This window comes from Dietzia sp. IBK-p2-16D, from assembly GCF_057773085.1.
On sequence record NZ_JBYMTL010000002.1, the window covers coordinates 114758 to 170277 of the forward strand.

Below are 55520 nucleotides of genomic sequence, written 5' to 3' on the forward strand. Positions count from 1 at the left end.
TCCACATCGCGTAGCTGGCGAACAGCCACGGGCGCCAGCGGATGTGCTGCTGCCAGCGACGGTACGTCGTCACGCCCGCCATCACGGACAGGCCGATCGACAGCAGCAGCGGCAGGATGACCACCTCGACGCGGTCGGAGGTCAGGCACAGGGCGCCCCGGTCGGCGCACTGCTCGTCGATGCCGCCCCGGATCAACACGATCGCCGCCGCCAGGGCCACGATCGCGACTATCGACAGCAGCACGTACCGGAAGGCCTGGCCGGCCTGCCGTTCGTTCCGCTCGAGGCGTTCGAGCGGGTCGTCGAAGTCCCCGTGGGCGCCGTGGTCCCCGCGGTCGCTGTTGTCTCCGTGGTCGCCGGACGTCATTCCTACCCCCCGCCGAACCCGTTGTGACCGCCCGCCGCGGCCACCTCGTCCACCGTCTCGATCCCCAACTGCTCGTCCGTCACCGGCGGGAAGAGCGGACCCCCGCCGAAGGCACCCCGGTGCGACAGTGGCACCTCGCCGTCGTCGTTCCTTATCCCCTTCTCGCGCCCGTACTCGGCCGTGATGACGGTCGAGCCGCTCATCCGCGACAGCTCGGGGTCCTCGGCGAGGGCGGCGATGACCCGTCCGACGAAGCTGGGGTCCTCGGCGCGGTCCAGCGGGAAGCCGTTGAAGTCGTCCATCCCCAGCGATAGCAGCAGCTCGGTGCGGATGAGGCCCAGCCACAGCGAGAGGGTGGAGACCCCGGTGCCGGCGAGCTCGTGAGCCATGTCGGAGGCCATCTTGTCGAGGGCCGTCTTGCTCATCCCGTAGAGCACGGTGTGGAACGGCGCGCGCGAACCGAACGACGAGATGTTCACCATCAGACCGGAGCCCTGCGGCACCATCACCTTGGCCGCCTCGCAGCTGGCGACGTAGTGCGCCCGTAGCCCGACGCCCATGAGGGCGTCCCAGTCGCCGGCGGGCCGCTCCCAGAACCTGCCGTTGAACCCCATGAAGCCCTTGGGGTTGGTCCACACGTTGTTGACCAGCAGGTCCAGGCGACCGGTCTCGTCTGCGATCCGGGCGACGACGGCGAGGACTTCCTCGTCCCGGGAGTGGTCGCATTCGAGCGGACGGATCTCGCCCGGGGCGCCGGAGGCCGCATCGACCGTGCCCTGCAGCCGCTCGGCGGACCGTCCGGTGACGTAGACGACCCACCCCGCGTCGGCGAGCGCGGTGGCCACCCCGCGTCCGACACCGCGGCTGCCACCGGTCACCAGGGCGACGCGGGCGCTCACGAGTCGGCTCCGGCAGTGGCGGCGCCGGGGACGCTGTGGACCTCGGGGTACGTCACGGTCGCGTCGTCGAGGGTGCGGGTGACCGACCAGCCCGGGGTGAAGAGGCACTCGGACATCACCCAGCGGCCGTCCTCGACCCCGTCGCCCTCCACTACATACACGTCCGAGTACTCGCCGGTGGAGATCGTCTCGGTGCCCTTCTCGCGGTCCACCTGGCGGAACTGCAGGGTCCAGGTGCCGGTGGCGCGCTGCGGCGGGCTGCTCGGCCCGCCCCCCTGCACGCTGATCGACGGCATGAAGCCGTGGTGCATGTCGAGGATCCGCGGGCCGCCGTCGGAGGCGGTCGCCAGCGCGATCTGGCGGAAGATCCCGACCATCGTGTCCGGGTCGGTCCGCCCGAGGGGTCCGAAGTCCAGCACCCCGCCGGAGGCCACGAAGCAGGACCGGAAGCCCTCGGGGTCCTTGGCGTCGCACGCCCGCCAATACCGGTACTTGACCTGTTCGATCGCCTCGCGGGCGCGGACTTCCTCCTCGTACTGCATAAGGCCACGTTAGCGTAGGGGGCATGAGCCGAACACTGGTCGAACTATCCGACCGCTGGGACCTGCAGGACCTCATGACCACGTACGCGACCTGCATCGATTCGCGGGACTTCGACGGGCTGGACACGGTGTTCACCCCGGACGCCCGGGTGAGCTACGCCGCGTCCGGCGGCCCGGATGACGACTACCCGGCGGTGCGCGCGTGGTTGGCCGAGATGTTGCCGATCTTCGCCGCCACGCAGCACCTCATGGGCAACCTCGAGGTCCGTCTCGACGGCGACTCGGCCACCGGGCGCTGCATGTGCTTCAACCCGATGGCGCTGAGGCCGGTGGAGGAGAAGGACCAGCAGGTGTTCTTCTACGGGCTCTGGTACGTGCTCGAGTTCGTCCGTACGGATGCCGGCTGGCGGATCGCCCGCCTGAGCCAACAGCAGGCGTTCCACCACAACCTGCCCTGAGCGTCGCGGCCCGCCCCGGGCGTCAGACGGCCCCGCAGGAGCTCGGCGCAGGCCGGTCGAGGACTCGGTCCAGGAGGTAGCGGGCGTTGGTGGCCCGCTCGGACAGCATCGGGATGGCGTGGTCGACCACCAGGCCCGGCGCGATCGACGGCACCTCGGCCGTCCGCAGTTCGACGGTGGAACCGCGCTCGCACCAGTTGCGGACGAGGTCGACGGCCGTGTGGTGCGGGACGACGTCGTCGTTCCGCCCGATCATGACCAGCGCCGGCACCGCCGGCGCGACCCTGCCCAGGTTGTAGCCCTCGAGTACCCGGACGATCTCCGGCTCGGACCGGGCGGCGTCGCCGAGCGACCGGCCGTCCACGGTGAACTCGCCTGTGCGCTTGAGGCCGTAGGCGAACGCGGTCTCGGCGACGCACTGTCCGGCGGTCACCTCGAGCATGCGCTGCCCCTCGGCGTTGAGGTGACGGTCGAACGCCGGACGCAGCTCGGGGTGGACCTGCAGGATGCCGTTGATCGCGTACCCGACCGCGCCGGTGAGCAGTCCGCCGTCCACGCGTTCGAGCGTGCCGAGCATGTCGGAGGGTGGCGCCCCGGCCGCGATGCCGACCAGGTTCACGTCGGGTGCGTAGTCCGGCTGCATCTCGCCGGCCGCGGCGGCCGCGCCACCGCCCTGCGAGTAACCGCTGACCACGGTCTTCGAGTCGGGCGCAAGGTCCGTGCCGGGCAGCCGCACCGCCGCGCGGGCGGCGTCGAGGGCCGACCGGCCCTGGGAGTCGCGGTTGACGTACGGGTGGTGGCCGGGCGTGCCGAGCCCCTCGTAGTCGGTGACGACGACGGCGAAGCCCTCCATCACCATCGTGAGCGCGTCCATGACCGCGTATCCGGCGGCCATCGAGGGGGGCGCGGTCCGGATCCCCAGGCCCACCTCCATGGAGCGCGACGGCGCACACTGGTCGCCCTGCCCCTGCGTGCCGGGCGTGACCACCGCGAGCGGGCGGGGCCCGGGCCCTGTCCAGGGCGCCTTGGGCTGCAGGAACGTGCCGGTGACGGCGATCGGTCCGCCCGCGGCGCCGGTCGAGCGGTACATGATCCGCTGGGCGTCGGCGGGCAGCGCCCCACCGTTCATCAGGTCGGGCAGGCTCGGCGTGATGGTCATTGGCTCGGTGCGGATGACCGTGCCCGGGTCGGCGGGGAGCTCAGCCGGCGGAGTGTAGAACGCGGCGCGGTCCGGCGCGGTGGACGACCCCTGGGCGGCGGCCTCGGGCGCGCCGACAGGGGCCAGGGCGGGGGCCAGCGCGACCGCGACGCCCAGCGCGAGCGCTGCGGCGACGGTGGACAGTCCGGATGTTGTGCGCCGGCTGGACGGAGTGCTCACGAGTGCTCCCGGGGTCGAGGCTGCGCGGAGGTCGGCACCGCGCGAACTGGACAGAACCCTAACGCGTGTCGAGCCGTGGGTGTGGCGCACCTCACGCCCCCCGGCGGCCCTCCGCCTCCTTTCTGATCACCGTGAACTTCACGGTGGCCGGTGTCCGACCCCGCTGTTACGGTGAGTGCGTGCCCAAAGACGTGCTGATGTGCTGGCGATGCGGACCGACGTGGTCCCGCATCGCCCACGCCGTCGTGGCGTAGTACTGACGATGCGAGGGCCCGCCGGGATCGGTCGGGCCGACTTCGCCATGCGAGACGGTCTCCGACGGAACCCGGGTCAACGCTTCAGAACCCACGGCCCGGAACAGGACCGGGCCGGCCGACTTCAGGAGAGTCCCCAGGTGACCGCAAGTCCCCACACCACCTTCCACGCGCTCGAGGACACCGATGTCCTCGTCAGTGCACGGTCGCTGGACGAGTACACCGACATGTTCGGCTTGGACGAGGCCGACCTGAAGGGGCGCATCGTCGACTGCCCCGGTGGCGCGGCGAGCGCGGTGGCCGAGATCTGTGCGGCCGGTGGCGACGCCGTCGCGGTGGACCCGCAGTACGCGCTCGGCGCGGACGACCTTCGCGGCCGGATCCTCGCGGACGTCGAGCGGTCCCTGGCGCAGAAGCACGCGCGGGAGATCGATTACGACTGGGACGTCCGCGGCGGGGTCGTGGGCCACGAGGTCATCCGCCGCACGGCCGCCGACCGGATGCTGGGCCACCTGGCCGCGGCCCCCGAGCGGTACGTGGCCGGGGCGTTGCCCTCGCTGCCTCTCGCCGACGACTCGGCGGACCTGGTCCTGTGCTCGCATCTGCTGTTCACCTACGCGGACCGCATGGACCTGGCCGACCATGTCGACGCGATCGTGGAGATGGCCCGCGTGGCGCCGGAGGTGCGGATCTACCCCCTGGTCGACCACGCGGGGAATCCGCTGCCGGAGCTGGTGCGCAGCGTCATCGCCAGGCTCAAGAAGGAACGCCTGATCAGCCGGATCGAACCGGTGATCAGGCCGTTCCAGTTGGCAGCCACCACGCGGTTGGTCGTCGAGCGCAACGGCCGCCAGCGCCCCTAGGGTTCATGGCTTGCCGGCGGGTTTCACGGCTGGTCGGCGGGCGCCAACCGGAGGATCTCCTGCCCGGTGAACGGTGAGACCCCGGCGGTGGCGACGAGTGGCTGTGGTCCGCCCACCTCGAGGGTCAGGCCGGGTTGGAAGATCGTCCCGGTGGCCAGCGAGTAGGCCACGAGGTTGCACATCTCGGCGTAGACGGCCGCGGGCGGGGCGTCCACGTCGAGCCGCTCGAGGTCCATCCGGCCGAATCGGCCCATCCCGCTCGTGTAGACGCACGAGGTGGTCTCGGTCTGCATCCCGGCCCGCACCCCGACGAGGGCCGGGGCCGGCAGCGGATTGCCCGTCACGAGGTCGCGGTACGGGCCGGCCGGCAGGGTCGCCGCGGCGCCGCCCACGCTCACGGCCACCGCGCCGGGTAGCGCGGTCAGGGCTGCCGTGACGTTCGCGACCGCCAGTTCGCAACGGAGCGTGTCGAGCCGGGGGTCCAGGTACTCGGGTTCGCCCGGCTCGCCGTCGTCGCCGATCGGTCCCCACCGGAACCCCGCCACCACGACCTGGGACCGGTGCGACTCCACCACGGACTCGCCGCCGTTCCACGCGGCCAGGTCGCGGGTGTACTGGACAGCCTCCGGCACGGGGGCGTCGACCGAGGACACGATGACCGTCGCGTCCTCGATGTAGACGGCGGTGGCGGGGTCGTCGTCGCTGCCCCGCTCGACCTCGTACGATCCCTCGAAGATCTCGGTGAGGAGTTCACCGACCTCGTCGTGGCCGGGGGCGGGCCGGTCGACCAGGACGATCGCCACCGGGGTCTGCTTCCACGACAGGTCCTCGCCGGTCTGCGGGTCGACGGCGGGCTGGTCGGGCTGCGGCGTGTCGGTCATGCTCCGAGGCTAACGCCTGATCGCGCCGGGACCGCCGGGACCGCCGGGACCGCCGCGACCGGCCACCGCGCCGGCACCGCCGCCGGGTCAGTTGAGCAGGAAGTCGATCACCAGGCGCTCGAACTTGTCCTTCTGTTCGATCATCGCCCAGTGGCCACAGCGGGAGAAGGCGTGCAGCTCGGCGCGCGGGAGCTGGCGGAACGCGAAGTGGGCCTGCTCGTAGGGGAGCATGCGGTCGTCCCGGCCCCAGATGAGCATGGTCTCCTGCCGGATCCGGGAGGCGCGGGCGTACAACGGCGTGTAGGCGTTCTCGGGCTTGAGGATCGAGCCGAACACCGAGTACATGCGCTCGACGGCGCCCGGCGCGGTGGCGGCCTCGGTGCGCGCGCGGATGAGCTCGTCGTCCACGACCTTCTTGTTGCCGACCATCGTGTCGACCCACGCCGCCATGTTCTTGTCGGTCGGCTCGGCGAGGAACTCGAACAGTCGGCGCGATCCCTCGCTCGGCTCGGGCGTGAACAAGGGGGCGGCCAGGCCGCCGGGGCCCATGAGCGCCATCTTGCGGACGCGGTGCGGGTAGGCGAGGGCGGTCTCGCAGGCGACGTTGCCGCCCATGGAGTTGCCGATGATGTCGACCTTCTCGATGCCCTTGGCCTCGCAGAACGCGTCGATCGCCTCGGCGGCGATGAGCGGGTAGGCCTTCTCCCACTCCAGGTCGGAGCTCTTCCCGAAGCCCGGCATGTCCAGCAGGATGGTGTGGAATCGCTCGGCGAAGACCGGGAAGTTGCCGGCGAAGTTGGACCACGCGGTCACGCCGGGGCCGGATCCGTGCAGGAAGAGGACGGGGACCGCGCTCTCGGGTTCGGCGACGCTCTGCTCACCCGCTTCGTGGTAGTGCAGCTCGAAGCGGCCGGCGGTGATGGTCTTGCTGGTGGACTCGAAGTCGAGGGCGCTCATGACGCCCACGGTACTAGAACACGTTCTAGGAATCTCGCCGTCGTCCGAAATTAAGTCAGCCGCGCGGGGAGTCCCTGGACCATCCCCGCGCGGCGATGACGGAACTCTAACCCGAACCGGCACTTGGTGACAAGTCGGTAACAATTATGACGGTCGTCACATTAGCCCGACCTTTTCCGATGCGCCTGGCCAGCAGTTATGAAACGCCGCATATGGACGATCGGTGAAAACGGGGGTAGATCGGCGGTGCAGGCCACCCCGGCGCCGGGCCCGGCGGGGTCGACCCGATACATGGACGAACCCGCCCCGCCCGTTCCCGCGGTCACCTCATGACCCGGTCGAGGAACGCGGTGGCGTCGGGGGTGGCGGTGTACACGGTCCCGCTGTGATCCCGGTCCGGGTACACGCGCAGCTCGAGCGGCTGCCGGTTGAGCGTCATCTCCGCCGCGAGGGAGAGAGCCGAGGGTGCGGGCACGTCGAGGTCGAGCAGGCCCTGGCCGAGGAACACCGGACGGTCGTAGCCCGCAGCCGGCGTGCCCATGTAGCGCCGGAGGTGGCCGAAGACGTCGGGGACCTCCTGCAGGGGCCGGGCCAGCGCCTGCGAGACCTGGAAATCGCCCACCTTCTCGCGCATCGCCGAGTAGCACAGCGTCTCGGCGGCGTCGACCATCTCACGCCCCTGCGGCGTGAGGAACCCGTTGACGTCGAGTTCCGGGTGCTGGTCGCGGAATCCGGCGAGGATGTACATCGCGTACAGGTTGAGCCCGGTCGGGAGGTTCACCGGCGGGAATCCGGGCCCGCCCCATTGGAACAGGTGCTCGATGTTCGCCGGGGCCCCGGTCGCCACGACGCCGCGATAGTCGAGGCCTGCGGGCGCGCCGAGTTCGGTGGCGCGGGTCGCGGTGACGAGCGCCGCCCCGGCGCCCTGCGACTGCCCGACGAGTCCCCACCGGGCGGAGAGCGGCAGTCCGTCCGCGCGGGCGGCGGTGATGGAGTCGACGATCCCACGTGCGGCCGCCTGCCCGTTGAGGTAGCTGAGCAGCCCGGGGGTGCCGAGGCCCACGTAATCGGCGGCCACCACGGCGTACCCACGGTCCAGCCAGTGGCCGAGGTACTCGGCGTCGCGCTCCGAGCGCGGCTGGGTCGAGGGAGCGCAGTCGTCGCCGAGCCCGGTGGTGCCGTGTGCCCACGCCACGACGGGCCAACCGCCGGGGGGCGGCGTCCCGTGCGGGAGGAACACGGCGGACGTGGCGATCGCCTCGCGGCCGTGCTGGTCGATCGTCCCGTAAGCCTGCCGCACCGCCCGGCCGGCCTGAGGGAGGGAGAGGGCGGGGTCGAGCGGGACCGTCGCCGCGGGCGCGCCGGGGACGGGGATCGGAGCGGTCCACTGGCGGGTCTCGAGCCCGGACCAATTGGGCGCGGGGTTGGGGGACGGTGCCGGGGCGGCACCGGCGGTGGGGGCCGCGAGAGAGGCGACGACGACGAGGGCCGCAGTCGCCGCGGAGAGCATCCACGGGGAGCGCCGGGGTGTGGTGGAGTTCATATCTGGAGGGTAGTCCGCTACCGGGGACGCTCCGGTGAGGTTCGCGGTGGCGGCCATCCCCGGGGCCCGGCGGCTCGACGTACGCTGCGCTCGTGACCCGGAGAACCATCGACATTCCCGACCTCACCGGCCAGACGTGGCTCGTCACCGGCGCGACCAGCGGGGTCGGGCTGGAGACGGTCCGGGCCGCATCCGCGTCGGGAGCGCGGGTGATCCTCGCTGTTCGCGACACCGCCCGAGGGCGGGAGGTCGCGTCGCAGTTGCCCGGTGAGTCCCGGGTGGTGGAGGTCGACCTGGGTTCGTTGGCGAGCGTGCGGCGGGCGGCCGGTGAGCTGACCGGCTCCGGTGGGGGCGATGCCGGACGTGGGGTCGGTGGCGGGATCGGTGGCGGGGCCGAGCAGATCGACGTGCTGGTCAACAACGCCGGTGCCATCACCCCGCGCCGGCGCGAGACCGCCGAGGGGTTCGAGATGCTCCTCGGCGTGAATGTGCTGGGCCCGTTCCTGCTGACGAACCTCCTGCTGCCGCTGGTGCGGCGGCGGGTGGTGATCGTCGCCTCCAACGCCCACAAGAGCGGCACTCTGCACTTCGAGGACCCGCATTTCCGCCGACGCCGGTGGACGCCCGCCGCGGCCTACGCCCAGTCGAAGCTCGGCGACATGCTGTGGGGCCTCGCGCTGGATCAGCGGCTCCGCGACGGGCGCGCCGAGGCGGCGGCGGTCGGGGTCGACGTGCAGCTCACCTACCCCGGCTGGGCGGCGACGGGGATCTCCAACGCCACCGGCAACGTGGCGCTCGATCGGGTCGTCACCGGCGTCTGTTCGCTGTTCGCGCAGCCCGCCGCGCAGGCCGCGCTGACGACGTTGTTCGCCGCGACCCGCCCGCTGCCACCGTGCGGTTACACCGGGCCGGACGCGCTGCGCCACCTCCGGGGCCTTCCGACGCTCATCGGTCGCAGCGCCGAGGCGTCGGACCCGGCGATCGCGGAGCGGTTCTGGGAACTCGCGGAGGCGGCGACGGCCGGGGTCTGATCCCGCGTTCCCGGCGGTGGCCGCTTGGTCAACGGCGGACCCGGTAGCGCAGGTGGAGGACGCGGCGTCCCCGGATCACCACGTCCGGGTCCTCCAGCAGGTGCCGGGCGTCGACCGGCCCGAAGTAGCGCTTCCCGGATCCCAGCACGACGGGCACGACGTCCATGCGTACCTCGTCGACCAGCCCCGCGGCGAGGACCTGGCCACCGACGTCGCCCGCCGCGACCTCGACCACCCGGTCACCGGCGAGCTGCCGGGCCGTGGCCACCGCGTGGTCGACGTCGGTGACGAAGTGGAACGGCGCTTCGGGGTTCCAGCCCTCGGGCGGGGGTCGGTGGCTCACGACGACGACGTGGTCGATCCCGCTCGGCGGGCGCCCGTCCCAACCGTCCGTCAGGTCGAAGACGTGGCGGCCGACGATCGTCACCCCGATCTGATCCCAGTACGGCCGGATGTAGTCGTACGACGTCTGCGTCACCGCCACGACGCCACTGTCGTCCAATGGCACGTCGCCACCCGTCAACCAGTCGAACAGCGGTCCGGGTTGGTCGTCGGCGTCGGCTATGAAGCCGTCCACGGACACCGAGCCGTACATCACCACGGTGCCCACGGGTCTGTCCTGTCGGTCTCGGAACCCGCACCGTTGCCGAACCGGGGTGTGGGGTCGATGCTGGTCGGGGGCGTCAGACCCGGTGAGGTGTCGTGATCGTCAGAGGTGGTGGTCATGTCTGATCAGGGCCCTTCCTGGTGTAGACCGCCGCGATGGTGCCCGTGCTCGTGGCGGCGACGCTCGTCAAGCGGAGCGCCCGCGGGGCCGACAGGCCGCCGAACAGGTGTTTACCGGTGCCCAGGAGGAGGGGGTGGATGAAGAGGCGGAGTTCGTCGACGAGGTCGGCCGTCAGGAGCTGGCGGACCACGTCGCCGCTTCCGAGGATCACGACGTCCCCCTCGCCCTCGGCGGTGAGCTGACCGACCGCCGAGGTCAGGTCCCCTTTCAGCGGCACCGCCCCCTGCCAGTCCAGTGACGGCTGACCTCGTGTGGCGACATGCTTGGGTGAGGAGTTCAGGCTGGCCGCCATGGGGTTCTCGTCCGGCTGGGACGGCCAGAAGGCGGCCATCTTGTCGTAGGTCCGGCGACCGAACAGGTACGCCGAGGTTCTGCTCAGTCCGCCAGGGTCCAGGACCTCGTGCATGGCCTCGGCATAGGGGAGGCCCCAGCCCCCGTGCTCGAAGCCGCCGTCGCGGTCCTCGTCGGGGGAACCGAGGCCCTGCATCACGCCGTCGAGGGTCAGGAACTCGACGGCCACCAGATTTCTCATGGGTTCACCTCACATTCGGACCCCGCCGGACGGGGGGTCCGATTCCGTGCGCGGGCGGTCCATCGGTGACGGGTGCAACGGGCGCGGCGACCGGGAGAACGTCGCGACGTCGGGAAACAGGTGGTGAGGACGGTGGTATCGCGTCTGAAACGCTACGCCGACCCATCAGCGTGGGCAAGAGATCTGCCGTGCGGGAACCGAGCCGTCCGATACGTGAGTGCAACCAAAGGGTTGCACTACGTCGGGGATCGTGCCAACGTGGAGTCACAGGTGCACCCCGCGACGCAGCATCCACCGAGCGGAACGCACCGCGAGGGAGGGAAGTCCGATGAACGAGGACCGAGCAGCCGGAACCGGACCCGACACGACCACCGACGACGTGCCGGACGAGATCGTCCGCACCATCCACATCGATGCCGGGGCGCAGACCGTGTGGGGCATCGTGTCGGAACCGGGATGGTTCATCAACAACGGTGAGTGGGCCGAGCACGTGATCACCACCGAGGGCGATGTCTCCCACGTGGTGGACCCGGTGCACGGCGAGTTCAGCATCCGCACCGTGGAGTTGGACCCGCCCCGCCGCGCGGTGTTCCGCTGGTTGGGCGGGCAGATCGGAGACGTCGACGAGTTCCCGTCCAACACGATCGAGTTCACCGTCGAACCCCGGGGCGACGGCGTCGTGCTCACGGTGCGCGAGACCGGATTTGCCGGTCTGAGTCGTGACGCGGTGGTGCGGCGGCAGCGATTCGAGGAGAACTCCGCCGGGTGGGAGGCCGAACTCGACATCGCCCGGCGCCGTGCGGAGGATCGCCCGTGAACGGCGCGACCGCGACCGACGGCCCGTCCGGGCTGCTCGACGCCCGGGCCGACGGGGTCTTCACCGCTCTCGCCGACCGGACCCGCCGCCGCATCCTCGTCCGACTGGCCGATCAGCCGGACGATGCCGGAGCGGTGGCCGCCGACCTGGGGATCAGCAGGCAGGCGGTCGCCAAACACCTCCGGATGCTGGTGGACTCGGGGCTCGTCACCGCACGCCCGCAGCAGCGACGGCAGGTCCACGCGGTCCGGCCCGATCGGATCCGCGAGATCTCCGATCTGCTCGGCGCGGTGTCCCGGGGATGGGACCGCAGGCTCGCCCTGATCAAGGACAGCGCCGAGAGCGCCGAGAGCGCCGAGAGCGCGGGAAGCGCCCGGCGCGTGGAGTGACGGACGGTCACGTGAGGTGGTCGAACTCGCCGTCGACCCAGGCGGCGTAGCGCTCCGCCGAGCGCTGGACGGCACCGCGGGCGTCCTGTGGTACGCAGCCCCCGAAGTTGCTGTAGATGCGGTCGAAGTCGTAGCGCGAGACGTGCTCGGCGATCCGGCGGACGACGGCCCCGGACAGCGGCATCCAGTTGGGGAACGAGCGCATGAACGTCACCCACCCCGGATCCGCGACCGAACCGATCGTGTCACCGGTGAACAGCACGCCGCGGCCGTCGGCGGCGGTCCAGTGCACCACCACACTGCCCGGGAAATGCCCGCCGGGCTGGGACGCCCGCACGCCCGGCACGATCTCGATCTCACCGCCGTCGGCCGGCTCGGCGGCGTGGCCCCCGCCCCACACGACCGTGTTGCGTGGCCGCAGCCCCAGCCACTGCTCGTCCGGGGCCGAGACGTAGACCGGGCAGTCGTCGAACGCCGCCGACCACAGTGACTGCACCCCGTACATGTGCGGATGTGAGGCGATGATCGCGGCGAGGCCACCCCATCCGCGCACCGCGGCGACCGCCTCCTCGCTGATGACATTGGGCACCTCGACCAGCACGTTGCCGTGTGCGGTGCGGATGAGCGCCGGCTTCTGACCGATGCCGGGGCTGTTCTTCTGGACGAGTGAGATGACGTCGGTCTCGCGCTCGGTGAACTCGATCGATGCGCCCCCGGCCCGCGACTGCTCGGGGTTCGTCCACCGCTGTCCTCCGGAGGGCACGTACTGGCGCTCGTCCGCGCAGATCGGGCACACCTCCGGCAGCGGCCGCGCGCGCTCGACGCCGCAGGTCGCGCACTGGGTCACCGAACCCGCGAGCGCCCCGTGACCGGGGCTCACGGCATGTCCCCCTCGATGTCGACCGAGTGCCAGTCGGCACCCACCTGCAGCTCGAGTGACCCGTCGACGGGAATCTTCTCGGACTGGCTGGAGACGGCGGACTCGAGTGCCTCCTGGGCGTTGTCGAAGTCGCCGAGATCGATCGTCTGGTCAGGGGTGCGGAGGCGGTAGTGCGGCATGCCCCGATTGTCCCCGCCGCGCGCGACCGACGCATCCGTCGCGGCCCCCGACCCACCCGCCCCGGCGTAGTGGGCGGCGCAGGCGCGCGGTGTTCGCTGCCCGGCGGGTCTTCCCTGGTGGCCGCCCGCGGCGCACACTGGGTGGAGGCCACCGCGTCATCGAGAGGGCACATCATGTCGTCGTCGTCATCCTCCCCGTCCCACGACCGACCCACCGCCGTGCCGGACGACCCGCCGCCCGGGTACCCCGACCTCGGGCCGGAACCGGTGGGGCAGATGCGGTTGCTGCGCGTACCGGCCGTGCCGACCGCCGTCGTCCGCGCGACCGGCGTGCCCATGTCCACGATCGCCGGATACTTCGACGCGGCGTTCGGCAAGGCCTTCCCGGCCTTGTTCGCGGCCGGCGTGGCCCCGGCCGGGCCGGCGTTCGCGGTGTACACCCGCACCACCGAGGAGCCGGAGTTCACCGCCGACATCGAGATCGGGTTCCCCCTCGCCCGACCGCTGGCCGAGCTCCACGACGGTGACCCGGCGGAGGTCGACGGGATGCGGGTCGTCGCCTCCGAGCTCCCCGCCGGCGACGTGGCTGTCGTCAGCCACCTCGGCTCCTACGACGGGCTCGGGCAGGCGTGGGGCGAGTTCATGGCGTCGATCGGTGCGATGGGCCGAGCGCCCGGGACCCCGTTCTGGGAGAGCTACGTGACCGAGCCGAGCCCGGACATGGACCCCGCCACCCTGCGGACGGACCTGTTCTGCCCGGCGCGCACCCCGGACGACGCGGCCTGACCCGGGCGCCCGCCGCCCTCCGCCCTTCGCCCGCCCCTCATCGAGAAGAGCGTTTCGCACACCCCCTTCTCGGCCGATGCGTGCCGAACAGCCTTTTCGACAAGCCGGACGGGCCGGGCGGGGGCAGCGGCGAGCGCCGCGCGCCTACATGTCCTCCAGCGATCGGCCGGTCGTCTCCGGGATGAACCTGGCCACGAACAACAGCGACAACAGCGCGGAGACCGCGTAGAAGCCGTAGGTGAACGTCAGACTGAACTCGGCCATCGGCGGGAACGCGGTCGAGACCACGAAGTTCGCCAGCCACTGGGCGGCCGCGGCCAGGCCCAGCGCCGCGGAGCGGATGCGGTTGTTGAACATCTCGCCGAGCAGCACCCACACCGCCGGGCCCCAGGACATGCCGAAGAACACGACGAACCCGTTGGCCGCGATGAGCGCGATCAGCCCCTGGGTGTCGGCGAGCTGGGGGGCGAGTTCGCCGTCCGGGCCCGGCCCCATGGTGGCGGTACTGAACATCAGGGACATCACGGCCAGGGAGATCGTCATGCCGACGGAGCCGGTGATGAGCAGCTTGCGGCGCCCGATCCGGTCGATCAGTGCGATCGCCACTATCGTCACCGCGATGTTCGTGACGGAGGTGATGACCGTCTGGGTGAGGGCGTCGGACTCGGTGAAGCCGACCGACTGCCACAGCGAGGTGGAGTAGTAGAAGATCACGTTGATGCCCACGGCCTGTTGGAAGACCGACAGGACGATCCCGATCCACACGATGGGAAGCAGGTTGACCCCGCCCGGCTTCACGAGGTCGCGCCACGTGCGCTTGCGGTCGTCGCGGACCGTCTCGCGGATCTCCTTGATCCGGTTGTCGATGCCGCCCTCCTGGATGGAGCGGAGGACCTCGCGGGCCCGGTCGACCATCCCCTTGCCGACCAGGTAGCGGGGCGATTCGGGAATGGTCAGCGCCAGCACCCCGTACGTCACGGCGGGGATCACCTCCGCCCAGAACATCCACCGCCACGCCTCGGCGCCGAACCACAGTTCCTCGATCGCGCCGCCCGCGACCCCCGCCAGCCAGGCGTCGGAGAGCAGCGCGACGAAGATGCCGGAGACGATCGCGAGCTGCTGCAGCGATCCCAGCCGACCGCGGATGGCCGGCGGGGCGACCTCTGCGATGTAGGCCGGCGCGATGACCGACGCCGCGCCCACGCCGAGACCGCCCACGAGCCGCCAGGCGATGAGATCCCAGGGCCCGACCGCGAGCCCGGACCCGAGCGCGCTGGCCGTGAACAGCACCGAGGCGAGGATCATCACGCGCGTGCGGCCCCACCGGTCCGCCAGGCGTCCGGCGAGGTAGGCGCCGGCGATGCAGCCGAGCAGGGCCGAGGAGACGGCGAACCCGGTCAGACCGGCGTTCATCTCGAACGTCTCCTGCACGGCGTCGACCGCCCCGTTGATCACCGCGGTGTCGAACCCGAACAGGAAACCGCCCAACGCGGCGACCAGGGAGATGATCACCACCCGGCCGGTGTGGAACGACTCCTCCTCGGCAGGCGTGGGTGAGGTCTGTTGCGTGGACATGGCGTACCCCTGATTCCGGGCCGGTCGCACCTGCTCCAGGTGGTGTCAGGAGCGTAGGCACGTGACGAGAGTGGCGCAAGTCACAACTCGCACGACTGTTCCGCCCGGTCCGCCCCCGCGGAACGAGAACACGTTCTAGGCTCGGGGTCACCTCGTCGTCGTCACCGAAAGGGCCACCGCCTTGAGCGCCTCACCCGAACAGATCCGTTCCACCGCAGACTCCTACATCGCGGCGCTGACCGCCGGCGACCTCGAGGCCGTCATGGACCTCTACGCGGAGGGTGCCACCGTCGAGGACCCGGTCGGCAACGGGACCGTCCACGAGGGCAAGGCGGCGATCCGCGAGTTCTACGCCAGCGTCGTGGCGATGAAGATCGAGGGCGAGGTGCTCGAGGCGCGCGTGTGCGGAGACGACCTGCTGTTCAACTTCGAGATCACCACCCACTTCGACGCCGACTCCAAGGCCACCATCAACGTGTGGGACCTCATGACGCACGACGAGCAGGGCAAGATCGCCTCGATGCGCGCCTACTGGACCCCGGAGAACATGAGCTGACCTCGCGCCCTGAACTCCGCCCCGGTCGGCCGGGGCGCGCGCACTACGCGCCGCCCTGGCTCCCGGCCCCCTGGGGCACGTTCTCCGACGGCTGGACGACCACCAGTCCCTGACCGCCGAACGCCAGCTGGAACGTCTCCCCGCTGCCGCCGCGGATCAGGGACTTCAGACCGCCCGTGTCGACCCGGACGTCCATCGTCACCCCGGCGGTCCACAGGACCACGGCCTGGGGGTCGGCGAACGTCGGCGCCGAGGACACGTCGAGGGCGACCGGCTGGCCCTTGGTCGTCACCGCGACGAACCCGGTCCCGCGAAGGGAGACGTTGAACAGGCCACCGGTCATGACGGCCCCCTTGGCGGCGATGCGGTGGATGTCCCACGCGATCCCCTCGGAGAACGCCAGCACGCTCGCCCCGTTGACCGAGATCATGTCGTCCTCGAGGTGGAGCACCTGGACCTCGGAGGCCTGATCGGCCAGGAAGAGCTCGCCCCGGCCGGTACACCGCATGAGGGGCACGCCCTCACCGGTCGCCGCCGCCTTGAACATCTTGCCGATCCCGCCGCTGCCGACGTTCTCGAAGCCGACCTGCCCCTGGTAGGCGACCATCGACCCCGTCCGCGCGAGGATCGGCTGCTCGGCGAGGGTCACCTTGAGCATCTTGGAGTTCTGGAGCGCGAACCGGCGATTCGTCTCCGTCTCGCGCGCGGTCTGGAAGAGGTCGCCGTGGATCATGGCGCACACGGTACGCCCGCTCCACTAGCCTTGAGGCCATGATCACCGCAATCGTCTTCGTCCACGCCGAGACGGCGCGGATCCCCGAGGTCGCCTCCGCGATCGCCGACATCGACGGGGTCTCCGAGGTGTACTCGGTCACCGGCACCATCGACCTCATCGTGCTGGTGCGTGCCCGGCGGAACGAGGAGATCGCCGACATCGTCTCCGATCGCCTGAACAAGGTCCCCGGGGTGCTGGACACCGAGACCCACATCGCGTTCCGCACGCAGTCCAAGCACGACCTCGAGGCGGCGTTCTCGATCGGCTACGAGGACTGAATCGGCCAACGAGGACTGACCCGGCTACGGGGCGGGAGTCAGGTCGGCTGGCCGGTCATCTGCTGTATCCGGGCCAGTCGGCGCGCGCGGCGTCGGGCGCGCTGCAGGTCCGTGAGCAGCTCCCGGCCGGTCCACCTCCGGCGATCCGCGCCGGCGGCCTCGGCCTCGTGCACCAGCTCGACGATCCGCGCGCAGGCCGGCGCCTCCATCCCGAGCTGACCGGCCATCTTGACGACCTTGCCCTGGAGGTACTCGATCTCGGTGGGCCGGCCGCGTACGAGGTCGTCCGTCATGGAGGAGGTGCCGTCCGCGTCGACCCGCACCGCGGCCCGGGCGAGTCGGCGGAACAGCGGGTTGGGCAGCCGCATCACCACCGGGAGGGCGCCGGCGGGGACGGCCAGCGGCACCCGCGGCACCACCCCGGCCGCCGTGAACACCCGGTTGGCCTCGGCCTGGCACAGGGCGACGCTGCGCCGCAGGTCCCGGTCGAGCAGCTCGGCCCGCAGCGGGAGTCCGGACAGCGCCTGGACCGCGTTGTTGAGGTTGATGAGGACCTTGCCGTGGAGGACGGCCTGGATGTCGTCGGTGGGCCGCACGGGTAGCTCGGCCGCCGTCATGGTGCGGATCAGCGGGACGGCCCGGGGGTGATCGGCGAGCCGGATCACCCCGGTGGAGGTGCGCCGGTAGGTGGCGGGGCCGGTGCGCGCCAGGTTGAAGGGCACGACGCCGGGGATCACCGTGGTCGAGTCGAGCAGTTCACGGATGAGGTCCGCCGAGTGGAGGCCGTTCTGTAGGCCCACGACCAGTGTGTCCGGTCTGAGGAAGGGGGCGAACTCCGCGGTGGCGGCGGCGGTCTGCCCGGCCTTGGTGCACACCAGGACCACGTCCGAGCGGCGGACGCTCTCGGGCGTGGTGGCCAGGGTGAGGGCCTCGGCGGGGACGTGGAGCCGGTCGTCCTCGCCGGCGCCGGACTCGACGGTCAGGCCCACCGCGCGGATCGGGTCGAGGACGTGGGGACGCCCGACCAGGGTCACGTCGGCATGGCGGGCGAGCCGGCCGCCCACATAGCAGCCGACCACGCCCGCGCCGATCACGGTGACCCGCAGTGGGGTGTCCGGGCTGGTCATGGTGGAGCAGACGTTACGACACGTGCGGCGGCGGGGGAGGCGTTCGCCGCACCTGTCCGCCGGACGGGGGAATCAGTGCGGGCGCGGCCGCAGGACGACCTCGGTGGGGTGCGAATCCGGAGTGGACTCCAGTGCGTTCCGGACGGCGGTGGCCACCGATTCGGCCCGGAGGAATGCGGTCGGGTCGTAGGTGCGACCCTCGGCGGCGACGATCGCGCGCTGCATGTCGGTGTCGACGCGGCCCGGGTGGATCGAGGTGACGCGCAGGTCGGGTTCCTCACCCCGGAGGGTGTCGGTGACGGCCCGGAGCGCGAACTTGGAGGCGCTGTAGGCGCCCCAGCCGGGCTTGGCGGTGATCCCCGCGCCGGAGTTGACGACGACGAGGTGGCCCCGTGCCGCGCGTAGCGCCGGGAGCAGCACCCGGGTCAACTCGACCACCGCGAGCACGTTGACCTCGAACGCCCGGCGCCAGTGCCCGGCGTCCGACTCGTCGATCCGGCCGAGGTCCGCGACCCCGGCGCTGTGGACGAGGCCGTCGAGCGAGTCGATGTCGTGGGCCGCGCGGGCGACCCCGTCGGCGGTGGCGAGGTCGGCCTCCACCACCCGCGCTGAGCGGCAGTCAGTAGCGACGGCCTGCAGGGAGTCGACGTCCCGACCCACGAGGATAAGGTCGTGGGCGGCGGACAGTTCGCGCGCGGTCGCCGCTCCGATCCCGCGGGAGGCGCCGGTGATCAGGACAGTGCTCATGCCCCGAGGGTAGAGGGGCGCGGCTGATCCGGCTGGGTGTCGGGCTGGGCGTCCGGGTCGCCGTCGAAGGCGTCGAGCAGGGCGGTGAGTGCGGGCACCGCCGAGGAGAGCAGGTCGCGGTGTTCGGGGGTCAGGTGCGCCATGCGCTCGGCGAAGTCCCGGTCCCGGTCCGCCAGCACCTCCTCGATGCGGGCCCGCCCCAGGTCGGTGAGGCGGACGCACACCCCGCGGCGGTCGGAGGCGTCGGGTTCACGCTCGACGTACCCCATGGCCTCGATCACGCTCACCGAGTTACTGGTGGTGGGGACCCGCACGTTCTCCAGCCGGGCGAGGTCCGACATCCGGAGCCGCCCGTGACAGGCCAGGGTGTGCAGGATCGAGGTCTGCGCGCGACTCAGGGCGTACTGGGTGCTCTGCCTGCGGACCAGCAGGTCCAGCCGCAACAGGATCGGCCGGAACTGTTCGGCGAGACCCGAAGCGGGCCTACCCTCCCGTATGGCCGGTTCGCTCGTCGTCGTCTCCATGACCCCTGCCCCCTCGACACCGGCTTCCCCCGGAAGCCTCGCGGAACCGAATCTAGGCCCAAGTTCGCCAGTCGTGGGGCGTCACCTCGCCGCGGTGGGGGACACTGACGGCATGGGTTTGTATCACCAGATCACCGGGACCGGTCCCACCATCGTCCTGCTCCACGGGGTGTGCCACCGGGCGCACGCCTGGGATCCGGTCGTGCCACTGCTCACGGATCGGTTCCGGGTGGTGGTCGTGGACCTGCCCGGCCACGGGCAGTCCGCGGACCTGCCCGACGCCGGGGACGTCCTCGACTACGTTGTCACCGAACTCGTCACCCTCCTGGAGGAGGTCGTCCCGGCCGGGGAGCGCCCGCACATCGCGGGCAACTCCCTCGGCGGCTTCCTGGCGCTCGAGCTGGGTGCGCGGGGGTTGGCGAGCAGCGTCACCGCGCTCTCGCCCGCCGGGTTCTTCCGATCGCAGGCCGAGTGGCGCTACACGGTCACCGTCTTCCGGAGTCTGCGACGGGCGGCCGCGAAGCTCGGTCGCCACACCCCCGCGCTGACCGAGCGGGCCGCCGGACGTGCGGTGATGATGGCGGTGTTCTGTGCCCGGCCGTGGCGCTACCCCGCGGAGGCGGCGGCGATCGACAGCGAGGCGATCGTGTCCAACACCGTGCTCGACCGCGCCGACCGGCGCGCGTTCCTCTTCTCCGCGCCCGTCGACGAGGACCTGCCGATCACCATCCGGTGGGGCCGGTTCGACCTGGTCCTGCCGGTGCGCCAGGTCGCGCTCGCCACGCGCCTGTTCCCGCAGGCGAGGATCGAGATCAGTGCGGACGGCCACGTGCCGATGTCGGACGACCCGGAGGGGGTCGCCGCTTCGATCATCGCCTGCGCGGAGCGCGGCCTGGCGTACACGCCGGCCGGGGGCCGGGTCTGACGACCCGGCCCATGGGCCGTCAGGACCCGAACCGGCCCGTCGTCAGGGAGCCGGAGCCGAGTGACCCCGAACCGAGTGACCCCGAACCGAGGGGGCCGGCGCCCCCGGAGAAGCCGTTCCGCCACGCGACCACCGTCGACGGCCGCGGCTGCGAGGTGCCGCCGTCGGGCCAGTGCGAGGCCGGGTTCTCGATCGACGCGCCGTCCTTCTCACCCGGGTGCTGGACGTTGACGATCGCGCGATCGTTGAACACCAGCGGACCGCAGGTTTCCGCCCCGATCGGGACGGTGAGGAACAGCTTGGTTTCGCCGCGGTTCGGCCCCTCGGTGGCCACCGAGTAGAGGCCGTCGTTGAAGCCGAGCGCGTTGCCGTCGGTGGACACCCACAGCCCGCCGGCGGGGTCGAACGCGACGTTGTCCGGACAGGAGATGGGGCTGACCTTGGACTTGTCGAAGCCGCCGAAGTACGAGTCCGCCTCGGCCGGGTCGCCGCACACCAGGAGCAGGTTCCACCCGAAGGTGGTGCCGGCGTGGTCGTCGGTGATCTCCACGACCTGCCCGTGCTTGTTGTTGTGCCGCGGGTTGGCCTCGTCCACGTCCGCGGTCGTGCGGCGGGTGTTGTTGGTCAGCGCCATGTAGACCTTGCCGGTGGTCGGGCTGGGCTCGACGTCCTCGGGGCGGTCCATCTTGGTGGCTCCCACCCGGTCCCCGGCCATGCGGGTGTACACGGCGACCTGCTCCGCCGTCATGCCCGGCACATGCGAGACGGCGCTCCCACCGGCGGCGACGGTCATGAGCGGGATCCAGGTGCCGGTGCCGTCGAACGCGCCGTCGGCGGGCAGCGCCCCGGAGCCGTCGATCTCCGCGGCGGGGGAGTTGCCGGCGAACGTCGCCACGTAGAGGGTGCCCTCGTCGAGGATCCTCATGTTCTCGGCCCGCGCGGCCGACGAGGTGCCGGGCGTGATCCGGCGGCTGGAGACGAACTTGTAGAGGTAGTCGAAGCGCTCGTCGTCGCCGGAATAGGCGACGACCGTGCCGTCCCCGGTTACGTGGATGCTGGCGCCCTCGTGCTTGAACCGGCCCATCGCGGAGTGCTTGACCGGGGTCGAGTCCGGATCCCAGGGATCCACCTCGACGACGTAGCCGAAGCGGTTGACCTCGTTGGGCTCGGCGGCCAGGTCGAACCGGGGGTCGAAATCCTCCCACCGTCGTCCCGAGCGGGAGACGGAGATGCCGTAGCGGCGCAGGGCCTCGAGTCGCTCCGGGTCGGCGACCGTCCCGGCGGTGCCGAAGTACTGGTTGAAATTCTCCTCGCCGGACAGCACGGTGCCCCACGGGGTGTGCCCGCCGGCGCAGTTGTTCAGCGTGCCCAGCACCCGCGTGCCGGTCGGGTCCGCAGTGGTCCGGGTCAGGGCACCGACGGCGGGGCCGCGCAGCTCGAACGGGGTGGTGGCGGTGATCCGGCGGTTGTACGAGCCCATGACGGGGTCGAGCCCGCCGTCGCCGGCGCGGCTGGCCAGCTCGACGACGGTCAACCCGTGGGCGGCCCAGGCGATCTCGACCTGCTCGCGGGTCGGCGACGAGGAATCGTACCCGCGGAACATCGACGGCTCGGTCGAGTACTCGTGGTTGACGATGAGCAGGAAACGCTCGTCCCGGTCGTCCATCGGCAACAGCACGGCCAGGTCGCAGTTGAAGCCGTACTGCATGGCCTGCGCCGCGGCGGTCTGGTTCTCGAAGTCGAACTCCGGCGCCCCCGGCAACACGGGGTCGCCCCAGCGGATCACCACGTCACTGGTGTACCCGTCCGGGACCGTGACGGCGTCGGCGGTGTTGGGTGCGACCGGGGTGAACGACGTATCGATGGTGGGCCCGCCGGTCGACCCGGTGGGGCCGAGCGGGCCGGCGGCGGTCGAGCCCTGCGCCGCGGCGGTCGCGGGCAGTACCTGGCTGGCCCCCACGGCCAGCGCCACGACCCCCGCGGCCTTGAGCGCCCCGCGGCGGCTGATCTGGGTGGCGATCTCGCCGAAGTAGGGGTTGGCGGTGGTGTTGGGCACCGGTGCGGCGCACTGGTCGCCGCACTTGTAGACGCAGGTCACGTGCTGGCGGTTGGAGATCCCCGGCGACGGGGTGCTGGCGATCGGGAGCAGGCGGCGGACGGACATCGGGGTCTCCTGGAGGTGTCGACAGTCGTAGTGGACGCATGCACGCTAGGGGCGCCGGACCACCGGCCGGCCGCGTCCCGACCACGCGCGGATGAACTCTGGGCACAGCCACGGTGAACTCCGCCCGGGCCCGCTACAGTCGTCGTGTTGCCCTCTATCTCGGATCGTCCGGCACGTTCCTGCCGGTGAAGGGAAGTCTTCTCATGGCCTCGGTGACCTTCGAGAACGTGTCCATCGTCTATCCGGGGGCCGCGCGTCGCAGCGTGGACCGCCTGGACCTGGAGATCGCGGACGGGGAGTTCCTCGTCCTGGTCGGCCCCTCGGGCTGCGGCAAGTCCACGACGCTGCGCGCCCTCGCCGGCCTGGAGGACGTGGCGGCCGGCCGGATCCTCATCGGCGACAAGGACGTCACGGGGACCGAGCCCAAGGATCGCGACATCGCGATGGTGTTCCAGAACTACGCGCTGTACCCGCACTACACGGTCCGCGAGAACATGGGTTTCGCCCTGAAGCTGGCCAAGGCCTCCAAGACGGAGATCGCCGAGCGGGTCGACCGCGCGGCGGAGATGCTCGACCTGGTGCCGTACCTCGACCGCAAACCCAAGGAGCTCTCCGGTGGCCAGCGCCAGCGCGTGGCCATGGGACGGGCGATCGTGCGCAACCCGCAGGTCTTCCTCATGGACGAGCCACTGTCCAACCTCGACGCCAAGCTGCGTGTGGCCACCCGCGCACAGATCGCCAAGCTACAGCGCGACCTGCACACCACGATGATCTACGTGACCCACGACCAGGTCGAGGCCATGACCATGGGTGACCGCGTCGCGGTGCTCAAGGACGGGGTGCTCCAGCAGGTGGACACCCCGCGCGAGCTGTACAACAACCCGATCAACGCCTTCGTGGCCGGCTTCATCGGGTCCCCGTCCATGAACCTCTTCGAGGCCCCGGTCGGCGACGGCACGGTGGATCTCGAGGGGTTCCGCGAGCCGGTGCCCGAGGGATCGGGTTCACGGGTCACCGTCGGCGTGCGGCCCGAGCACCTGCGGTTGGCCGCGGACGGGCGCGGGTTGGAGGTCACGGTCGACCTGGTGGAGGAGCTCGGGGCGGACAGTTACCTGCACTGCTCGACCGGTGACGGGCATCCGGTGGTGTACCGCGCGGAGTCGGGCGACCACCCGCGCAAGGGCGAGACGATGTACCTCGAGGCGCTCGACGGCGAGGTCCGATTCTTCGACGTCGAGACCGGTCTCAGACTCCGCTGACGGTCGCGGGGCGGTGCATGCTACATCCGCAACAATTGTTGTTGCTAGAGTGACAAGTGTGACCTCGCTCGCGTGACGCCCCATGTCATCGGAGCGACGGCGCGTCGGCCACATGTTCGCACGTGGTCCCGCGCCACCGCCGCCTCGTGGGTTACGCTCAGCAGGTCCTCAGTGAGACCCGCGTCACAGGCGGCACCGGTCCACTGCCCGTCGGTATTCGCCGAGGGGAGTCGAGACACGACAGTAGGAGAGAGCGCATGGCCGTTCACGGCAGGTTCCTCAAGGCGGCGGCGGCCGCCTCCATCGTCGCCCTGGTATCGGCAGGGTGTGGATCGGGTGGCGACGAGTCCGACCAGCAGGCGGAGGCCGGCGCCTCGGGCGTCGGCCCCATCACCTTCGCGATGGGCAGCAACGATACCGACAAGCTCCGCCCCGTCATCGAGCAGTGGAACGCGGAGAACCCCGACCAGGAGGTCACCCTCCGCGAGCTGCCCGCCGAGCAGGACGGACAGCGCGACACCCTGACGCAGTCCCTCCAGACCGAGAGCGGCGAGTACGACGTCTTCGCCCTCGACGTCACCGACACCGCCTACTTCGCGGCCAACGGCTGGCTGCAGCCGATCGAGGGTGACACCGAGGTGGACACCTCCGGCCTGATCGAGGCCGCCGTCGACTCGGCGACCTACAACGGCACCCTCTACGGCGTGCCGCAGAACACCAACGCCCAGCTGCTGTACTACCGCACCGATCTCCAGCCGGAGGCGCCCGCCAACTGGGAGGCACTCGTCTCCTCCTGCGAGGCCGCCGAGGGTGCGGACGTCGACTGCCTGCAGACCCAGCTCAGCCAGTACGAGGGCCTGACGGTCGCCGCCACCCAGTTCATCCACAGCTGGGGCGGCAAGGTCGTGGGCGAGGACGGGAAGACGCCCGAGCTCGACACCGACCAGGCACGCGAGGGTCTGACCGCCCTCGTCGACGCCTACAAGGGCGGCGTGATCGCCCCGCAGACCGACGCGTTCACCGAGGAGGAGACCGCACAGGCCTTCCTCGCCGGCGAGACCATGTACTCCTACAACTGGCCGTACATGTACGAGTCGGGTCAGTCCGACCCCACGTCCCAGGTCCAGGGCAAGTTCCAGGTCGCCCCGATCGTCGGCAAGGACGGCGCGGGCCAGTCCACGCTCGGTGGCTACAACAACGCCATCAACGTGTTCTCGGAGAACAAGGAGACCGCGCGCGCGTTCCTCGAGTTCATCATCTCCGAGGACGTCCAGATGGGCTTCGCCGAGCAGTCGTTCCCGCCGGTGCTGTCCTCGATCTACGACGACGAGGCGCTCCAGCAGGAGTTCCCGTACATGCCGGCACTGAAGGCGGCGCTCGACAACGCCGAGCCGCGCCCCGTCACGCCGTTCTACCCGTCGGTGTCCAAGGCGATCCAGGACAACACCTTCGCCGCGCTGCGTGGGGAGAAGGACGTCCAGCAGGCCCTCACGGACATGACGGCCGCGATCGAACAGGCTCAGTGATCCACGACAGCTGAGTGATCGACACGGTCCGATGACAGACGGTTGTCGGACCAGGGCAGGTGGGCCCCGGGTAACGTTCCCGGGGCCCACCGGTCTCCCTGGTGGGCGGGCACGAACCCGGCGAGGAGCGAGGCGATGACGACGATCGAGAAGTCCCCGGCGCCACTGGTCGAGAAGAAGTTCGACTGGCGGCCGGTGTGGATGGTGGGCCCCGCACTGGCCATCCTCGCGGTGGTGATCGGCTACCCGGTCATCCGCGCCGTGTACCTGTCCTTCATGGCCGACCGAGGTCTCGACCCGGCCACCGGAATGTTCTCGGACGGCGGGTTCGCCGGCTTCCAGCATTACCTCTACTGGCTGACGCAGGCGTGTCCGGCGCCCGGCGGGGACGGCACCGTCACCTGTCCGCCCGGCGTCTCGTCCGTCGACTTCTGGCCCGCCATGGGCAATACCCTGTTCTTCACCGTCACCACGGTCTCCCTCGAGACGGTGCTCGGTTTCGCCATGGCCGTGGTCATGGGCAAGAGCATCTGGGGTCGCTCCCTGCTGCGGGCCGCCGTGCTCGTCCCGTGGGCGATCCCCACCGCCGTCACCGCCAAGCTGTGGGCGTTCATCTTCGCCCCCAACGGGATCGCCAACACCATCCTGGGCACGAACATCGCCTGGACCACCGACCCGTTCTACGCCCGGATCGCCATCATCGTGGCCGACGTGTGGAAGACCGCGCCCTTCATGGCGCTCCTCATCCTCGCCGGCCTCCAGATGATCCCCGGTGACGTCTACGAGGCGGCCCGCGTCGACGGCGCCTCACGCTGGCAGCAGTTCACCAGGATCACCCTGCCGCTGGTGCGGCCCGCCCTCATGGTGGCGATCCTGTTCCGCACGCTCGACGCGCTGCGCATGTACGACCTGCCCGTCATCCTCGTCTCCGCCAACTCCAACTCGCCGACTGCGACCGTGTCGATGCTGGTGGTCAACGAGATGAGGATGGGCAACTTCAACAGCGCCTCCGCGATATCGACACTGGTGTTCCTGCTGGTCTTCGCCGTCGCGTACATCATGGTGAAATTCCTCGGCGCGAACGTCGTGGAAGATCGCACCGGCAAGAAGGAGGAGATCCGGTGAGCGACCGAGTGTCTGAACCGAGCACCTCGCCGACGATGCCGCGGCCCTCCTCGTCGTCGTCGACCCCCGGTCCCGATCGGCGTCCCGACGACCAGGACATCAAGCCGCCGCGCAAGCCCTTCGGCCGCACCGCGAGCACCTACGTCGGGGCACTGCTCATCCTCGTCTGGGGACTCGCGCCGTTCTACTGGATGCTCGTCACCGCGTTCCGCGACAACCGGTTCATCTTCTCCGCCAGCCCCGTGCCCTCGCACCTCACGTTGGACAACTTCCGTGAGGCCCTGTCCACGGACGGCGGCAACAACTTCCTGGGCGCGATCATCAACTCGGTGGTCATCAGCTCGATCACGACGGCCTTGGCGCTGACGTTCGGCGTGTTCACCGCCTACGCCCTCGCCCGGGTCGACTTCCGCGGCAAGTTCCTCGTCACCGGGATCATCCTCGCCGCGTCGATGTTCCCCGGCGTCGCGCTGGTCACCCCGCTGTTCCAGCTGTTCACCGACATCGGCTGGATCGGCACCTACCAGGCGCTCATCATCCCCAACATCTCGTTCGCGCTGCCGCTGACCATCTACACGCTCACGTCGTTCTTCAACGACCTGCCGTGGGAGCTGGAGGAAGCCGCTCGCGTCGACGGCGCCACCCGCGGCCAGGCGTTCATCAAGATCATCCTGCCGCTCGCCGCGCCGGCGCTGTTCACCACCGCGATCCTGGCGTTCATCATCACGTGGAACGAGTTCGTGCTCTCGCAGCAGCTGTCCACCGCCGCGACCGAGCCCGTCACCGTCGCGATCGCCCGCTTCTCCGGCGTCAACCCGTACCTCCCGCCGCACGCGGCGATCATGGCCGCCGGCGCGCTCGTCACCGTGCCGCTGGTGGTCATGGTGCTGATCTTCCAGCGGCGGATCATCTCCGGCCTCACCGCCGGCGGCCTGAAGAGCTGACCGACGGTGGCTCGAAGCGGCGGGGACGCCCTGGGTGCCCGGCAGCGGCTGGAGGTCATCGGCGGGTTCGTCGGGTTCTTCACGGTGCTGGCACTGGTCAATGCGGTCGGGCTGATCCTCACCGGGCGGCCGTCGATCTTCGCCTCGCTGGTGCTGGTGCTCATGCTGGTGGCGTCGTGGTACACCTACCGGACGTGGCGCCGGGTCGACAGGGCGGTCAAGCGGGGCTGAGTGCCCGCGATCCGCCCCTCGAAATGCGCCTTGCGCTGCAGATTCCGGCCGCGTCGGGTGCCCCGGCGCGATCCGCCCTCCCGAATGCGAGTCGCGTGCGGGGGCCGGAGGGCAGATGACGAGCCGGAGGGCGGATCGCGGGAGCGCGGGTCAGCGCCCGTCGCGCCAGGCCACCAGCGATTCGACCAGGTCCAGCGGGTACTCCGGCCCGTTGAGCCCGACCGTGAAGAGGGTGACGCCCTCGGCGTGCAGGTCCTCGGCGAGTCGCCTGGCCTCATCGGGTGAGCTGGCGCCGCCGATCTCGGTCGACCGCTCGATCTCGTCAGGGTCGCGCCCCACGTCCGCGCAATGCCCGGCGAGCACCTCCGACTTGTGGCGGTAGGTCTCCACGTCCACGAACGAATGCCAGATGTCGGCGTGACGGGCCACGTGGCGCAGGGTCTTCTTCTCGCCGCCGCCGCCCAGCAGCACGGGGATGTCCCGCGTCGGAGCGGGGGTGAGCCTGGCGAAGCGCTGCTCGATCCGCTCGAGGGAGTGCCCGAGGTCGTCGAGCCGCGACCCCTTGGTGCCGAACTCGTAGCCGTACTCGGCGTAGTCCCGCTCGAACCACCCGCCGCCCAGGCCCAGGATGAGGCGGCCGCCGGAGATGTGGTCGACGGTCCGGGCCATGTCGGCCAGCAGGTCGGGATTGCGATAGGTGTTGCAGGTGACCAGGGCGCCGATCTCCACGCGCTCGGTCTGCTCGGCCCAGGCGGCCAGCATCGTCCAGCACTCGAAGTGGGCGCCGTCGGGGTCGCCGTAGAGCGGGAAGAAGTGGTCCCAGTTGAAGACCACGTCCACGCCCGCGTCCTCCGAGCGTCGGATGGCGTCCCGGATCAGCCCGTAGTCGGGCGAGTGCTGCGGCTGGAGCTGGACGGCGATGCGGACCGGGCGCGCGGGGTTGGGGGTCATGCGCCCCATTGTGGGGCGTGGCGCCGCCCCGCGCACCCGGCCCGCGCACCCGCCCCGCGCACCCGGCCAGCGGGGCTCAGTGCTGGCGCTCGAGGACGAACCAGAAGTGCTCGCCCTCGTGGACGGTGCCGCGCCCGTTCATCACCGCGAGGAGGGTGTCGGGGCCGACGACGGCGAAGTGGTCGATCACCGGCAGACGGTCGTACACCATGGAGGCGGTCGGGCGGCCGCGGAAGGAGACCTCCCACAGGGATGCCCCGCCCCCGCCCGTCGCTGAGGTGTCCGGCACGACGTCACCGGCGTCGTCGGTGACGAGGATCGGGTCCACCTTGCGGGCCTCGGTGAAGTCCTTGCCCCACCAGCGCATCTGCCCGAGCATGCCGAACATGGGATGCCCGGTGTCCAGGCCGGTGCCCCTCCAGCGGCTGCCCGCGATGTCGTCGACCCGCGCGGGCTCGAGGGAGTCCCACAGTGCGGAGATCCGGACCGAGGGGACCGTGTCGAGCGCCAGGATGAGCTCGAGCTCGCGCGCGGCGTCGCCCGCGGCCTCGTCGGTGTCGGCGGCTCCGGCGGTGTCGGCGGCGCTCACAGTCCGAGCGTCTTACCGATGATGTCGCGCTGCACCTCGTTGGTGCCGCCGTAGATGGTGGAGACCACCGCCTGGCGCACCAGGCGCTCCATGCCGTACTCGGTGGCGTATCCGTACCCGCCCATGGACTGCATGCACTCCAGGGTCACGCGCTTGCTCAGCTCGGACGCCTTGAGCTTGGCCATGGACGCCTCGCGGGGGAACAGGGCCGTGGGGTCGGCGTCGTCGACCTTCTTGGCGACCGCGTAGACGAGTAGGCGCGTGGCCTCGATCTCGGTGGCGAGGTCGGCCATCCGGTGGCGCAGCACCTGGAAGGACCCGACGGGCCGGCCGAACTGCTCGCGCTCCTTGATAAAGGTCAGGCAGTCGTCGAACGCGCGCTGGGCCACGCCGAGCTGCATGGCCGCGAGGATGAGGCGCTCGGTGTTAAGGCCGGTCATGAGCTGCTTCCACCCGCCGCCGACCTCCCCGATCACGGAGTCGGCGGGCAGGCGGACGTCGGTGAAGTAGAGGTCGTTGACCTCCTTGCCGCCCATGGTCTCGATCCCGGTGATCTGCAGGCCCGCGATGTCGGCGGGCACGTCGAACATCGTGATGCCCTCGTGTTTCTTGCCCGACGAGTCGGTGCGGGCCACGAGCAGGATGCGGTCGGCGAAGTGCGCGTTGGAGCACCAGGTCTTCTGGCCGTTGATCACCCAGTCGTCGCCGTCGCGCTCGGCCTTGCAGCGCAGGGCGGCGACGTCGGACCCGGCACCCGGCTCGGACATCGAGATGGACAGGGTGCCGCCGTTCACGACCAGCTCGAGGGCGCGCCTGCGCTGCTCCTCGGTCCCGAACTTCTGGTACGCGGCGGCCGTGATGAGGGTGGGGCCGATGCCTCCGATGGGGGCCAGACCGCGCAGGGAGTGCTCGAGGAGGAGGCACAGTTCGACGGCGCCGGCGTCGGAGCCGCCGTACTCCTCGGGGACGGTGAGTCCCAGCCACCCGAGCTCGGCCATCTTGGCGTAGATGTGCGGCGAGTGGGTGCCGCCCTCGGTGGTGAGCTCGCGCCGCTTCTCGACGCTGCCGACCTCGCGCGCGCAGAAATCATCGATCGATCGGGCGAAGTCACGCTGCTCTTCGGTGAGGATGTCGAACACTTCTCGCCTCGGTTTTCTGTGGGTGGTTGTCCCGGTATCGGTCACGGGGTGTCGGTTGCGTGCACACTGGACTACTGTGGCCCGTATCACGGTACGCTACATCAAATATATGTGATCGGAAACGAGAGGACCTCAGATGACGACCACCGAGCCCAGCAAGACCGGACCCACGTTCGCGAGCCTGGACCCCCGCGACGGCACCGTCCTCGCCGAGTACCCGATCGCCGGGCCGGAGGAGGTCGCCCTAGCCGTGGAGCGTGCGCGCGCCGCCGCCCGCTGGTGGGCCAAGCAGGGTCCGCGGGGTCGCCGCGAGTGGCTGCTGGAGTACAAGCGGGCGATCTCGTCGAGGGCCCAGGAGCTCGCGTCGCTGATCTCCGCCGAGACCGGTAAGCCGGACGAGGACGCGACCCTCGAGGTCATGCTCACCGTCAGCCATCTGGAGTGGGCGGCCAAGAACGCGGACAAGGTCCTGCGACGGCGCTCCGTCTCGGCCGGGCTGCTCATGAGCAACCAGGCCGCCTACGTGGAATATCAGCCCTACGGCGTGGTCGGCGCGATCGGCCCGTGGAACTACCCCGCGTTCACCCCGATGGGCACGCTGTCCTACGCCATGGCCGCGGGCAACGCGGTGGTATTCAAGCCCAGCGAGCTCACGCCGGGTGTGGGCGTGTGGCTGGCGGAGGTGTGGGATTCCCTGGGCGCCTCCCAGCCGCTCATCCAGACGATCACCGGCGACGGCTCGACGGGCGCGGCGTTGTGCAGGGCGGGCGTCGACAAACTCGCGTTCACCGGCTCCGCCGCGACGGGCCGCAAGGTCATGGCCGCCTGCGCGGAGACGCTCACGCCGGTCGTCATCGAGGGCGGTGGCAAGGACGCCCTGCTCGTCGACTCGGACGCGGATCTCGACGCCGCCGCCGACCAGGCGGTCTTCGGCGCCATGGGCAACGCGGGCCAGACCTGCGCGGGCGTGGAGCGGATCTACGTCCACTCGGACGTCCACGACGCGTTCGTCCAGAAGTTCACGGCCAAGGTCCGCGCGCTCACCCCGGGCAACTCGATCTCCTCCAGCTACGGGCCCATGACGCTGCCGGCGCAGGTCGACATCGTCCGCAGGCACGTCAAGGACGCGATCGCCAAGGGCGGCCGGGCCGTACTCGGCGGCGAGGACTCCGTCGGCGAGAAGATCATCGAGCCGGTTGTCCTGGTCGACGTCCCCGAGAACTCGTCCGCGATCACCGAGGAGACCTTCGGCCCCACCGTCGTGATCAACCCTGTCGCGGACCTGGAGGAGGCCATCGAGAAGGCGAACGCCAGCAGCTACGGCCTCGGCGGGTCGATCTTCACCGGCAACAAGAAGCGGGGGCTGGCCCTCGCGGAGAAGTTGGACGTGGGCATGGTGTCGGTCAACTCGTTCCTCGCGTTCGCCGGCATCCCGGCGTTGCCGTTCGGCGGTTCGGGCGACTCGGGCTTCGGCCGCATCCACGGCGCCGACGGGTTGCGCGAGTTCGCCCGTCCCAAGGCCATCACCGCGCAGAAGTTCGCGGCCCCGCTGAACCTCATGACCATGACCCGCAAGCCGCGTGACATCAAGATCGTCAAGTGGATGCTCGCCAACGTCCAGGGAAAGATGTGATGTGGGATGACCGCCACCTCCGCTGAGAGAACCCCGGAGAAGACGACGACGACGAGGTCCGCGGTCTCCGAGCGGCCCGCCGTACCCGGGGTGTTCGGACCCGTCCCGGCCGAGCTCGTCACCGACTCCGCCGTCGAGCACCCGCTCACGGCGGGGGTCCCGCTCAGGCCCGGTCGTTGGTACTGGCGCGACCTCATCGACACTCTGGACCCGGTGGCGGATGCGGAGGAGATCCACCGCATCACCTCGACGTACGAGTTCCCGTGGGACTACCAGCGGTCGCTCGAGCTGGCGCTGTACCGGACCTATTGCATCCCGTCGGTGTCGGCGGTCCTGGAGCAGGCGGGGAATTTCCGCGACCACCCGCAGAAGCGGTACGACGACACCGCGCTGCTCATGGTGGAGCTGGTGGAGCACGGGTACGACTCGCCCCGCGGCAAGGAGGCGCTGCGGGTCATCAACCGTCAGCACGCGATGTACGAGATCACCAATGACGACATGCTGTACGTGCTGTCGACGTTCATCTACGAGCCGCTCGAGTGGATCGATGCGAACGGCTGGCGGCGTCTGCATCCGAACGAGCGACTCGCGGCGTTCCACTTCTACCGCGAGGTCGGGCAGCGGATGAAGATCTCGGGGATCCCGGAGGACATCGGGGAGTTCCGGCGCTGGCGGGACGACTACGAGGCCCGCACCATGCGCTACGACCGGAACAACGAGCTGATCGGCACGTACACGCTCGAGCTGATGTGTTCCTGGTATCCCGAGCCGGTCCGGCCGGTGGTCCGCAAGGTCGTGCGGTCGCTGATCGACGACGACATGACCCGCGCCTTCGGCTTCCCGTGGCAGCCGCCGGCGTTCCGGGACGCCGCCTACGCGGCACTGCGGATGCGGTCCAGGGTGGTGCGCTGGCTGCCCGTCCGTCGCCGGGAACTCGGGGCCCGTGCGACCGAGAACCGGACGTACCCCGGATATCCGGAGGGCTACCGTCCGGCGGATCTGGGGGCCTGCCCGATCCAGCCGCGGGACCGGAAGGGCACCTGCCCGGTCGCGCACGCCCCAGCAGCCGGGGCCACCGGAGCCGCCTGACCCGCCGCCGCCGGCTCAGCGGGGGAGCAGCAGTGTCCGGGCCAACTCGCCGAGTCTGGCGGTCGCAGCCGGGTCGAAGCCCGTCCCCCAGCCGCCGTCGAGGACCACCGACAGCGCGGCGTGCACCCGGAGCCGGGCGGACACCTCGTCCGGCGGGGTTCCCCCGTGCGCGCGGGAGGCCTCGTGCACCAGGCTTGCCCACCGGTCGAGCTGGGCGCGCTGGGCCCGCTGGATCCGGTGCCGGTCCTCGGTGCCCAGACTGCCCAGTTCGGAGTGGTACAGCATCAGTTCGGGGCCGTGGGAGAACGCGATGCCGATGTACTGGTCCAGCAGGTCGACCAGGGACCCGGCCGGATCCGTGCCCGCGCCGTGCCAGGCGGCGTGCCGGTCCAAAAGGTCCCCGACCAGCCCGGCTGTCCTGTCCACCGCCGCGGTGAGCAGCGCGGCCTTGCCCGGAAAGTGCCGGTACAGCGCCGATGCGGCAACCCCCACATCGGCGCCGATCGCCTCCATCGTCACCCCGTCGTACCCGGTGGAATGGAAGCGCTCGATGGCGGCGCTGATGGCGCCCTCCCGGGTCGCGGCGCCGCCCCGCAGCCGGATCGACCCCGGTGCCGCACCGGGTGGTCCGGTCCTCGCCGCGGTCTCGGGGTGCCGGCGTCGCTGCGGAATGCACAGCGCGAGGTCGTCGGCGATCGAGGTCATCAGCGTCACGGCGTCGGGTCCGGTGATCTCGATCCGGTGGTGCCCCAGTGAGGCGATGCACGACAGGATCGCCCCGGCTGCCGAACCCGCGCCCGCCGTGGGTCCTCCTCGTCGTCGTCCCCGGACGGCGTCGGCGACCCGGCCGCGCACGCGGGCGTCGGCGGCGACCACCGCGGCGCGGTCCTCCGGGCTGAGGTACCGCAGTTGCCAGCGGTACAGCGACGCCCGTGAACGGTGGGTGAGCGTGGTCCGCGTGACCGACTCGACCACGTGTCGCAGGGCGTCCTCCTCGTCGACGTCCGTCCGATCGCCACCCGTGACGGGCGCGCCTCCGGTGGCGGACTCGAGCTCTGAGATGAGGATCGCGACGGCGTCCCTGAACATCTCGTACTTGCCGGGCACGTGCCGGTACAGCGCCCCGGGCGTCACCTCCAGCCGATCGGCGATGTGCTCCACGCGGGTGGAGTGGTAGCCGCGCCGGGTGAACTCCTCGCCCGCCACCAGCGCTATCTCTGCACGTCGGGACCCCGGCGGCGGGGCCTGGAGGGGGCGCGCGGCCTGCGCGTGGGTGGGGGTCACGTGGTCTCGGCTTCCGGGTTCGGCGGAACTAGGTGTGATCTTGACAACACCGGTTACAGTGGCCATAGTAAACCCGAATTCACAGATATATGTGATCGGATCCACGAGGCGCGTCACGTCGACGCCGCGGAACGTGGTCGAACGCGGAAGGGATCACCCACCCATGTCAGTGCCCGAGGCCTACATCTACGACGCGGTGCGTACGCCCCGCGGACGGGGAAAGTCCAGCGGTTCGCTCTACAGCGTCGCCCCGATCGACCTCGCCGTCGGCGTACTGCGGTCGCTCGTCGAGCGGAACGCCGACCTCGACCCGGCGCAGATCGAGGACGTGGTGATGGGCATCGTCGGCCCCGTCGGGGAGCAGGGCGCGGTGTTGCCGCGGATCGCCGCGATCGCGGCGGGCCTGCCGGAGACGGTGGCCGGGGTGCAGGAGAACCGCTTCTGCGCCTCGGGTCTGGAGGCGGTCAACCTGGCCGCGCAGAAGGTCCGCGCCGGTTGGGAGGACCTCGTGATCGCCGGCGGTGTGGAGTCGATGTCGCGGGTGCCGATGGGCTCGGATGGCGGGGCGTGGGCGCAGAACCCCCGGGTCAACTACGAGACCTCCTTCGTGCCCCAGGGCATCGGCGCCGACCTCATCGCCACCCTCGAGGGCTTCTCCCGCCGGGATGTCGACGAGTTCGCGCAGCGTTCCCAGGAACTGGCCTCGGCCGCGTGGGACGACGGCCGGTTCTCCCGGTCGGTGGTCCCCGTGGTCGACCTGGCGGGGCAGGTGGTCCTCGACCACGACGAGCACATCCGCCGCGGCACCACCGCCGATGACCTGGCGGCCCTGAAGCCCTCCTTCGCCGCCCTCGGCGAGCAGGCCGGGTTCGATGCCGTCGCGCTGCAGAAGTACCACTGGGTGGAGAGGATCGACCACGTCCACCACGCCGGCAACTCCTCGGGCATCGTCGACGGAGCCACCGCCCTGCTCATCGGCAACGCCGAGGCGGGCGAGCGGGGCGGCCTGACGCCGCGCGCCCGGATCGTCTCCGCCGCGGTGGTCGGATCCGAACCCACGATCATGCTCACCGGCCCCACGCCCGCCGCGCGCAAGGCGCTGGCCAAGGCGGGACTGACGGTCGACGACATCGACCTGTTCGAGGTCAACGAGGCGTTCGCCGCCGTGCCCATGCAGTTCGCCAAGGACCTCGACGTCCCGATGGACAAGATCAACGTCAACGGCGGCGCGATCGCCATGGGCCATCCCCTCGGCGCCACCGGCGCGATGATCCTCGGCACCGCCCTGGACGAGTTGGAACGCCGCGACGCCCGCTACGCCCTGGCCACTCTCTGCGTGGGTGCCGGGATGGGTATCGCCACGATCATCGAACGCCTGTAAGACCAGCCGCCGGCCTCAAGCCTCCCAAGGACGAGAACACCCCAATGAGTAGCGAATTCACCAACACCATCACCTACGAGCGCGATTCCGACGGCGTCGTCGTCCTCACCATGGACGATCCCAATCAGAGCGCCAACACCATGAACGCCGACTACCTGGCCTCCATGGAAGCGGCCGTGGACCGGCTCGAGTCCGAGGTCGACGACATCACCGGCGTCGTCCTCACCTCCGCCAAGAAGACCTTCTTCGCCGGTGGCGACCTCGGCGACATCCTCTCCATCCCCGCCGATGGCGCCGACCTGGCGATCGAGACCGTGGAGCGCGCCAAGGCGCCGCTGCGGCGGCTGGAGACCCTGGGCAGGCCGGTCGTGGCCGCGATCGGCGGGGCCGCGCTCGGTGGCGGACTGGAGATCGCCCTGGCCACCCACCACCGGATCGTGGTGGACTCGCGGGCCATCCAGCTGGGTCTGCCCGAGGTCGGGCTGGGCCTGCTGCCCGGTGGTGGCGGGATCGTCCGCACCGTCCGGATGCTCGGGGTGGCCACCGCCCTCATGGAAGTGCTGCTCGAGGGCAAGCGACTCCGTCCCGGCAAGGCGCAGCAGATCGGTCTGGTCGACGAGCTCGTCGCCGGCCCGGACGAGCTGCTGCCCGCGGCGAAGGCGTGGATCGTCGCCCACGCGGACGACCCCGCCGCTGCCACCCAGCCGTGGGACCGTAAGGGCTACCGCATGCCCGGCGGGACGCCGTCGAGCCCGGCCCTCGGGGCCAACCTGCCCGCCTTCCCCGCGATGCTGCGAAAGCAGCTCAAGGGCGCGCCCTACCCGGCGCCCGTGGCGATCATGGCCGCCGCAGTGGAGGGCGCCGGGGTCGACTTCGCCGCCGCCCAGGCGATCGAGGCCCGCTACTTCGCCGGTCTGGCCACCGGCCAGACCGCCAAGAACATGATCCGCGCGTTCTTCTTCGACCTGCAGAAGGCCAACGGCCTGGCCCGGGCCCACGGCTCGGCCGACCGGGAGCCGATCTCCAAGGTCGTCGTCCTGGGGGCCGGGATGATGGGCGCCGCGATCGCCTACGTCTGCGCCAAGGCCGGCATGGAGGTGGTGCTCAAGGACATCGACCAGGCCGCCGCCGAGCGCGGCAAGGGCTACTCCGCCAAGCTCGTCGCCAAGACCGTGTCCCGCGCCGCCGAGGGCGAGGCCCGGGACGCCGCGAAGGCCAAGGGCGATGCACTCCTGGCCCGCATCACCCCCACCACCGACCCGGCGGAGTCCGCCGGGGCGCAGGCCGTGATCGAGGCCGTGTTCGAGGATCCCGAGGTCAAGGCGAGCGTGTTCGCGGAGATCGCGCCGCACATTGCTGACGACGCCCTGCTGTGCTCCAACACCTCGACCCTGCCCATCACCATGCTCGCAGGCGGGGTGGACCGGCCCGCGGACTTCATCGGGCTCCACTTCTTCTCCCCGGTCGACAAGATGCCGCTGGTTGAGATCATCAAGGGCGCCGAGACGAGTGAGGACGCGCTCGGACGTGCCCTGGCGCTGGTCGCCCAGATCTCCAAGACCCCGATCGTCGTCAACGACTCGCGCGGGTTCTTCACCTCGCGCGTCATCGGCACTTTCACCAGCGAGGGCATGGCCATGCTCGCCGAGGGCGTGCCCGCCCCGACGATCGAGCAGGCCTCGGCGCAGGCCGGATACCCGGCGCCCGTGCTCGCACTCATGGACGAGCTGACGCTCACCCTGCCCCGCAAGATCCGCGACGAGACGCGAGAGGCCGCCGAGGAGGAGGGGCGCGAGTTGCCCGACCACCCGGGCAATGCCGTGCTCGACCGCATGATCGACGAGTTCGACCGCAAGGGCCGCTCGACCGGTTCCGGTTTCTACGAGTACGCCGACGGGAAGCGGGCCGGACTCTGGCCGGGGCTGACCGACGCCTTCGGCGGCACCACCCAGATCCCGCTGCAGGACGCGATCGACCGCATGCTCTTCGCCGAGGCGATCGAGACCGTCAAGTGCCTCGACGAGGGCGTGCTGGAGACCACCACCGACGCCAACGTCGGGTCGATCCTCGGCATCGGCTTCCCCGGCTGGACCGGTGGCGTCGCCCGCTATATGGACCAGTACCCCGGCGGACTGTCCGGGTTCGTCGCCCGCGCCGAGGAGCTCGCCGAGCGCTACGGCGACCGATTCACCCCGCCCGCCTCCCTTCGGGAGAAGGCCACCTCCGGTGGCACCTACGAGGAGGTCCACCCGTGATCCGCACCCGATTCACCGAAGAGTTCGGGGTACGGCACCCGATCGTCCAGGGCGGCATGATGTGGGTCGGCCGGGCCGAACTCGCCGCCGCCGTCTCCGAGGCCGGCGCCCTGGGCATCATCACCGGGCTCACCCAACCCACCCCTGAGGACCTGGTCAAGGAGATCGCCCGCTGCCGGGAGCTCACGGACCAGCCGTTCGGGGTCAACCTCACGATCCTTCCCGCGATCACCCCGCCGCCGTACGCCGAGTACCGGCAGGCGATCGTCGAGTCGGGCGTGAAGATCGTCGAGACGGCGGGGTCCAACCCCAAGGACCACCTGCCGGTGTTCCACGCCGCGGGCGTCAAGGTGATCCACAAGTGCACCTCGGTGCGTCACGCGATCAAGGCCGAGCAGCTCGGAGTGGACGCCGTGTCGATCGACGGCTTCGAGTGTGCCGGCCACCCGGGGGAGGACGACGTCCCGGGCCTGGTGCTCATCCCCGCCGCCGCGGCGAAGCTGTCCATCCCGATCCTCGCGTCCGGCGGGATCGCCGACGCCCGCGGCATGGTGGCGGCGCTCGCGCTGGGCGCCGACGGCGCCAACATGGGCACCCGCTTCATGTGCACCGCCGAGTCGCCGGTCGCCGAGCAGGTCAAGCAGCAGATCGTGGCCAACACCGAGCTCGACACGAAGCTGATCTTCCGGACGCTGCACAACACCGCGCGGGTGGCCGCCAACGCCGTCTCCGCCGAGGTGGTGTCGCGGGAGGCCGAGGGTGCCGAGTTCTCCGACATCCAACACCTGGTCGCCGGTGCCCGCGGACGCAAGGTCTTCGAGGACGGTGATCTCGACGCCGGTATCTGGAGCGCCGGACAATGCCAGGGACTGATCGACGACGTGCCCACCGTGGCCGAGCTCGTCGACCGGATGATGTCCGAGGCGGAGGAGATCATCACCGGCAGATTGGCCGGGATGGTCGAGGCGAGGGAGACGGTCCGATGACCGCGACCGGACGTGACGCCATCAAGGTCGACCATGACGACCTGGGAGTGGTGACGATCAGTATCAACCGGCCCGACCGGATGAACGCCCTCGACCACCCCACCGTGAGCGCGCTGACCGAGATCATCTCCGAACGCGGCACCGACCCGGGCACCCGGGTCATCGTGCTCGCCGGAGAGGGCGGGGCGTTCACCACCGGCGCCGACCTGCAGGCCATCAAGGAGTCCGGGGACGACGCGCCCAGCCCCGACGACACCATGGCGGGGGCCGCCGCGTTGGTCCGCGCGGTCCTCACCGCTCCGGTCCCGGTGATCGCCGCGGTCACGGGTCCGGCCGCCGGGGTGGGTGTCTCACTCGCGCTGGCCTCCGACCTCGTCCTCATGTCGGAGGACGCCTACCTGTTGTTCGCGTTCACCAACATCGGCCTCATGCCAGACGGCGGGGCCAGCGTGCTGCTGCCGGCGGCCGTCGGTCGGTCGATCGCCTCGCGCATGCTGCTGCGCGGCGACGCCGTCTCCGCGTCGGAGGCCGGCGACGTCGGACTGGCCATGGAGGTCCACCCGACCGCGGATCTGAAGCCCGCGGCCACCAAGCTCGCCCGCCGGCTGGCCCGGGGCCCACGCCGCGCCCTGGAACTGACCAAGCGGGCCGTCACCGGGGCCACGTTGGCCGAGCTGGACGCGGCCCTGGCCCGGGAGCACGAGGGCCAGTGCGAGCTGCTGGTCTCGCCCGACTTCGCCGAGGGAGTGTCCTCGATCCTCGAGAAACGTCGTCCGAACTTCTCCTGAACCGTCCCTCTGTCACCTGCCCCTCCCGTCACCCACCGTCACGAAAGGCCGAGATCATGACCACCGCCACGGATCCCATCGCCGAGCTCCACGCGGCACGCCGCAACAACTGGAACACGTGGGTCGCCACCCACGCCGAGATGCAACCCGACGCGGAGGCGCTGCGCTACCTCGGACAGGCCACCACGTGGAGCCAACTGCACGAGCGCAGCAACCGCTTCGCCGACGCATTGGCCCGCCGTGGGGTGGGCAAGGGCGACCGGGTCATGCTCATCACGCTCAACAACCCTGAGTTCGTCGAGGCCGTGCTGGGCATCAACGAGCTGGGCGCGATCGCGGTACCGGTGAACTTCCGGCTCACCCCGGGTGAGCTCGCCTACCTGGTCGGCGACTCCGCGCCGAAGGTCGTCATCACCGACGCCATGCTCGCCCCGCTCGTCGGTGCGATCCGCGCGCAGGGCGAGGAGCCGGGCCATCACATCGTGATCGGGGGTGAGTCGGGGACGCCCGAGCAGACCACGTACGCCGACGCGATCGCGGAGGAGGGCCAGCCGCACGAGCCGGTCGACGTCCCCGAGGACTCCACCGCGCTCATCATGTACACCTCGGGCACCACCGGTCGTCCCAAGGGCGCGATGCTCTCGTATGAGAACCTCACCGCGCAGTCGCTGACCTGCATCCGCGTCTTCCGTCTGTTCGACGAGGAGGGCCGCGCGTTGTGCGCCGCCCCGATGTTCCACATCGCGGCGCTGGGATCGATCGCGCCGAGTCTCCAGCTCGGTGGCGTCACGGTGGTCCACCCGCTGCAGGCCTTCGACCCCGCGGCGGTCCTGGACACGCTCGAGGCCGAACGGATCACCAGCATCTTCCTCGTGCCCGTGCAGTGGCAGGCCGTCTGCGCCGAGCAGCAGGCCCGCCCACGCAGCCTGGTGCTGCGCAACATCTCCTGGGGCGCGGCCCCGTCCACCGACACGATCCTGCGCGCCATGGCCGAGACCTTCCCGGACGCCCTGAACTGCGCCGTGTTCGGCCAGACCGAGATGAGCCCGATCACCTGCGCCCTCGACGGCGACGACGCGATCCGCAAGCTCGGGTCCGTCGGCAAGGTCATCCCCACCCTCCAGGCCCGCGTCGTCGACGCATTCGGGGAGCCCGTCGGCCCGGGTGAGGTCGGCGAGATCGTCTACCGCGGCCCCACCACCATGTCCGGCTACTGGAACAAGCCCGAGGAGACCGCGGAGGCGTTCGAGGGCGGCTGGTTCCACTCCGGCGACCTGGTCCGGATGGACGACGAGGGCTTCGTCTACGTCGTGGACCGCAAGAAGGACATGATCATCTCCGGCGGCGAGAACATCTACTGCGCCGAGGTGGAGAACATCATCGCCGGACACCCGCGGATCCGCGAGGTCGCGGTGATCGGCCGCAAGGACGACAAGTGGGGCGAGGTCCCCGTCGCGGTGGTCGCCCAGAACGTGGAGGACGGCGGCACCGATCTCACCCTCGAGGAGCTGACCGAGTGGCTGCGGGACAAGCTCGCCGGCTTCAAGCTCCCCAAGCACCTGGTCCACGTCGACGAGCTCCCGCGCAACGCCAGCGGCAAGGTCGTCAAGGGCACGCTGCGCTCCGAGCACGGCACCATGGGCGTCTGACCCGAGCGCCATGGTCTTCCACCTCCCCACCGGCCGCGGCCCGGTCGTCGATCTCGCCGGCCAGGTCGGCTCGCTCGTCGGGTTCTCGGTCTTCACCCTGCTGCGGTGCGTGAGCACCGTGGCCCGCGGCCGGTTGGCGCTCGCCGAGACCCGTGACCAGGCGCTGTTCATCGCGCGTGTGAGCTCGGTGCCCGCACTGCTGCTCATGCTCCCGGTCGGCGTGCTCGTCGCGGTCTCGGTGGGGGAGCTCGCCGGCCGGCTGGGCGCGGCCGGGTACGCGGGTGCGGTGGTGGCCTTCGTGGTGGTGGGACAGGCCTCGGCCCTGGTGTGTGCGCTCATGCTCGCCGGGGTCGGGGGCTCGGCCATCTGCGCGGATCTCGGCTCGCGGACGATCCGCGAGGAGGTCGAGGCGATGGAGGTCATGGGCCTCGACGTGGTGGAACGTCTGGTCGTGCCCCGCGTGATCGCCACCGTGCTCGTCTCGGTGGTGATGTGCGCGCTGGTCACCGCCATGGGCGTGGTGGCCTGCCTGCTCTACCAGGTCTACGGGCAGGGGGAGTCCGCCGGCGCGTTCCTGTCGACCCTGAGCGCGTACGGCCGTCCGTCCGACCTGTGGATGGCCATGGTCAAGTCGATCGCCTTCGCGATCGTCTCCGCGCTCATCGCGACGTTCAAGGGTCTGCACGCCGACGGCGGCTCCTCCGGTGTCGCGGACGCGGTGAACGAGACCGTCGTCCTGGCGTTCGTCACCGTCTTCGTGGTCAACACGGTCCTGTCCGCGGTCTACGGGCTGGCCGTGCCGTCGGTGGGGAAGTACTGAGGTGGGGGGCTTCCGGGTCGCGGAGACCACCGCGTGGCAGCGCGCCCGCGCCACGCGGACCGCGGGCCGCGTCAACGCACTGGGCACGGCGATGGCCGAGGTCGGCAGGCACGTGACCTTCGCCGGCAGGGTCCTGGTCTCGCTCCCGACCGCCGTGGTCCGCTACCGGGGACAGGTGCTCCGCGAGGTCGTCGACGTGGGCTTCGGGTCCAAGTCGCTGGTCGCCGGCGGGGGCACGGTGGGCATCGTCCTGGCGATGTCCGCCGTGGCGGCCATCATGGTCGGGGTCGAGACCTACCGCGGCCTCGACCTCATCGGGATGACGACCCTGTCCGGGATGCTCTCGGCCATGGCCAACACCCGTGAGCTCGCGCCGGTGGTGGCATCCGTGGCCCTGGCCGCCAAGGTCGGCACCGGGTTCACCGCCAGGCTCGGGTCGATGCGCATCTCCGACGAGATCGACGCGCTCGACGCCATGTCCGTGCCGACAGTGCCGTATCTGGCGGGCACCCGCCTGGTGGCCACGATGATCTGCATCGTCCCGCTCTACGCGATCGGGTTGGTCGCCACCTACATCGCCACCCGGTTCGTGGTGGTGTACGTCAACGGCGGGTCGGCCGGGACCTACGACCACTTCTTCCACATCACCCTCGGTCCCGAGGACGTGCTGTACTCGCTGATCAAGGCCGTCGTGTTCGCCCTCGTGATCGTGCTCGTGCACTGCAGTTACGGCTATCACGCCACCGGCGGGCCCGAGGGGGTCGGCCATGCGGCGGGGCGTGCGTTGCGCACCAGCATCCTCGCGATCGGCTTCCTCGACATCGTGCTCACGTTCGCCCTGTGGGGTCTCGTGCCCGAGGTCCCCGCCCTGGGGATCACATGAGGCGCCGGGTGGCGCGCCCGGCGCCCGAGCGGACCCTGATCCTGCGCGGCGTGGTTGCGACCGTCGTGGCGGTGACGATCGGGGTGCTGCTGGTGGGCCGCGGGGCCGGCGTGTTCGACGCCGGGGCCACGGTGACCTCCGCACTGCCGGCCGCGGCGGGACGGATCCCGGAGAACGCACCGGTCCACCACCTGGGAGTGAAGGTCGGTGACGTGCGCGGGTCGGCGGGCGAGGTCGGTGACGACGACGAGCCCGGCACCCGCGTGGAGATGTTGATCGACCCCGAGCACGCCGACCACATCCCGGGGGACGTGGTCGTGCGGGTGGTCCCGCGCACGCTGTTCGGTGATGTCCGGCTGGACCTGGTCCCGGCCGGCGGAACCGGTCCGGCGGCGGGGCCCGTTTCCGGCCGGGTGCGGACGCTCACGGACGGCGACGAGCTGCCCGCGGACCGGTCGGACGAGGCGGTGCAGCTCTACGACGTGTTCACCCGGGCCAGCGATCTGTTGGTGTCCATCGAGCCGCAGCGGATGCAGGTGGCCCTCACCGCACTGTCCCGGGCACTCGACGGCCGCGGGGAGACCCTGGGCCGCGTTATCGACGACGCCGACCGGGCGACCGCCCAGCTCGACCCGGCGCTCGGCGACGCGCTCGACGCCTCCCCGGGAGTGGCCGCCCTCGCCGAGGACCTGGCCTCGGCGAGCCCGGCGATCCTCGCGACGATGGAGGAGGCCACCCGGCTGTCCGGGATCGTCCTCGACCGCCCGGGTTCCCTGGGCCGCCTCCTCGACGCGGGTCTGGGCGCCGGGGCCTCGGGCGCGGTCCTCGCCGACCGGACGGTGCCGGGCGCGATCAGGTTGGTCCACGATACCGGGGTCGTCTTCGACCGGACGGCCCGCAATCCACACGGGGTCATCCGGACCCTCTACGCGATGCGCCCCATGGGCGAGGCGGGCGCGGCGGCGTTCTCGACGGGCCGGTTCGACATCACCGCGGTCCCGTCGTTCGCCGATCCGATGCCCTACGGACCGCAGGACTGCCCGCAGTACCCGGACCTGGCGGGCTCGACCTGCACGGGCGAGCCCGCCCCGGACACCGGGCCCGGGCTGACGGTGAACGCCGCCTCGGAACGGGACGTCATCCGGGAGCTCCAGGCGGCGGCCGCGGGCGAGCCCGGGTCACCGGTCCCGCCGCCCGGGGTCCACGATGCGGGTCCCGACGCGGCCGCGTGGACGATGCTCGGCCCGCTCGTGCGTGGGAACGAGGTGGCGATCCGATGACCGGACGTCCGGGTCTGGCGCCAGCGGTGCAGCTCTTCGTCTTCTGCCTGCTCGGGGTCCTGTGCACGGTGTTGGTGATCAACACGCTGCGCGTACCGGTGGGGTTCGGTGCCCGCGGGTACAGCGCCGAGTTCGACGACGTGGGTGGGCTCGGGCCCGGATCCGAGGTCACCGTCGCCGGCGTCCGGGTCGGGCGGGTGCTCGGGGTGGACCGGGAGATCCGGGCGGGCGGTGCCGTCACCGCCGTGGTGCACTTCGAGGTCGAGCAGGACAACCCCGTCACCGCGGGCGCCCGTGCGTCGGTGCGGTACGGGGACATGCTCGGGATCCGCTACCTGTCGCTCGACCCGACCCCGGGCGGAGCGCCGGCCGTCCGTGGTGCGGTCGACATGCCCGAGGGTTCGCGCATCCCGATGGAGGACACCACGGGACCGGTGGACCTGACCGCCCTCGTCAACGGGTTCAAGCCGCTGTTCGACTCCGTCCGGCCGGAGGAGGTCAACGCGCTCTCGCACACGGTGGTCGCCGCGTTCCAGGGTGAGCCCGGCGCGATGGACACCCTCCTGTCGAGGTTGGCGCTGCTCAGCCGGGATGTCCTCGACCGCGAGGACGTCTACACCCGGCTCGCGGACAACGTCGAGGCGCTCGGGGATACCCTCACCGGTCGGGAGGGTGACCTGCGGCGTCTGGTCCGGGGGCTCGACGAGGTCTCCGGGGCGCTCGCCGACGGCGGGGGACGCGACCTCGCCCTGCTCATCGACCGCGGGGGTGCCTCGTCGGCGGCCCTGGCGGCGATGCTTGAGGAGACGGACCGCGACCTGCGGACGAGCGTGGACGCCGCGCGCCACACCACCGACGGCTGGGTCCCCCGGACCGACGAGTTCGAGTCGACGCTCGGCCGGGTGCCCGGGTTCGCCCGTGAGGTCAACGCACTGACCCGCAAGGGCGGGTTCCTGTCCCTGTACATGTGCAACTTCACCGTCTCGTGGGACGGGATGCAGGCCAACCCGTTCGGACACCAGAACTCGGAGGTGTGCAGGTGAGGGGGTCGGAGATGATCCGCGAGAGTCTGTCGGACCTGGTCCGGGACCCGCGGCACGCCCGCCGGGGGAACACGGTGCTGGTGGGGGCGGTGTCGATCCTGCTCGTGCTGGCGGTGTTCGTGGCCGGGGTCGCGCTGCCGCGCCTGTGGTACGTCCTTCGCACCGAGGCGTACACGGCGGAGTTCCACAACGCGGGCGGTCTGCGCGCCGGGGACACGGTGCTCGTCTCGGGCGTCCCGACCGGCAGGGTCGACTCACTGTCGATCGAGAACGGCCTGGCCGTGGTGGGGTTCCGCCTGGACCGGGGCCAGGGTCTCGGGGAGTCGAGCACCGCGACGGTCGGGCTCAAGTCGATCCTGGGCAACCGGTTCCTGGACGTCGTCCCGTCGGGTTCCGGAGACCTCGGTCCGCAGCGCCGCATCAGGGTGGAACGGACCACCTCCCCGTACATGATCGACGACGTCGGTGAGGCCGTGACCGACCTCGCCGACGGTCTCGACACCGAGGCGGTGAGCGCGGTGATCGACACCCTCGACAGTGTCCTGCCGCAGGACGCCGACGCCACGGGGCGGGCGATCGACGACGTCTCCGCCGCGCTCGGACTACTCGCACGGGAGGACGCCAGGATGAGTCAGGTCGTCACCACCACACGGGAGATCACCGGGATCCTCGTCACCCAGGAGGCCGGGATCCGCACGCTCACGGATCAGGCCCGTGTCCTGGTGACCGTGCTGACGCAGCGCCGGGAGGCCCTGCGGACTCTGGTCGCGTCGGTCGAGGACCTGGCGACCCGCGTCCGCTCGCTGCTCGGTTCCGAGGCCGAGGACGTCGACCGTCTCCTGGTCAACATGCGTTCGATCAGCGAGACCTACCACCGCAACATCGAGGTGATGGACGAGGCGCTCACCCGCCTGCCACCGGGTCTGCGCGCCGTGAGCGACGCGTCCGGCAACGGGCCCTGGACCGACGTCGCCACCCCCACCGGACCGATCCCCGACTCCGCCCTCTGTGCCCTGGGGGTGATGGACGGATGCCGTTGAGTCGCGCCCGTGTCCTCATCGTTCTCGCCACCGTCCTGGTCGCCGCGATCGTCCTCGCCGTGGTGATGGTCGGGGGACGCGGTGATTCCCGCGTGCGGATCACCGCCGAGTTCGCGACCGCGGACGGGATCTACGTGGGCTCCCAGGTGCGGATCGTCGGAGTCGAGGTGGGGCTGGTGGAGGAGGTCGAGCCCCTCGGGCCGGTCGTCCGGGTCGGGCTCTCCCTCAATCCCGGGACCCGACTGCCCGGGAACGTGGGCGCGGTGGTGATGAACCCCGCCGTCATCGCGGACAGGTTCGTCGAGCTCACCCCTGCGTACATCGACGGGCCCACCTTCCCGGACGGCGGCGTCATCCCGGTTGCCAGGACCCGGGCGCCACTGGACTTCGACGAGTTCGTCGCCGGCGTCGACACGTTGAGCTCGGCGTTCGCGCCGGGTGCCGAAGAGGTGGCCCGGGGCCTCGACCGTGGCGCCGCGGCGCTCGACGGCCGCGGGGAGGAGCTGAACCGCGCCATCCGCGACCTGTCCACCGTCTCCGCGGTGGGTGGAGACCGCGCGCAGGACCTCGGGGCGATCGTCACGGAACTGTCCGTGCTCATGGACGCCGCCGGCGGACGCGACCAGAAGATGCGTGACCTCGTCCTGGGGCTCGACGACCTGGGACGACAGATCAGGGAGGACGAGATCGACGTCGCCGCCCCCGCGGAGGACCTGCGCGTCATCCTCGACGAGGTGGACGGGATCATGGCCGCCCGCGGCGAGGACCTCACGGCCGCGACGGGGGCGACCCGCGATGTCACCGCCCTGTACGCGCGCCACCGCGCCGACTTCGCGGAGTTCCTCGACCAGTACCCGCAGATGATGGGCAACATGGCCGACAGCATCGGACCGGACGGTCGGGCGCGGATCCGCCTCAACATCTCGTCGAACATCACCCACTTCGAGCGCGGTCGCGAACTGTGCGCCCGCGAACCGCTGCCGTTGTGTACGGGGGCCGGACTGACCAATCCGCTCATGTTCCCCGTGGAGCAGAACGATCCACTCGGGATCGTGGGCGCCTTCGAACGCGCGACGGGAGGCGGGTGACCATGAGGGAGACCAGGACGGGACCGCACCTCATCCGCGGACTCGTGGCATCGATCGGGGTGGTCTTGCTGGTGCTGGCAGCTGTGGTCGCCGCGCACTCCCCGGCCCTGTCGTTGCAGGCGCTCCCGCTGGGGATGGACACCGGTGAGGACTCTACGGACGTGGAGATGCGATTCGAGCGGGCCGACCGCCTCGCCCCCGGTGCCGAGGTCCGGTACGGAGAGTCCCTGGTGGGGCGCGTCCGCACGGTGGACACCGACGGCAGCGACGCGGTGATCGGGGTCCGCCTCGAAGGTGATTCCGGGGTCCCCGCCGATGTACTCGCCGAGATCCGACTCCCGACCGCACTGGGGAGTCCGTTCATCGCGCTGAGCGCCCCCCGCGGTCCGGGGACCGCCGCACTGCTGGAGGACACGAGGGTGATCCCGCGGTCGCGTAGCGGGGTCGGTCCGGACCTCGAGTCGAGCCTGGCGTCGCTCGGGCTGCTGCTCAACGGCAGCGGGATCGACCAGCTCGGGTCGGTGATGGAGGAGCTGACCGTGGCCCTCGGAGGACGTGGGGAGGAGATCGGCAGGATCCGCGAACGCGGCGAGCGGGCTCTGGCCCTGTACGAGGCGCACCGGGACGATGTCGATCGCACGCTGCTGGCGTTGGACCGGGTCAACGCCGCGCTCGCCGGCCGCCGCGACCTCCTCGACCGTGGCCTGGACGTGTCCGCGGACCTGGTCTCGGAGGCCGCCCGTAGCAGGGAGACGATCGTCGCCCTCATGGACACCACGACCGCGCTGACGGTGCAGGTCGACCAGTTCACGTCGGCGACCGAGGGGAGGATCGCGCCGTCACTGCGGACCCTGACCGTCCTGCTCGAGGACATGGAGGGCTTCGGCGAGGAGGTCGCCCCCACCCTGGACGCGCTGGAGCGGTTCGTCATCCACCTCGACGAGGCGGCCCGCGGGGATCACCTCGTCTTCGACGGTGACCTCGACCTGACGGGCTCCCTCGACGTCCTGGGCACCGGCGGCGAGGTGCGGGCGGGGCGCCCGCTGCCGCCGGGTGCCACGGGTCCGGCCGACGCCCTGCCACCGATGGGGGGCACGCCGTGAACCGGCACATCGTCGCGCAGGCGTTGCTGTTCGCCCTCATCTCGGTCGTGGCGATCGGCTACGGCATCCGCTACATCGGGCAGGACGCGGACGTCTCCAGCGGTTTCCGGGTGGTGGCGCATGTCGAGGACGCGAGGGGGGTCGGGCCCGGGGTCCGGGTGACGTACCGCGGCGCGGACGTGGGGGTGGTCCAGGGTGCCGAGCTCGACGGTTCCGGCGGGGTCCGGTTGCGCCTCCGGATCCTCGAGGGGACGCGGATCCCCCGGGACTCCCTGGCCAAGGTGGTCACCAGCACCGCGCTGGGCGACAACCGGCTCGACGTGCGGCCCGAGACCGCGGACGGTCCCTACCTCGGGGAGGGCGACGAGTTGCGCGTCCCGGAGGACGTGCAGTCCCCGCCGCTGGCGGACCTCATCGCCGACATCGACGCCTCGCTGCGGGCCGTGGACCCCCGGTCCCTGGCCTCGTTCGGCGACAGCACCGCGGCAGCACTCGAGGGCAACGGGCCGAGACTGGGCGCGATCATCGAGGACACGGCGACGCTCGCGGCCGTGCTCGCCGACCGCGCACCGACCTTCCGGGGCCTCGTCGACGACGGGCTGGTGACGGTTCGCGCGCTCGCCGCCCGCGACGCACCCGTCTCCGGATCGGTGGCGACGGCGCGCGACGTCACCGGCCAGTTGGCACGTCGCGAGGACACCCTCGTGTACATGCTCGACCGCTCGCCCGAGGCGATGCTCCGCGCACAGAGGCTGCTCGATGACAACCGGGACGACGCGGCCGGCCTGCTCGCCAACACCCTCGTGGTCACCCCGGTGTTCCGGGACCGCGGGCCGGCGTGGGAGGCGGGTCTGACCCAGGGGGAGCGGGGCCTGCGCGCCCTGGCCGGCTCGGTGCGCGACGGACGCGCCGACTTCGCCCTCATCGCCACCCAGGGGCCGCTGTGTGTGTACCCGTACGAACCGCGCGACGTGCGAGACCACTCCTGGGAGGAGCCCGACCTGCGCATGTACTGCCCGCCCGGAGAGAACCTCGCCCAACGCGGCTCGCAGGCCGCACCGAGACCGAACGGCGAGGGCCTGGCCGGAGCCAACCGGCCGGGCACGCGGATCGGTCCGGACATGGCAGTGGACCCGTTGCTCGTCCCGACGGGTACCGAGATCGCCGCGTACTGGGCCACGATGATGGAAGGACTACGCAGCAATGGCGGTTGACGAGAAGACGACCGGCCCGGTCGACCGGGCCGAGGGGGCCGAAAGAGCCGAGCCCGGGGCCGAACAGGCCGGGGCCGAGCAGGCCGAGCCCGGGGCCGAACGCCGTCGCGGCCGTGCCGGACGGATCGTGACCGCACTGGTGATCGTGGCCCTGCTCGCGGCGACGGGAATCCTCGGCTACCTGACCTGGCAGAACCACCGGGACGCCGAACTCCGGCGCTCCGCCTCGGACGACGCGACCCGCCTGGTGACCCAGCTGGCCACGTACGACCACACCGACGTGGACGCGAACCTCGACGCCGTCGTCGCGGACGCCACCCCCGATTTCGCCGAGCGCTACCGCGAGGTCTCCGACGGCCTGCGCGAGCTGCTCGCCAGCGGCGAGGGCACCTCGACGGGGACCGTCACGCACGCCGCCGTCGAGAGCGTCGATGGCGATCGCGCGGTGGTCCTGGTGTTCCTGGACCAGGAGATCAGCAACGTCACCGTCCCCGACGGACGGGTCGACTCCAGCCGCATGGTCGTGACCGTGGTCCGCGACGGCGACCGCTGGCTCCTCGACGACGCCCAACTCGCCTGACCATTTTCGAAGGAGAACCGTCCGTGCTCACCGAACTGCACCGCAATCCCGCGCCGCCGATCACCCGTGGGAGACCGCCCGGGCTCACCGACGCGGTGGACTCCCTCGGCGCCGCCAGTGGCGTCGCCAACGTGATCATGCAACTGGCCTGGCCCGAGGTCGGATGGGGGGTGCGCGAGAGCCGGGTGGACACCGGCAACGTTTACAAACGCCCCTTCAAGCGGGCGCGGACGACATTCCAGTACCTCGCCGTCGCCACGCTCGGCAGCGACGAGGACAAGAGGGTCTACAGCGAGGAGGTCTACCGGATCCACCGGGAGGTGTTCTCCACGCCCGAGAGCCGGGTGAAGTACAGCGCGAACGACCCCAGACTGCAGATGTGGGTGGCCGCGTGCCTCTACATCGGGTTCGAGGACGTCTTCGAGTGGTTGCACGGTCCCATGACCGATTCCGACAGGGAGGCGTTCTACGCCTCCGCGCCGACGCTGGGCACGACCTTGCAGGTGCGGCCCGACCAGTGGCCCGCCACCCGCGCCGACTTCGAGGGCTATTGGCGCGAGGGCATGGCGAGGATCCGCTTCGACGAACCCGTCCGGGAGCACCTGGTCGGGCTGACCGAACTCCGGATGCTGCCGCAGCCCGCCACCCTGCTGTTCGGGCGGATCAACAAGTGGATCACCAGCGGCTTCCTGCACCGCGAGTTCCGGGACGAACTCGGACTCCCGTGGAGCCCGCGCGACCAGCGCCGTTTCGAGAGCTTCCTCGCCGCGACCGCCCGGCTCAACGGGCTGCTGCCGGAGACGGTTCGGACGATCACCTACCGGATCCTGCTCATCGACCTGAGGTGGCGGTTGAGGACCGGCCGGTCGCTCATGTGAGGCTCAGGCCTCCGCGGCGAGCTCCGGCTCGCGCTCCTCGTCCCACACGCCGGCCCGCTCGAGGTGGGCGATGAGCAGTGTCGCGCCGCCCGCGAACTCGGACTCCACCACGTCGTGGGCGGTCTCGACATCGCCGCTACGCAGCGCCTCGAGCATGCGACGGTGGTCCAGCAGTGCGCCCGCACGCCAGTCGGGGTCGTCCGCGTACAGCCGGTAGGGCATGTAGCGGGCGGCGTTCGACAGGAAGCGGGAGAGCTTGTCCGACCGGGAAGCCCGGTTGAGCGTCCGGTGGATGGCGTACTGCGCGTGCACGACACCGTTGGTGTCACCGGATGCGGACGCCTTCTCGAAGTCGTCGATCAACCGGGCGTGGAACTCGAGCGTGGCCGCGTCGTAGCGGGTGATCGCCCGGTCGACGATCCGCTTGGACAGTTCCGCCTGGAGCCAGAAGATGTCCTCGATGTCCTGCCGGCTCATCGGGGAGACCAGGTACCCGCGCCGCGGCACCAGGTCGACGAGGCCCTCGCCGCGCAGGGTGAGCAGTGCCTCGCGGACCGGGGTCACGCTCACCCCGAGGGCCGCGGCGGTCTCGTCGAGCCGGATGAAGTCCCCGGGACGGACCTCGCCGCTCATGATGCGGGTCCGCACGTGGTCGGCGACCTCCTCGGAGAGCTGGGGGCGCTGGGCGAGTCGTGTGGGGGCCACGTCCGCCACCTCGTTTCACAAGAAGGAGCACCCGCGGGGGGTGCCGAGGACCGATAATCGAAATCAAATATATCTGTAGCGGCTCACACTACCTCGCCGGGGGTGGCATCGCCGCCCGTGCGAAAGGGATTCACGTGAAACATCTCGTGTCCGCGCTCGTTCTCGCGATGGCGGCCCTCGTCGTCGTCCCCTCTGGCGCCGCCGCGCAGCCCGGCCCCGCCGCCCCGACCACGGGGGCCACCGCACCGGTCGCGGCCGGCACGGTCCCGCCTCCCACCGCCGGTGGCCCGCACCCGGTGCCCGCGTCGTTCGTCGACGGACTGCGCGCGGAGGTGCAGAACCCTCTCGGCGAGCACCCGGCCACCAACGACTGGGACTGCGAACTGACCGAGGCCCGGCCGCGCCCGGTGGTCCTGGTCCACGGCACGTTCCTCAACCGCCAGGACAACTGGGCCTACCTCGCACCGAGCCTGGCCAACGAGGGGTACTGCGTCTACGCCCTGACCTACGGCGCGCATCCGGAGGCCCCGTGGCCGCTGAACGCGCTGGGCGGGACGCGGACGATGGAGGAGGGCGCCGCCGAGCTCGCCGGGTTCGTCGACCGGGTGCGCGAGGCGACCGGGGCGGAGAAGGTCGATCTGGTGGGGCACTCGCAGGGCACGATCATGCCGGCGGTCTACGTCAACGAGATGGGCGGCCACCGCTACGTCGAGAACTACGTCGGGCTCGGCTCGGTGTGGCGGGGCAGTACGGCGTTCTTCCTCTCCACGATCTTCGACGCGTTCGGGCAGGTGGGCATCCGCGACGAGGTCCAGGACTTCATCCACACCGCCGGATGCGGCGCGTGCAACCAGGTCCTCGCGGGCAGCCGGTTCTTCCACGACCTGTGGCGGGACGGGACCCCGTACCACCCGGACGTGCGATACACGAACATCCTCACGAACATCGACGAGATCGTCACCCCGTACACCAGCGGGTACGTCGAGGGTCCCAATGCGGAGAACCACGTCGTGCAGGACTACTGCCCGCTGGACTTCTCCGAGCACGTCTCCATCGTCACCGACCCCGTCGCCCGCGATCTGGTGTTCAACGCGCTCGACCCCGCCACCCCGCGTCCGGTGGGCTGCGAGTTCGTCCCGCCGATCACGCCGCTGCACAGCTGATGCGGGGGAGGCCGACGTCCCCGGCTGTGGGCGGACCGCCGCCCGCCCGTCACGGGTCCTCCGCCCGGGGCGACAGGACGCGGTGACGCTGCGGATCGATCCAGGCGGTCAACGCGTCACCCGCACAGTCGATCAATCGCTGCCTGTCCATGTGGGGCTCGCGGTTCACCCCGATCCGCATGGCGGCAGCGAACCCCAGCGTGACGCCGACGTACGACAGTTCGGACACCTCGGTGTCGGACAGGTCGGGGCGGTGGGACGCCAGAAAATGCCGTCCGAGGCGCATCAACTGACCCTCGACCTCGGGGAGGATGGTGCCCTGCAGGCCCATCGGCACCTCGTTCGCGAGCGCGTTGATGATGGCCGCATTGCGTTCGACCGCCTCGACGAGGAGCGCGAACAGCTGACGCACGGCGACCGCCGGTTCGAACGACAGCGACGACATCACCACCCCGGCGAGTTCGTCGGTCATCTCCGCGCTGGTGCGATCGCGGAGCGCGATGAGCAGGTCGTTCTTGTCGGCGAAGTACCGGTAGACCGTTCCGATGCCGATCCCGGCCTCCGAGGCGATCTGATTGGTGGTCAGACCGATGTACCCGTGGCGGATCAAAAGCCGAGCAGTGGTGTCCAGGATCTTCTCGATCGTGTCCTGGGAGCGCTTCTGCACGGGCTTGTAGCGGGCTGAACTGGGCATTGTCCTAATCCACCAGGCCCGAGGATCGATGTCAATAACCGAGTTGAAGGTGAGTATCCCTCAGCAATAGCCTCGATATGATTCCGGTCACATCCGCGCCGGCACGTGGACGAACGAGGGAGACGACGCCATGTCAACGTCGACGACGACACCGCCGCGGGACCCCGTCGGCTCGCCCCACCCGTTCGACTACTTCCACCGTCCCGGCATGCCGCTGCGGCCGTGGCCGGAGCGGTCGACCGAGAGCCATGAGCTGTGGGACGCCTCGCGCAGCCGCTTCGTCGAACCGATGGTGCCGCGGGAACGGCTGACGTCGCCGTCACCGATGATCGATCTCGTGGCCGATCATCAATGGCAGGGCGACGAACTGATGGACGACGTGGTGCACGCATTCCGACGAATCGGCATGGCCGAGGGGCGGCGGATGCTCGAACTCGCCCTGGACAACGGCATCGACGCCGTGAACGATCCGCCGCCGGAGCTGGAGAGACTGTTCGCCAGCCTGGACAATCCACCCGCGTGGCACGATCCGGAACGGTGGGAGCGTGGGCGCCGGCTGTGGATCAGCGGGTCGTTCGCAGGCAAGACGGGGATGGCGGTGATGGATGCGTTGGCGACCTTCGTCGGCAACGACGTCTCGACCGCCACGGGGACGACGCGCAGGTTCATCAACGACTACCAGAGGCGGATGTTCGAGACCTACACCTGGTTCTGGAACGTCACCCGCGCCAGCGCCATGGACCGGTACTCGCCGGTCTTCAAGGACACCGTCAAGGTCCGCCTCATGCACTCCCAGGTCCGCGCCGGCCTCCGACGGTCCTGGAAGCCGGAGAGTTTCGATCGCGACGGCTGCCCGATCTCGTGCACCGCGATGCTGATGGGCGCGATCTCGTTCGGCCTCCTGCCGATGCTCGTGGATCAGGGACACGGCCGTCGGTACTCCCAGGTGGATCTGGACGATGCGTGGATCCACTGGGCGTACATCGCCCACGTCTTCGGCGTCAGCGAGGACGTCATCCCCACCACCGCCGACGACGCCGTCGAGGTGCTCAACCACTTCCTGCCGTACACCGGCGGCCCGACCGAGGCGACCGCGGAGATGTCCGGGGCTGCCGCCGCCAACCTCTCCGCCGAGGACGGTCGGCTGAGCCTGAAGGGGCGCGCGATGGTGGGCCCCCTGTTGGGCATGATGGCCTACTTCGGCGGGGAGCCCGCGGTGCGTGCCCTCATCGCCACCACACCGGTGCGCGACATCCCGATCGCTCGGTGGGTGCGGGTGATCGGGGTGGTGGCCAGGGTCAACGTCCGGATGAACCGGATCGCCGACGCTCTGCCGTTCGAGGACGCACGTCTGCGTCGGCGTGCACGGAGGGGAGACCGATTCTGGCGCGTCAATGTCCTGACCTCACGAGCCGCCGCCGCGCGCAGGGGAATCCTGACCACACCGTACGACCACCACGACGCCACGCCATCGACACCGGTCGGGTGCCCGATCCACTGACCACACGACCGGGCGGAACGGGGTCGCCGGCGTCGGGAACCTCGCCCCGGATCGGCCGTACGCCCTGCGGCGAGGGATGAGCCGGGTGAGACTGGGGGCATGACCTCCACCGAGAACCGTCCCGCCGTCCGTACCGAGCGCCGGGACCACGTCCTGCTCGTCACCCTCGACCGTCCGGAGGCCCGCAACGCCGTCAACGGCGAGGTCAGCACGCTGCTGGGCAACGCACTGCACGAGGCGGACACCGACCCCGGGATCCGGGTGGTGGTGATCACCGGCGCGGGCGAGCGGTCGTTCTGCGCCGGAGCGGACCTCAAGGCCATCTCCCGGGGCGAGGACATCTTCCCGGCCGAGAACCGGCAGTGGGGATTCGCGGGGATGATGCAGCAGTACGTGTCGGTCCCCGTGATCGCCGCGGTCAACGGGACCGCGCTGGGTGGGGGCTGCGAGATCGCCCTGGCCTGCGACCTCGTGGTGGCGGCCGA

Annotated in this window: 58 protein-coding genes (2 of these 58 running past the window's edge); 34 read left to right on the plus strand and 24 right to left on the minus strand. The window is 70.7% G+C overall.

Annotated features, from left to right (window positions below; translation table 11 throughout):
• The 3 genes in view from AC3DE3_RS04875 to AC3DE3_RS04885 are tightly spaced (at most 2 nt apart) and all read right to left on the minus strand, a layout consistent with a single transcriptional unit that may run on beyond the window.
• Positions 1–367, minus strand: partial view of a hypothetical protein gene (locus AC3DE3_RS04875; RefSeq protein ID WP_488369173.1) — the 5' portion only. 59 nt of this gene lie to the left of the window's left edge; 367 of the gene's 426 nt are visible here — the first part of the coding sequence; the start codon lies at positions 365–367; the stop codon falls past the left edge of the window.
• Between the two features lie 2 nt (positions 368–369).
• Entirely contained in the window at positions 370–1266 is an 897-nt protein-coding gene (locus AC3DE3_RS04880) for an SDR family NAD(P)-dependent oxidoreductase (RefSeq protein WP_488369174.1), read from the minus strand.
• Positions 1263–1808, minus strand: coding sequence for a nuclear transport factor 2 family protein (locus AC3DE3_RS04885; RefSeq protein ID WP_488369175.1), 546 nt, complete (start codon positions 1806–1808; stop codon positions 1263–1265). Before AC3DE3_RS04885 ends, AC3DE3_RS04880 begins: the two co-directional genes overlap by 4 nt.
• Before the next feature lie 23 nt (positions 1809–1831).
• On the opposite strand from AC3DE3_RS04885, the gene AC3DE3_RS04890 reads away from it, so the two are divergent.
• The gene (locus AC3DE3_RS04890) at positions 1832–2266 is read left to right on the plus strand and encodes a nuclear transport factor 2 family protein (protein WP_260486104.1); all 435 of its coding nucleotides are present in this window, start codon (positions 1832–1834) and stop codon (positions 2264–2266) included.
• Positions 2267–2288: 22 nt separating this feature from the next.
• Here AC3DE3_RS04890 and AC3DE3_RS04895 read toward each other — a convergent pair whose 3' ends face one another.
• The gene (locus tag AC3DE3_RS04895; RefSeq protein ID WP_488369176.1) at positions 2289–3644 is read right to left on the minus strand and encodes a lipase family protein; all 1356 of its coding nucleotides are present in this window, start codon (positions 3642–3644) and stop codon (positions 2289–2291) included.
• A gap of 394 nt (positions 3645–4038) precedes the next feature.
• Here AC3DE3_RS04895 and AC3DE3_RS04900 point away from each other — a divergent pair, with 394 nt between their 5' ends.
• Complete coding sequence (locus AC3DE3_RS04900) at positions 4039–4761, plus strand: methyltransferase domain-containing protein (RefSeq protein WP_488369177.1); 723 nt, start codon at positions 4039–4041, stop codon at positions 4759–4761.
• Positions 4762–4784: 23 nt separating this feature from the next.
• Here AC3DE3_RS04900 and AC3DE3_RS04905 read toward each other — a convergent pair whose 3' ends face one another.
• The 3 genes from AC3DE3_RS04905 to AC3DE3_RS04915 form a co-directional block, all read right to left on the minus strand.
• Positions 4785–5642 (minus strand): hypothetical protein, encoded by an 858-nt coding sequence (locus AC3DE3_RS04905; protein ID WP_488369178.1) that lies wholly within the window; start codon positions 5640–5642, stop codon positions 4785–4787.
• Positions 5643–5729: 87 nt separating this feature from the next.
• Positions 5730–6599: an alpha/beta fold hydrolase gene (locus tag AC3DE3_RS04910; RefSeq protein ID WP_488369179.1), complete on the minus strand. Its 870-nt coding sequence runs from the start codon at positions 6597–6599 to the stop codon at positions 5730–5732.
• Between the two features lie 322 nt (positions 6600–6921).
• Positions 6922–8142, minus strand: coding sequence for a lipase family protein (locus tag AC3DE3_RS04915; RefSeq protein WP_488369180.1), 1221 nt, complete (start codon positions 8140–8142; stop codon positions 6922–6924).
• A 92-nt stretch (positions 8143–8234) separates the two neighbouring features.
• Here AC3DE3_RS04915 and AC3DE3_RS04920 point away from each other — a divergent pair, with 92 nt between their 5' ends.
• A complete protein-coding gene (locus AC3DE3_RS04920; RefSeq protein ID WP_488369181.1) occupies positions 8235–9173 on the plus strand; it encodes an SDR family NAD(P)-dependent oxidoreductase in 939 nt (312 codons plus the stop codon).
• A gap of 28 nt (positions 9174–9201) precedes the next feature.
• On the opposite strand, the gene AC3DE3_RS04925 is transcribed toward AC3DE3_RS04920, so the two are convergent.
• The 3 genes from AC3DE3_RS04925 to AC3DE3_RS04935 are packed head-to-tail and all read right to left on the minus strand — an operon-like array spanning position 9202 to position 10492.
• Positions 9202–9783: a dihydrofolate reductase family protein gene (locus AC3DE3_RS04925; protein ID WP_488369182.1), complete on the minus strand. Its 582-nt coding sequence runs from the start codon at positions 9781–9783 to the stop codon at positions 9202–9204.
• Complete coding sequence (locus AC3DE3_RS04930; protein ID WP_488369183.1) at positions 9768–9899, minus strand: hypothetical protein; 132 nt, start codon at positions 9897–9899, stop codon at positions 9768–9770. The genes AC3DE3_RS04925 and AC3DE3_RS04930 overlap by 16 nt, the downstream gene beginning before the upstream one ends.
• Complete coding sequence (locus AC3DE3_RS04935) at positions 9896–10492, minus strand: dihydrofolate reductase family protein (protein WP_488369184.1); 597 nt, start codon at positions 10490–10492, stop codon at positions 9896–9898. Before AC3DE3_RS04935 ends, AC3DE3_RS04930 begins: the two co-directional genes overlap by 4 nt.
• 328 nt (positions 10493–10820) lie before the next feature.
• On the opposite strand from AC3DE3_RS04935, the gene AC3DE3_RS04940 reads away from it, so the two are divergent.
• Together AC3DE3_RS04940 and AC3DE3_RS04945 are read left to right on the plus strand one after the other, a co-directional pair.
• Positions 10821–11309 (plus strand): SRPBCC family protein, encoded by a 489-nt coding sequence (locus AC3DE3_RS04940; protein WP_488369185.1) that lies wholly within the window; start codon positions 10821–10823, stop codon positions 11307–11309.
• Positions 11306–11698 (plus strand): ArsR/SmtB family transcription factor, encoded by a 393-nt coding sequence (locus AC3DE3_RS04945; protein WP_488369186.1) that lies wholly within the window; start codon positions 11306–11308, stop codon positions 11696–11698. Before AC3DE3_RS04940 ends, AC3DE3_RS04945 begins: the two co-directional genes overlap by 4 nt.
• Before the next feature lie 7 nt (positions 11699–11705).
• Here the strand turns inward: AC3DE3_RS04945 and AC3DE3_RS04950 are convergent, their stop codons facing one another.
• Entirely contained in the window at positions 11706–12578 is an 873-nt protein-coding gene (locus tag AC3DE3_RS04950; RefSeq protein ID WP_488369187.1) for an MBL fold metallo-hydrolase, read from the minus strand.
• Positions 12575–12757, minus strand: a complete 183-nt coding sequence (locus AC3DE3_RS04955) for a hypothetical protein (RefSeq protein ID WP_260486091.1) — start codon at positions 12755–12757, stop codon at positions 12575–12577. Before AC3DE3_RS04955 ends, AC3DE3_RS04950 begins: the two co-directional genes overlap by 4 nt.
• 174 nt (positions 12758–12931) lie before the next feature.
• On the opposite strand from AC3DE3_RS04955, the gene AC3DE3_RS04960 reads away from it, so the two are divergent.
• Positions 12932–13543, plus strand: coding sequence for a GyrI-like domain-containing protein (locus AC3DE3_RS04960; RefSeq protein ID WP_488369188.1), 612 nt, complete (start codon positions 12932–12934; stop codon positions 13541–13543).
• Between the two features lie 144 nt (positions 13544–13687).
• Here AC3DE3_RS04960 and AC3DE3_RS04965 read toward each other — a convergent pair whose 3' ends face one another.
• Positions 13688–15118: a sugar porter family MFS transporter gene (locus AC3DE3_RS04965; protein ID WP_488369189.1), complete on the minus strand. Its 1431-nt coding sequence runs from the start codon at positions 15116–15118 to the stop codon at positions 13688–13690.
• A 181-nt stretch (positions 15119–15299) separates the two neighbouring features.
• Here AC3DE3_RS04965 and AC3DE3_RS04970 point away from each other — a divergent pair, with 181 nt between their 5' ends.
• Complete coding sequence (locus tag AC3DE3_RS04970; RefSeq protein ID WP_488369190.1) at positions 15300–15674, plus strand: SgcJ/EcaC family oxidoreductase; 375 nt, start codon at positions 15300–15302, stop codon at positions 15672–15674.
• Positions 15675–15717: 43 nt separating this feature from the next.
• On the opposite strand, the gene AC3DE3_RS04975 is transcribed toward AC3DE3_RS04970, so the two are convergent.
• On the minus strand, positions 15718–16407 hold the full coding sequence (locus tag AC3DE3_RS04975) for an AIM24 family protein (protein WP_488369191.1): 690 nt from the start codon (positions 16405–16407) through the stop codon (positions 15718–15720).
• Positions 16408–16445: 38 nt separating this feature from the next.
• Between AC3DE3_RS04975 and AC3DE3_RS04980 the strand changes: the two genes are divergently transcribed.
• Positions 16446–16727, plus strand: coding sequence for an Lrp/AsnC family transcriptional regulator (locus tag AC3DE3_RS04980; protein WP_260486086.1), 282 nt, complete (start codon positions 16446–16448; stop codon positions 16725–16727).
• 38 nt (positions 16728–16765) lie between these two features.
• On the opposite strand, the gene AC3DE3_RS04985 is transcribed toward AC3DE3_RS04980, so the two are convergent.
• The 3 genes from AC3DE3_RS04985 to AC3DE3_RS04995 form a co-directional block, all read right to left on the minus strand.
• The gene (locus AC3DE3_RS04985) at positions 16766–17854 is read right to left on the minus strand and encodes a 2-dehydropantoate 2-reductase (RefSeq protein ID WP_488369192.1); all 1089 of its coding nucleotides are present in this window, start codon (positions 17852–17854) and stop codon (positions 16766–16768) included.
• A gap of 72 nt (positions 17855–17926) precedes the next feature.
• Entirely contained in the window at positions 17927–18601 is a 675-nt protein-coding gene (locus tag AC3DE3_RS04990; RefSeq protein WP_488369193.1) for an SDR family oxidoreductase, read from the minus strand.
• Positions 18598–19125, minus strand: coding sequence for a MarR family winged helix-turn-helix transcriptional regulator (locus AC3DE3_RS04995; RefSeq protein WP_488369194.1), 528 nt, complete (start codon positions 19123–19125; stop codon positions 18598–18600). Before AC3DE3_RS04995 ends, AC3DE3_RS04990 begins: the two co-directional genes overlap by 4 nt.
• A gap of 112 nt (positions 19126–19237) precedes the next feature.
• Here AC3DE3_RS04995 and AC3DE3_RS05000 point away from each other — a divergent pair, with 112 nt between their 5' ends.
• Complete coding sequence (locus tag AC3DE3_RS05000; RefSeq protein ID WP_488369195.1) at positions 19238–20050, plus strand: alpha/beta fold hydrolase; 813 nt, start codon at positions 19238–19240, stop codon at positions 20048–20050.
• Between the two features lie 19 nt (positions 20051–20069).
• Here AC3DE3_RS05000 and AC3DE3_RS05005 read toward each other — a convergent pair whose 3' ends face one another.
• Entirely contained in the window at positions 20070–22214 is a 2145-nt protein-coding gene (locus AC3DE3_RS05005) for a PhoX family protein (RefSeq protein ID WP_488369196.1), read from the minus strand.
• Between the two features lie 203 nt (positions 22215–22417).
• Between AC3DE3_RS05005 and AC3DE3_RS05010 the strand changes: the two genes are divergently transcribed.
• From AC3DE3_RS05010 to AC3DE3_RS05030, 5 genes are all read left to right on the plus strand, one after another.
• Positions 22418–23473 (plus strand): ABC transporter ATP-binding protein, encoded by a 1056-nt coding sequence (locus tag AC3DE3_RS05010; protein ID WP_488369612.1) that lies wholly within the window; start codon positions 22418–22420, stop codon positions 23471–23473.
• Between the two features lie 257 nt (positions 23474–23730).
• On the plus strand, positions 23731–24999 hold the full coding sequence (locus tag AC3DE3_RS05015; protein WP_488369197.1) for an ABC transporter substrate-binding protein: 1269 nt from the start codon (positions 23731–23733) through the stop codon (positions 24997–24999).
• A 135-nt stretch (positions 25000–25134) separates the two neighbouring features.
• Complete coding sequence (locus AC3DE3_RS05020; protein WP_182608842.1) at positions 25135–26124, plus strand: carbohydrate ABC transporter permease; 990 nt, start codon at positions 25135–25137, stop codon at positions 26122–26124.
• 35 nt (positions 26125–26159) lie between these two features.
• Entirely contained in the window at positions 26160–27068 is a 909-nt protein-coding gene (locus tag AC3DE3_RS05025) for a carbohydrate ABC transporter permease (protein ID WP_260489226.1), read from the plus strand.
• A 6-nt stretch (positions 27069–27074) separates the two neighbouring features.
• Positions 27075–27299: a hypothetical protein gene (locus tag AC3DE3_RS05030; protein WP_007627187.1), complete on the plus strand. Its 225-nt coding sequence runs from the start codon at positions 27075–27077 to the stop codon at positions 27297–27299.
• Positions 27300–27449: 150 nt separating this feature from the next.
• On the opposite strand, the gene AC3DE3_RS05035 is transcribed toward AC3DE3_RS05030, so the two are convergent.
• From AC3DE3_RS05035 to AC3DE3_RS05045, 3 genes are all read right to left on the minus strand, one after another.
• Positions 27450–28250, minus strand: coding sequence for an LLM class F420-dependent oxidoreductase (locus AC3DE3_RS05035; protein WP_488369198.1), 801 nt, complete (start codon positions 28248–28250; stop codon positions 27450–27452).
• A 76-nt stretch (positions 28251–28326) separates the two neighbouring features.
• Positions 28327–28839 (minus strand): DUF4334 domain-containing protein, encoded by a 513-nt coding sequence (locus tag AC3DE3_RS05040; protein WP_488369199.1) that lies wholly within the window; start codon positions 28837–28839, stop codon positions 28327–28329.
• Positions 28836–29978, minus strand: a complete 1143-nt coding sequence (locus AC3DE3_RS05045; protein WP_488369200.1) for an acyl-CoA dehydrogenase family protein — start codon at positions 29976–29978, stop codon at positions 28836–28838. Before AC3DE3_RS05045 ends, AC3DE3_RS05040 begins: the two co-directional genes overlap by 4 nt.
• Before the next feature lie 136 nt (positions 29979–30114).
• Between AC3DE3_RS05045 and AC3DE3_RS05050 the strand changes: the two genes are divergently transcribed.
• Complete coding sequence (locus AC3DE3_RS05050; protein WP_488369201.1) at positions 30115–31611, plus strand: aldehyde dehydrogenase family protein; 1497 nt, start codon at positions 30115–30117, stop codon at positions 31609–31611.
• A 6-nt stretch (positions 31612–31617) separates the two neighbouring features.
• Entirely contained in the window at positions 31618–32700 is a 1083-nt protein-coding gene (locus tag AC3DE3_RS05055; protein ID WP_488369202.1) for an oxygenase MpaB family protein, read from the plus strand.
• 15 nt (positions 32701–32715) lie between these two features.
• On the opposite strand, the gene AC3DE3_RS05060 is transcribed toward AC3DE3_RS05055, so the two are convergent.
• Complete coding sequence (locus AC3DE3_RS05060) at positions 32716–33984, minus strand: TetR/AcrR family transcriptional regulator (RefSeq protein ID WP_488369203.1); 1269 nt, start codon at positions 33982–33984, stop codon at positions 32716–32718.
• Positions 33985–34147: 163 nt separating this feature from the next.
• On the opposite strand from AC3DE3_RS05060, the gene AC3DE3_RS05065 reads away from it, so the two are divergent.
• The 15 genes from AC3DE3_RS05065 (at position 34148) to AC3DE3_RS05135 (ending at position 50972) form a co-directional block, all read left to right on the plus strand.
• Positions 34148–35365, plus strand: coding sequence for an acetyl-CoA C-acetyltransferase (locus AC3DE3_RS05065; RefSeq protein ID WP_488369204.1), 1218 nt, complete (start codon positions 34148–34150; stop codon positions 35363–35365).
• Between the two features lie 44 nt (positions 35366–35409).
• The gene (locus AC3DE3_RS05070) at positions 35410–37620 is read left to right on the plus strand and encodes a 3-hydroxyacyl-CoA dehydrogenase NAD-binding domain-containing protein (RefSeq protein WP_488369205.1); all 2211 of its coding nucleotides are present in this window, start codon (positions 35410–35412) and stop codon (positions 37618–37620) included.
• Positions 37620–38606 carry an NAD(P)H-dependent flavin oxidoreductase gene (locus AC3DE3_RS05075; RefSeq protein ID WP_488369614.1) on the plus strand — a complete coding sequence of 329 codons (987 nt, stop codon included), beginning with the start codon at positions 37620–37622 and terminating at the stop codon, positions 38604–38606. Before AC3DE3_RS05070 ends, AC3DE3_RS05075 begins: the two co-directional genes overlap by 1 nt.
• The gene (locus AC3DE3_RS05080; RefSeq protein WP_260486069.1) at positions 38603–39394 is read left to right on the plus strand and encodes an enoyl-CoA hydratase; all 792 of its coding nucleotides are present in this window, start codon (positions 38603–38605) and stop codon (positions 39392–39394) included. The genes AC3DE3_RS05075 and AC3DE3_RS05080 overlap by 4 nt, the downstream gene beginning before the upstream one ends.
• A gap of 56 nt (positions 39395–39450) precedes the next feature.
• Entirely contained in the window at positions 39451–41043 is a 1593-nt protein-coding gene (fadD5, locus tag AC3DE3_RS05085; protein WP_488369206.1) for a fatty-acid--CoA ligase FadD5, read from the plus strand.
• 10 nt (positions 41044–41053) lie between these two features.
• Entirely contained in the window at positions 41054–41863 is an 810-nt protein-coding gene (locus tag AC3DE3_RS05090; protein WP_260486067.1) for an MlaE family ABC transporter permease, read from the plus strand.
• 91 nt (positions 41864–41954) lie between these two features.
• On the plus strand, positions 41955–42746 hold the full coding sequence (locus AC3DE3_RS05095; RefSeq protein WP_488369615.1) for an MlaE family ABC transporter permease: 792 nt from the start codon (positions 41955–41957) through the stop codon (positions 42744–42746).
• Positions 42743–44026, plus strand: coding sequence for an MlaD family protein (locus tag AC3DE3_RS05100; protein WP_488369207.1), 1284 nt, complete (start codon positions 42743–42745; stop codon positions 44024–44026). Before AC3DE3_RS05095 ends, AC3DE3_RS05100 begins: the two co-directional genes overlap by 4 nt.
• Positions 44023–45069: an MlaD family protein gene (locus AC3DE3_RS05105; RefSeq protein ID WP_488369208.1), complete on the plus strand. Its 1047-nt coding sequence runs from the start codon at positions 44023–44025 to the stop codon at positions 45067–45069. Before AC3DE3_RS05100 ends, AC3DE3_RS05105 begins: the two co-directional genes overlap by 4 nt.
• 11 nt (positions 45070–45080) lie before the next feature.
• Entirely contained in the window at positions 45081–46109 is a 1029-nt protein-coding gene (locus tag AC3DE3_RS05110; RefSeq protein WP_260486064.1) for an MCE family protein, read from the plus strand.
• The gene (locus AC3DE3_RS05115) at positions 46100–47197 is read left to right on the plus strand and encodes an MCE family protein (protein ID WP_260486063.1); all 1098 of its coding nucleotides are present in this window, start codon (positions 46100–46102) and stop codon (positions 47195–47197) included. Before AC3DE3_RS05110 ends, AC3DE3_RS05115 begins: the two co-directional genes overlap by 10 nt.
• A gap of 2 nt (positions 47198–47199) precedes the next feature.
• Positions 47200–48300: an MlaD family protein gene (locus tag AC3DE3_RS05120; protein WP_260486062.1), complete on the plus strand. Its 1101-nt coding sequence runs from the start codon at positions 47200–47202 to the stop codon at positions 48298–48300.
• Entirely contained in the window at positions 48297–49514 is a 1218-nt protein-coding gene (locus AC3DE3_RS05125; protein ID WP_488369209.1) for an MlaD family protein, read from the plus strand. The genes AC3DE3_RS05120 and AC3DE3_RS05125 overlap by 4 nt, the downstream gene beginning before the upstream one ends.
• On the plus strand, positions 49504–50094 hold the full coding sequence (locus AC3DE3_RS05130; RefSeq protein WP_260486060.1) for a hypothetical protein: 591 nt from the start codon (positions 49504–49506) through the stop codon (positions 50092–50094). The genes AC3DE3_RS05125 and AC3DE3_RS05130 overlap by 11 nt, the downstream gene beginning before the upstream one ends.
• Before the next feature lie 23 nt (positions 50095–50117).
• Positions 50118–50972, plus strand: coding sequence for an oxygenase MpaB family protein (locus AC3DE3_RS05135; RefSeq protein ID WP_260486059.1), 855 nt, complete (start codon positions 50118–50120; stop codon positions 50970–50972).
• 3 nt (positions 50973–50975) lie between these two features.
• Here AC3DE3_RS05135 and AC3DE3_RS05140 read toward each other — a convergent pair whose 3' ends face one another.
• Positions 50976–51686, minus strand: a complete 711-nt coding sequence (locus AC3DE3_RS05140; protein WP_488369210.1) for a GntR family transcriptional regulator — start codon at positions 51684–51686, stop codon at positions 50976–50978.
• Positions 51687–51811: 125 nt separating this feature from the next.
• Here AC3DE3_RS05140 and AC3DE3_RS05145 point away from each other — a divergent pair, with 125 nt between their 5' ends.
• Positions 51812–52840 carry an esterase/lipase family protein gene (locus tag AC3DE3_RS05145; protein WP_488369211.1) on the plus strand — a complete coding sequence of 343 codons (1029 nt, stop codon included), beginning with the start codon at positions 51812–51814 and terminating at the stop codon, positions 52838–52840.
• Positions 52841–52889: 49 nt separating this feature from the next.
• Here the strand turns inward: AC3DE3_RS05145 and AC3DE3_RS05150 are convergent, their stop codons facing one another.
• Positions 52890–53534, minus strand: coding sequence for a TetR/AcrR family transcriptional regulator (locus AC3DE3_RS05150; protein ID WP_488369212.1), 645 nt, complete (start codon positions 53532–53534; stop codon positions 52890–52892).
• Positions 53535–53664: 130 nt separating this feature from the next.
• On the opposite strand from AC3DE3_RS05150, the gene AC3DE3_RS05155 reads away from it, so the two are divergent.
• Together AC3DE3_RS05155 and AC3DE3_RS05160 are read left to right on the plus strand one after the other, a co-directional pair.
• Positions 53665–55035 carry an oxygenase MpaB family protein gene (locus tag AC3DE3_RS05155; protein WP_488369213.1) on the plus strand — a complete coding sequence of 457 codons (1371 nt, stop codon included), beginning with the start codon at positions 53665–53667 and terminating at the stop codon, positions 55033–55035.
• A 99-nt stretch (positions 55036–55134) separates the two neighbouring features.
• On the plus strand, positions 55135–55520 hold the beginning of the coding sequence (locus AC3DE3_RS05160) for a crotonase/enoyl-CoA hydratase family protein (RefSeq protein WP_488369214.1). The gene runs 415 nt beyond the window's last position; only the first 386 of its 801 coding nucleotides appear in the window; it begins with the start codon at positions 55135–55137; its stop codon lies beyond the right edge, outside the window.

Excerpts from the sequence above, each read along its gene's own strand:
- AC3DE3_RS04885 (WP_488369175.1), bottom strand. The coding sequence starts at position 1,808 with ATGCAGTACGAGGAGGAAGTCCGCGCCCGCGAGGCGATCGAACAGGTC.
- AC3DE3_RS04890 (WP_260486104.1), top strand. The coding sequence starts at position 1,832 with ATGAGCCGAACACTGGTCGAACTATCCGACCGCTGGGACCTGCAGGAC.
- AC3DE3_RS04905 (WP_488369178.1), bottom strand. The coding sequence starts at position 5,642 with ATGACCGACACGCCGCAGCCCGACCAGCCCGCCGTCGACCCGCAGACC.
- AC3DE3_RS04910 (WP_488369179.1), bottom strand. The coding sequence starts at position 6,599 with ATGAGCGCCCTCGACTTCGAGTCCACCAGCAAGACCATCACCGCCGGC.
- AC3DE3_RS04915 (WP_488369180.1), bottom strand. The coding sequence starts at position 8,142 with ATGAACTCCACCACACCCCGGCGCTCCCCGTGGATGCTCTCCGCGGCG.
- AC3DE3_RS04930 (WP_488369183.1), bottom strand. The coding sequence starts at position 9,899 with ATGACCACCACCTCTGACGATCACGACACCTCACCGGGTCTGACGCCC.
- AC3DE3_RS04935 (WP_488369184.1), bottom strand. The coding sequence starts at position 10,492 with ATGAGAAATCTGGTGGCCGTCGAGTTCCTGACCCTCGACGGCGTGATG.
- AC3DE3_RS04940 (WP_488369185.1), top strand. The coding sequence starts at position 10,821 with ATGAACGAGGACCGAGCAGCCGGAACCGGACCCGACACGACCACCGAC.
- AC3DE3_RS04955 (WP_260486091.1), bottom strand. The coding sequence starts at position 12,757 with ATGCCGCACTACCGCCTCCGCACCCCTGACCAGACGATCGATCTCGGC.
- AC3DE3_RS04960 (WP_488369188.1), top strand. The coding sequence starts at position 12,932 with ATGTCGTCGTCGTCATCCTCCCCGTCCCACGACCGACCCACCGCCGTG.
- AC3DE3_RS04965 (WP_488369189.1), bottom strand. The coding sequence starts at position 15,118 with ATGTCCACGCAACAGACCTCACCCACGCCTGCCGAGGAGGAGTCGTTC.
- AC3DE3_RS04975 (WP_488369191.1), bottom strand. The coding sequence starts at position 16,407 with ATGATCCACGGCGACCTCTTCCAGACCGCGCGCGAGACGGAGACGAAT.
- AC3DE3_RS04980 (WP_260486086.1), top strand. The coding sequence starts at position 16,446 with ATGATCACCGCAATCGTCTTCGTCCACGCCGAGACGGCGCGGATCCCC.
- AC3DE3_RS04985 (WP_488369192.1), bottom strand. The coding sequence starts at position 17,854 with ATGACCAGCCCGGACACCCCACTGCGGGTCACCGTGATCGGCGCGGGC.
- AC3DE3_RS04990 (WP_488369193.1), bottom strand. The coding sequence starts at position 18,601 with ATGAGCACTGTCCTGATCACCGGCGCCTCCCGCGGGATCGGAGCGGCG.
- AC3DE3_RS04995 (WP_488369194.1), bottom strand. The coding sequence starts at position 19,125 with ATGGAGACGACGACGAGCGAACCGGCCATACGGGAGGGTAGGCCCGCT.
- AC3DE3_RS05000 (WP_488369195.1), top strand. The coding sequence starts at position 19,238 with ATGGGTTTGTATCACCAGATCACCGGGACCGGTCCCACCATCGTCCTG.
- AC3DE3_RS05005 (WP_488369196.1), bottom strand. The coding sequence starts at position 22,214 with ATGTCCGTCCGCCGCCTGCTCCCGATCGCCAGCACCCCGTCGCCGGGG.
- AC3DE3_RS05010 (WP_488369612.1), top strand. The coding sequence starts at position 22,418 with ATGGCCTCGGTGACCTTCGAGAACGTGTCCATCGTCTATCCGGGGGCC.
- AC3DE3_RS05015 (WP_488369197.1), top strand. The coding sequence starts at position 23,731 with ATGGCCGTTCACGGCAGGTTCCTCAAGGCGGCGGCGGCCGCCTCCATC.
- AC3DE3_RS05020 (WP_182608842.1), top strand. The coding sequence starts at position 25,135 with ATGACGACGATCGAGAAGTCCCCGGCGCCACTGGTCGAGAAGAAGTTC.
- AC3DE3_RS05025 (WP_260489226.1), top strand. The coding sequence starts at position 26,160 with ATGCCGCGGCCCTCCTCGTCGTCGTCGACCCCCGGTCCCGATCGGCGT.
- AC3DE3_RS05035 (WP_488369198.1), bottom strand. The coding sequence starts at position 28,250 with ATGACCCCCAACCCCGCGCGCCCGGTCCGCATCGCCGTCCAGCTCCAG.
- AC3DE3_RS05050 (WP_488369201.1), top strand. The coding sequence starts at position 30,115 with ATGACGACCACCGAGCCCAGCAAGACCGGACCCACGTTCGCGAGCCTG.
- AC3DE3_RS05055 (WP_488369202.1), top strand. The coding sequence starts at position 31,618 with ATGACCGCCACCTCCGCTGAGAGAACCCCGGAGAAGACGACGACGACG.
- AC3DE3_RS05065 (WP_488369204.1), top strand. The coding sequence starts at position 34,148 with ATGTCAGTGCCCGAGGCCTACATCTACGACGCGGTGCGTACGCCCCGC.
- AC3DE3_RS05070 (WP_488369205.1), top strand. The coding sequence starts at position 35,410 with ATGAGTAGCGAATTCACCAACACCATCACCTACGAGCGCGATTCCGAC.
- AC3DE3_RS05080 (WP_260486069.1), top strand. The coding sequence starts at position 38,603 with ATGACCGCGACCGGACGTGACGCCATCAAGGTCGACCATGACGACCTG.
- fadD5 (WP_488369206.1), top strand. The coding sequence starts at position 39,451 with ATGACCACCGCCACGGATCCCATCGCCGAGCTCCACGCGGCACGCCGC.
- AC3DE3_RS05090 (WP_260486067.1), top strand. The coding sequence starts at position 41,054 with ATGGTCTTCCACCTCCCCACCGGCCGCGGCCCGGTCGTCGATCTCGCC.
- AC3DE3_RS05095 (WP_488369615.1), top strand. The coding sequence starts at position 41,955 with ATGGCCGAGGTCGGCAGGCACGTGACCTTCGCCGGCAGGGTCCTGGTC.
- AC3DE3_RS05100 (WP_488369207.1), top strand. The coding sequence starts at position 42,743 with ATGAGGCGCCGGGTGGCGCGCCCGGCGCCCGAGCGGACCCTGATCCTG.
- AC3DE3_RS05105 (WP_488369208.1), top strand. The coding sequence starts at position 44,023 with ATGACCGGACGTCCGGGTCTGGCGCCAGCGGTGCAGCTCTTCGTCTTC.
- AC3DE3_RS05110 (WP_260486064.1), top strand. The coding sequence starts at position 45,081 with ATGATCCGCGAGAGTCTGTCGGACCTGGTCCGGGACCCGCGGCACGCC.
- AC3DE3_RS05115 (WP_260486063.1), top strand. The coding sequence starts at position 46,100 with ATGCCGTTGAGTCGCGCCCGTGTCCTCATCGTTCTCGCCACCGTCCTG.
- AC3DE3_RS05120 (WP_260486062.1), top strand. The coding sequence starts at position 47,200 with ATGAGGGAGACCAGGACGGGACCGCACCTCATCCGCGGACTCGTGGCA.
- AC3DE3_RS05130 (WP_260486060.1), top strand. The coding sequence starts at position 49,504 with ATGGCGGTTGACGAGAAGACGACCGGCCCGGTCGACCGGGCCGAGGGG.
- AC3DE3_RS05150 (WP_488369212.1), bottom strand. The coding sequence starts at position 53,534 with ATGCCCAGTTCAGCCCGCTACAAGCCCGTGCAGAAGCGCTCCCAGGAC.
- AC3DE3_RS05155 (WP_488369213.1), top strand. The coding sequence starts at position 53,665 with ATGTCAACGTCGACGACGACACCGCCGCGGGACCCCGTCGGCTCGCCC.